This window comes from Streptomyces pseudovenezuelae, assembly GCF_029892565.1.
In the GTDB taxonomy this organism is placed as follows: domain Bacteria; phylum Actinomycetota; class Actinomycetes; order Streptomycetales; family Streptomycetaceae; genus Streptomyces; species Streptomyces pseudovenezuelae_A.
Genome location: NZ_JARXVH010000011.1, coordinates 55,789 through 111,103, shown reverse-complemented (window position 1 = coordinate 111,103; position 55,315 = coordinate 55,789). Strand labels below are relative to the sequence as shown.

The 55,315-nt window shown below is 71.5% G+C and carries 55 protein-coding genes and 1 pseudogene (1 of these 56 cut by a window edge); 28 read left to right on the top strand and 28 right to left on the bottom strand.

Going from position 1 to position 55,315, the window contains the following annotated elements; genetic code table 11:
- Together M2283_RS31555 and M2283_RS31550 are read left to right on the top strand one after the other, a co-directional pair.
- A protein-coding gene (locus M2283_RS31555) for a peptidase E (protein ID WP_280879854.1) crosses the window boundary here: on the top strand, window positions 1-401 show its 3' portion. Its footprint begins 331 nt before the window's first position; the window shows 401 of its 732 coding nt (coding positions 332-732); the start codon falls outside the window, past its left edge; it ends in the stop codon at window positions 399-401.
- Window positions 402-493: 92 nt separating this feature from the next.
- Window positions 494-895 carry an SseB family protein gene (locus M2283_RS31550; protein WP_280879853.1) on the top strand — a complete coding sequence of 134 codons (402 nt, stop codon included), beginning with the start codon at window positions 494-496 and terminating at the stop codon, window positions 893-895.
- 262 nt (window positions 896-1,157) lie between these two features.
- Here M2283_RS31550 and M2283_RS31545 read toward each other — a convergent pair whose 3' ends face one another.
- The 10 genes from M2283_RS31545 to M2283_RS31500 form a co-directional block, all read right to left on the bottom strand.
- Window positions 1,158-2,141: an AraC family transcriptional regulator gene (locus tag M2283_RS31545; RefSeq protein WP_280879852.1), complete on the bottom strand. Its 984-nt coding sequence runs from the start codon at window positions 2,139-2,141 to the stop codon at window positions 1,158-1,160.
- A gap of 69 nt (window positions 2,142-2,210) precedes the next feature.
- On the bottom strand, window positions 2,211-3,587 hold the full coding sequence (locus tag M2283_RS31540) for an FAD-binding oxidoreductase (protein ID WP_280879851.1): 1,377 nt from the start codon (window positions 3,585-3,587) through the stop codon (window positions 2,211-2,213).
- On the bottom strand, window positions 3,584-4,705 hold the full coding sequence (locus M2283_RS31535) for an acyl-CoA dehydrogenase family protein (RefSeq protein WP_280879850.1): 1,122 nt from the start codon (window positions 4,703-4,705) through the stop codon (window positions 3,584-3,586). The genes M2283_RS31540 and M2283_RS31535 overlap by 4 nt, the downstream gene beginning before the upstream one ends.
- Entirely contained in the window at window positions 4,702-5,709 is a 1,008-nt protein-coding gene (locus M2283_RS31530; RefSeq protein ID WP_280879849.1) for an ABC transporter substrate-binding protein, read from the bottom strand. The genes M2283_RS31535 and M2283_RS31530 overlap by 4 nt, the downstream gene beginning before the upstream one ends.
- Window positions 5,710-5,755: 46 nt before the next feature.
- Complete coding sequence (locus tag M2283_RS31525; protein ID WP_280879848.1) at window positions 5,756-6,856, bottom strand: LLM class flavin-dependent oxidoreductase; 1,101 nt, start codon at window positions 6,854-6,856, stop codon at window positions 5,756-5,758.
- A gap of 42 nt (window positions 6,857-6,898) precedes the next feature.
- Window positions 6,899-7,864, bottom strand: a complete 966-nt coding sequence (locus M2283_RS31520) for an ABC transporter substrate-binding protein (RefSeq protein WP_280879847.1) — start codon at window positions 7,862-7,864, stop codon at window positions 6,899-6,901.
- A complete protein-coding gene (locus M2283_RS31515) occupies window positions 7,861-8,577 on the bottom strand; it encodes an ABC transporter ATP-binding protein (protein ID WP_280879846.1) in 717 nt (238 codons plus the stop codon). The genes M2283_RS31520 and M2283_RS31515 overlap by 4 nt, the downstream gene beginning before the upstream one ends.
- A gap of 2 nt (window positions 8,578-8,579) precedes the next feature.
- Window positions 8,580-9,458, bottom strand: coding sequence for an ABC transporter permease (locus M2283_RS31510; protein ID WP_280879845.1), 879 nt, complete (start codon window positions 9,456-9,458; stop codon window positions 8,580-8,582).
- Between the two features lie 14 nt (window positions 9,459-9,472).
- Window positions 9,473-10,315 carry a sulfurtransferase gene (locus M2283_RS31505; RefSeq protein ID WP_280879844.1) on the bottom strand — a complete coding sequence of 281 codons (843 nt, stop codon included), beginning with the start codon at window positions 10,313-10,315 and terminating at the stop codon, window positions 9,473-9,475.
- Window positions 10,312-11,016, bottom strand: coding sequence for an alpha/beta hydrolase (locus M2283_RS31500; RefSeq protein WP_280879843.1), 705 nt, complete (start codon window positions 11,014-11,016; stop codon window positions 10,312-10,314). Before M2283_RS31500 ends, M2283_RS31505 begins: the two co-directional genes overlap by 4 nt.
- Before the next feature lie 358 nt (window positions 11,017-11,374).
- Between M2283_RS31500 and M2283_RS31495 the strand changes: the two genes are divergently transcribed.
- Together M2283_RS31495 and M2283_RS31490 are read left to right on the top strand one after the other, a co-directional pair.
- Window positions 11,375-12,229 carry a LysR family transcriptional regulator gene (locus tag M2283_RS31495; RefSeq protein WP_280879842.1) on the top strand — a complete coding sequence of 285 codons (855 nt, stop codon included), beginning with the start codon at window positions 11,375-11,377 and terminating at the stop codon, window positions 12,227-12,229.
- Window positions 12,230-12,317: 88 nt separating this feature from the next.
- The gene (locus M2283_RS31490; protein ID WP_280879841.1) at window positions 12,318-12,731 is read left to right on the top strand and encodes a nitroreductase family deazaflavin-dependent oxidoreductase; all 414 of its coding nucleotides are present in this window, start codon (window positions 12,318-12,320) and stop codon (window positions 12,729-12,731) included.
- A gap of 19 nt (window positions 12,732-12,750) precedes the next feature.
- On the opposite strand, the gene M2283_RS31485 is transcribed toward M2283_RS31490, so the two are convergent.
- A complete protein-coding gene (locus M2283_RS31485; RefSeq protein WP_280879840.1) occupies window positions 12,751-13,668 on the bottom strand; it encodes an oxidoreductase in 918 nt (305 codons plus the stop codon).
- Window positions 13,669-13,786: 118 nt separating this feature from the next.
- On the opposite strand from M2283_RS31485, the gene M2283_RS31480 reads away from it, so the two are divergent.
- Window positions 13,787-14,395 carry a TetR/AcrR family transcriptional regulator gene (locus tag M2283_RS31480; RefSeq protein WP_280879839.1) on the top strand — a complete coding sequence of 203 codons (609 nt, stop codon included), beginning with the start codon at window positions 13,787-13,789 and terminating at the stop codon, window positions 14,393-14,395.
- 40 nt (window positions 14,396-14,435) lie between these two features.
- On the opposite strand, the gene M2283_RS31475 is transcribed toward M2283_RS31480, so the two are convergent.
- The 3 genes from M2283_RS31475 to M2283_RS31465 all read right to left on the bottom strand — a co-directional run bounded on the left by M2283_RS31475 (window position 14,436) and on the right by M2283_RS31465 (window position 16,452).
- Window positions 14,436-14,843 carry a MarR family winged helix-turn-helix transcriptional regulator gene (locus tag M2283_RS31475; protein WP_280879838.1) on the bottom strand — a complete coding sequence of 136 codons (408 nt, stop codon included), beginning with the start codon at window positions 14,841-14,843 and terminating at the stop codon, window positions 14,436-14,438.
- An 82-nt stretch (window positions 14,844-14,925) separates the two neighbouring features.
- Window positions 14,926-15,276 (bottom strand): VOC family protein, encoded by a 351-nt coding sequence (locus M2283_RS31470; RefSeq protein WP_280879837.1) that lies wholly within the window; start codon window positions 15,274-15,276, stop codon window positions 14,926-14,928.
- A 144-nt stretch (window positions 15,277-15,420) separates the two neighbouring features.
- The gene (locus M2283_RS31465) at window positions 15,421-16,452 is read right to left on the bottom strand and encodes a LacI family DNA-binding transcriptional regulator (protein ID WP_280879836.1); all 1,032 of its coding nucleotides are present in this window, start codon (window positions 16,450-16,452) and stop codon (window positions 15,421-15,423) included.
- A gap of 199 nt (window positions 16,453-16,651) precedes the next feature.
- Here M2283_RS31465 and M2283_RS31460 point away from each other — a divergent pair, with 199 nt between their 5' ends.
- The 12 genes from M2283_RS31460 to M2283_RS31405 all read left to right on the top strand — a co-directional run bounded on the left by M2283_RS31460 (window position 16,652) and on the right by M2283_RS31405 (window position 29,705).
- Entirely contained in the window at window positions 16,652-18,673 is a 2,022-nt protein-coding gene (locus M2283_RS31460; protein WP_280879835.1) for a beta-galactosidase, read from the top strand.
- A gap of 131 nt (window positions 18,674-18,804) precedes the next feature.
- The gene (locus M2283_RS31455; RefSeq protein ID WP_280879834.1) at window positions 18,805-20,364 is read left to right on the top strand and encodes a glycosyl hydrolase 53 family protein; all 1,560 of its coding nucleotides are present in this window, start codon (window positions 18,805-18,807) and stop codon (window positions 20,362-20,364) included.
- Between the two features lie 197 nt (window positions 20,365-20,561).
- Complete coding sequence (locus tag M2283_RS31450) at window positions 20,562-20,849, top strand: helix-turn-helix domain-containing protein (protein WP_280879833.1); 288 nt, start codon at window positions 20,562-20,564, stop codon at window positions 20,847-20,849.
- Window positions 20,850-20,910: 61 nt separating this feature from the next.
- A complete protein-coding gene (locus tag M2283_RS31445; protein ID WP_280879832.1) occupies window positions 20,911-21,873 on the top strand; it encodes an SMP-30/gluconolactonase/LRE family protein in 963 nt (320 codons plus the stop codon).
- 169 nt (window positions 21,874-22,042) lie between these two features.
- A complete protein-coding gene (gene crcB, locus M2283_RS31440; RefSeq protein ID WP_280879831.1) occupies window positions 22,043-22,540 on the top strand; it encodes a fluoride efflux transporter CrcB in 498 nt (165 codons plus the stop codon).
- Window positions 22,537-22,911 carry a fluoride efflux transporter CrcB gene (gene crcB, locus M2283_RS31435; protein ID WP_280879830.1) on the top strand — a complete coding sequence of 125 codons (375 nt, stop codon included), beginning with the start codon at window positions 22,537-22,539 and terminating at the stop codon, window positions 22,909-22,911. The genes crcB (M2283_RS31440) and crcB (M2283_RS31435) overlap by 4 nt, the downstream gene beginning before the upstream one ends.
- A gap of 73 nt (window positions 22,912-22,984) precedes the next feature.
- Window positions 22,985-23,821, top strand: a complete 837-nt coding sequence (locus M2283_RS31430; RefSeq protein ID WP_280879829.1) for an undecaprenyl-diphosphate phosphatase — start codon at window positions 22,985-22,987, stop codon at window positions 23,819-23,821.
- Window positions 23,822-24,041: 220 nt separating this feature from the next.
- Window positions 24,042-24,719: a FadR/GntR family transcriptional regulator gene (locus M2283_RS31425; protein WP_280880055.1), complete on the top strand. Its 678-nt coding sequence runs from the start codon at window positions 24,042-24,044 to the stop codon at window positions 24,717-24,719.
- Entirely contained in the window at window positions 24,716-26,158 is a 1,443-nt protein-coding gene (locus M2283_RS31420) for an amino acid permease (RefSeq protein ID WP_280879828.1), read from the top strand. Before M2283_RS31425 ends, M2283_RS31420 begins: the two co-directional genes overlap by 4 nt.
- Window positions 26,159-26,190: 32 nt before the next feature.
- Window positions 26,191-27,210, top strand: a complete 1,020-nt coding sequence (locus tag M2283_RS31415) for an asparaginase (RefSeq protein WP_280879827.1) — start codon at window positions 26,191-26,193, stop codon at window positions 27,208-27,210.
- A 116-nt stretch (window positions 27,211-27,326) separates the two neighbouring features.
- Complete coding sequence (aspA, locus tag M2283_RS31410) at window positions 27,327-28,736, top strand: aspartate ammonia-lyase (RefSeq protein ID WP_280879826.1); 1,410 nt, start codon at window positions 27,327-27,329, stop codon at window positions 28,734-28,736.
- A gap of 36 nt (window positions 28,737-28,772) precedes the next feature.
- Window positions 28,773-29,705, top strand: a complete 933-nt coding sequence (locus M2283_RS31405; RefSeq protein WP_280880054.1) for a glutaminase — start codon at window positions 28,773-28,775, stop codon at window positions 29,703-29,705.
- Window positions 29,706-29,739: 34 nt separating this feature from the next.
- Here the strand turns inward: M2283_RS31405 and M2283_RS31400 are convergent, their stop codons facing one another.
- Window positions 29,740-30,516 carry an alpha/beta fold hydrolase gene (locus M2283_RS31400; protein ID WP_280879825.1) on the bottom strand — a complete coding sequence of 259 codons (777 nt, stop codon included), beginning with the start codon at window positions 30,514-30,516 and terminating at the stop codon, window positions 29,740-29,742.
- 170 nt (window positions 30,517-30,686) lie between these two features.
- Between M2283_RS31400 and mptB the strand changes: the two genes are divergently transcribed.
- Window positions 30,687-32,081: a polyprenol phosphomannose-dependent alpha 1,6 mannosyltransferase MptB gene (gene mptB / locus M2283_RS31395; RefSeq protein WP_280879824.1), complete on the top strand. Its 1,395-nt coding sequence runs from the start codon at window positions 30,687-30,689 to the stop codon at window positions 32,079-32,081.
- Window positions 32,078-33,460, top strand: a complete 1,383-nt coding sequence (locus M2283_RS31390; RefSeq protein ID WP_280879823.1) for a glycosyltransferase 87 family protein — start codon at window positions 32,078-32,080, stop codon at window positions 33,458-33,460. Before mptB ends, M2283_RS31390 begins: the two co-directional genes overlap by 4 nt.
- Before the next feature lie 83 nt (window positions 33,461-33,543).
- Here the strand turns inward: M2283_RS31390 and M2283_RS31385 are convergent.
- The 5 genes and pseudogenes from M2283_RS31385 to M2283_RS31365 all read right to left on the bottom strand — a co-directional run.
- Window positions 33,544-34,374 (bottom strand): annotated as a pseudogene (locus tag M2283_RS31385) (D-alanyl-D-alanine carboxypeptidase family protein); the annotation flags it as partial.
- Window positions 34,375-34,507: 133 nt separating this feature from the next.
- Window positions 34,508-35,650 carry a transcription termination factor Rho gene (gene rho / locus M2283_RS31380; protein WP_280879822.1) on the bottom strand — a complete coding sequence of 381 codons (1,143 nt, stop codon included), beginning with the start codon at window positions 35,648-35,650 and terminating at the stop codon, window positions 34,508-34,510.
- Between the two features lie 272 nt (window positions 35,651-35,922).
- Window positions 35,923-36,750 carry a class I SAM-dependent methyltransferase gene (locus tag M2283_RS31375; protein ID WP_280879821.1) on the bottom strand — a complete coding sequence of 276 codons (828 nt, stop codon included), beginning with the start codon at window positions 36,748-36,750 and terminating at the stop codon, window positions 35,923-35,925.
- Between the two features lie 108 nt (window positions 36,751-36,858).
- Window positions 36,859-37,626 carry an NPP1 family protein gene (locus tag M2283_RS31370; protein ID WP_280879820.1) on the bottom strand — a complete coding sequence of 256 codons (768 nt, stop codon included), beginning with the start codon at window positions 37,624-37,626 and terminating at the stop codon, window positions 36,859-36,861.
- 26 nt (window positions 37,627-37,652) lie between these two features.
- A complete protein-coding gene (locus M2283_RS31365) occupies window positions 37,653-38,810 on the bottom strand; it encodes a glycoside hydrolase family 19 protein (protein WP_280880053.1) in 1,158 nt (385 codons plus the stop codon).
- A 191-nt stretch (window positions 38,811-39,001) separates the two neighbouring features.
- Here M2283_RS31365 and M2283_RS31360 point away from each other — a divergent pair, with 191 nt between their 5' ends.
- The 5 genes from M2283_RS31360 to M2283_RS31340 all read left to right on the top strand — a co-directional run bounded on the left by M2283_RS31360 (window position 39,002) and on the right by M2283_RS31340 (window position 43,007).
- The gene (locus M2283_RS31360; RefSeq protein ID WP_280879819.1) at window positions 39,002-39,511 is read left to right on the top strand and encodes an SRPBCC family protein; all 510 of its coding nucleotides are present in this window, start codon (window positions 39,002-39,004) and stop codon (window positions 39,509-39,511) included.
- Entirely contained in the window at window positions 39,511-40,569 is a 1,059-nt protein-coding gene (locus M2283_RS31355) for an LLM class flavin-dependent oxidoreductase (protein WP_280879818.1), read from the top strand. The genes M2283_RS31360 and M2283_RS31355 overlap by 1 nt, the downstream gene beginning before the upstream one ends.
- A 108-nt stretch (window positions 40,570-40,677) precedes the next feature.
- Window positions 40,678-41,406, top strand: coding sequence for an SgcJ/EcaC family oxidoreductase (locus tag M2283_RS31350; RefSeq protein WP_280879817.1), 729 nt, complete (start codon window positions 40,678-40,680; stop codon window positions 41,404-41,406).
- Window positions 41,403-41,681: a YciI family protein gene (locus M2283_RS31345; protein WP_280879816.1), complete on the top strand. Its 279-nt coding sequence runs from the start codon at window positions 41,403-41,405 to the stop codon at window positions 41,679-41,681. The genes M2283_RS31350 and M2283_RS31345 overlap by 4 nt, the downstream gene beginning before the upstream one ends.
- A gap of 60 nt (window positions 41,682-41,741) precedes the next feature.
- A complete protein-coding gene (locus tag M2283_RS31340; protein ID WP_280880052.1) occupies window positions 41,742-43,007 on the top strand; it encodes an RNA polymerase sigma factor in 1,266 nt (421 codons plus the stop codon).
- A gap of 41 nt (window positions 43,008-43,048) precedes the next feature.
- Here the strand turns inward: M2283_RS31340 and M2283_RS31335 are convergent, their stop codons facing one another.
- Window positions 43,049-43,447 carry a nuclear transport factor 2 family protein gene (locus M2283_RS31335; RefSeq protein WP_280879815.1) on the bottom strand — a complete coding sequence of 133 codons (399 nt, stop codon included), beginning with the start codon at window positions 43,445-43,447 and terminating at the stop codon, window positions 43,049-43,051.
- 101 nt (window positions 43,448-43,548) lie between these two features.
- On the opposite strand from M2283_RS31335, the gene M2283_RS31330 reads away from it, so the two are divergent.
- Window positions 43,549-44,280, top strand: coding sequence for a class I SAM-dependent methyltransferase (locus M2283_RS31330; RefSeq protein WP_280879814.1), 732 nt, complete (start codon window positions 43,549-43,551; stop codon window positions 44,278-44,280).
- Window positions 44,281-44,329: 49 nt separating this feature from the next.
- On the opposite strand, the gene M2283_RS31325 is transcribed toward M2283_RS31330, so the two are convergent.
- A complete protein-coding gene (locus M2283_RS31325) occupies window positions 44,330-46,405 on the bottom strand; it encodes an ATP-binding protein (protein ID WP_280879813.1) in 2,076 nt (691 codons plus the stop codon).
- 102 nt (window positions 46,406-46,507) lie between these two features.
- On the opposite strand from M2283_RS31325, the gene M2283_RS31320 reads away from it, so the two are divergent.
- Window positions 46,508-47,401 (top strand): MEDS domain-containing protein, encoded by an 894-nt coding sequence (locus M2283_RS31320; RefSeq protein WP_280879812.1) that lies wholly within the window; start codon window positions 46,508-46,510, stop codon window positions 47,399-47,401.
- Window positions 47,398-48,354: a sensor histidine kinase gene (locus M2283_RS31315; protein WP_280879811.1), complete on the top strand. Its 957-nt coding sequence runs from the start codon at window positions 47,398-47,400 to the stop codon at window positions 48,352-48,354. The genes M2283_RS31320 and M2283_RS31315 overlap by 4 nt, the downstream gene beginning before the upstream one ends.
- Here the strand turns inward: M2283_RS31315 and M2283_RS31310 are convergent.
- From M2283_RS31310 to M2283_RS31300, 3 genes are all read right to left on the bottom strand, one after another.
- A complete protein-coding gene (locus M2283_RS31310; protein WP_280879810.1) occupies window positions 48,332-49,057 on the bottom strand; it encodes a GntR family transcriptional regulator in 726 nt (241 codons plus the stop codon). The two genes, M2283_RS31315 and M2283_RS31310, sit on opposite strands and share 23 nt — an antisense overlap.
- Before the next feature lie 130 nt (window positions 49,058-49,187).
- The gene (locus M2283_RS31305) at window positions 49,188-50,354 is read right to left on the bottom strand and encodes a serine hydrolase domain-containing protein (RefSeq protein ID WP_280879809.1); all 1,167 of its coding nucleotides are present in this window, start codon (window positions 50,352-50,354) and stop codon (window positions 49,188-49,190) included.
- Window positions 50,355-50,484: 130 nt separating this feature from the next.
- Window positions 50,485-51,453 carry an acetylxylan esterase gene (locus M2283_RS31300; RefSeq protein ID WP_280879808.1) on the bottom strand — a complete coding sequence of 323 codons (969 nt, stop codon included), beginning with the start codon at window positions 51,451-51,453 and terminating at the stop codon, window positions 50,485-50,487.
- Window positions 51,454-51,556: 103 nt separating this feature from the next.
- Here M2283_RS31300 and M2283_RS31295 point away from each other — a divergent pair, with 103 nt between their 5' ends.
- Window positions 51,557-52,915 carry an 8-oxoguanine deaminase gene (locus M2283_RS31295; protein ID WP_280879807.1) on the top strand — a complete coding sequence of 453 codons (1,359 nt, stop codon included), beginning with the start codon at window positions 51,557-51,559 and terminating at the stop codon, window positions 52,913-52,915.
- A gap of 72 nt (window positions 52,916-52,987) precedes the next feature.
- On the opposite strand, the gene M2283_RS31290 is transcribed toward M2283_RS31295, so the two are convergent.
- The 3 genes from M2283_RS31290 to M2283_RS31280 all read right to left on the bottom strand — a co-directional run bounded on the left by M2283_RS31290 (window position 52,988) and on the right by M2283_RS31280 (window position 55,130).
- A complete protein-coding gene (locus M2283_RS31290) occupies window positions 52,988-53,572 on the bottom strand; it encodes an Rv1733c family protein (protein WP_280879806.1) in 585 nt (194 codons plus the stop codon).
- Window positions 53,573-53,761: 189 nt separating this feature from the next.
- Complete coding sequence (locus M2283_RS31285; RefSeq protein ID WP_280879805.1) at window positions 53,762-54,532, bottom strand: ferredoxin reductase; 771 nt, start codon at window positions 54,530-54,532, stop codon at window positions 53,762-53,764.
- Window positions 54,525-55,130, bottom strand: coding sequence for a sulfite oxidase-like oxidoreductase (locus M2283_RS31280; protein WP_280879804.1), 606 nt, complete (start codon window positions 55,128-55,130; stop codon window positions 54,525-54,527). Before M2283_RS31280 ends, M2283_RS31285 begins: the two co-directional genes overlap by 8 nt.
- Window positions 55,131-55,315: the final 185 nt, after the last annotated feature.

Here is a 55,315-nt window from a genome sequence, read left to right as displayed (position 1 = left end):
GCGTGGACCGGATCCTGCGCGAGGCCTACGACCGCGGCACCCTGCTGTGCGGCATCAGCGCCGGCGCCAACTGCTGGGCCGAGGCCTCCCACACCGACTCCTTCGGCCCCCTCGCCGCCCTGACGGACGGCCTCGGGCTGCTCCAGGGCTCGGTCTGCCCCCACTACGACAGCGAACCGGGCCGTCGTCCCTCGTACCGGGCCGCCGTCGCCGATCGGGCGCTGCCCGCCGGCTGGGCCCTCGACGACGGGACGGGAGCCCTGTTCACGGACGGTGGTCCCACGGAGACGGTGACCCGGGTGGAGCGTGCGCGCGTGTATCGGGTGGAGCCGGACGGGCGGGGAGGCGTACGGGAGCGAGCGCTGGCGTGTCGGCTGGTCGGTGGGACGGCGGGGGATTGAGCCGGTTCCGGTCGGGTACGCGTCCAGGACCGCGCCCCGGGCGATCTTGTCCCGGGCAGGCCGTTCGACCGCCCGCTATCAGGGGATCTGCCATGGAGACACCCGCCCACGACCACGCCGAGACACCCGCCCGCAGGGCGCTGGACGCATTGTCCGTCAACACCGAGGACACGGCGGCGCTGGCCGCGCTCGCGAGCAGTGAGGTGCTCGTGCCGGTGCCCGACGACGCGAATCAGGAGGCGACCGCGGATCCGACGACCGTGGCGCTGCCCGTGCTGGAGCAGCCCGACGGGGACCCGGTGGTGCCCGTGTTCACCTCGGAGGGGGAGCTGGCCGAGCTGCTGCCGTACGTCTCGCGCTACCGCCTGGTACCGCTGGCCGCGCTCGCCTCGCAGTGGCCCGCCGAAGACCTCTCGCTCAGCATCGACGCCGGCTCCACGCACCCGTTGACCCTCACGTCCGAGGGCGTACGGACGCTGCTGGCGCGGCACTAGGCATCAGGGCCCACCGCCGTTCGGGCCCGGCCACCGATTCGGAGGGGGAGCGGCCGGGCCCCTGGGACGGGCGCGGGCTGTCTCCCGCCCCCACGCCCCGGCTCACGCGCACAGCGGGGATGAACCGCGCCGACACCGTTCATCCCGTCGCCGTCACGGTCGCTGTACGGACGATAGGCGGCCGGTGCGGCGAGGTCGCTCCGGAAAACGCGGGGCCTGTCCGTCTTGCGCGGGTTGCGTGTCCTCCCGCGCGAGGCGGCCCTCACATGTTCCGAAGTGTCTGTGAGGGCGGTTCCCCGAAACGGCGCCGGTAACGCTGGGCGAAGCGGCCCAGGTGGGTGAACCCCCACCGATAGGCCACCTCCGCGACGGTGGTCGTGCCCGGCGCGGAGGCCCGTAACTGATCGTGCACGCGCTGCAGGCGCACCTCGGTGACGTACGCCATGGGGGACATGCCCACGTGCTTGCGGAAGGCGTCCTGGAGGGTGCGCAGGCCGACCTGGGCGATCGCCGCGAGCCCGGCCGCGTCGTAGGGCTCGGCGGGCTGTTCCCGCACGATGTCCATCACCCGTCTGACCGACGCGGGCCGCATCGGCGGCGGGTACGCGAGACGGTCGCGGTAGTCGTGGTCCGCGGCCAGCAACAGCCCTTCCAGCAGCGTCTGTTCGAGGCGGTCGCGGATCAGCGGGCTGCTCAGCAGGCCCTGGGAGACGTCCGCTTCGAGCAGGCTCCACCGGGCCAGCGAGGCCCAGCTGCGGCCGGGCCCCCGTGAGACGTCGAGGGTGGGTGCGAACCTCGGCGGGCGCCGCAGCGAGATGCCGAGCAGGGTCTCAAGCCGCCGGTGCAGGGCCAGTTTGTCGATCTTCACGGTGAGCGCGTCGCAGTCGCTCGACCAGGTGTCCATCCGTATGTGGTACTCCGGGTCGAAGAAGAGGGCACGCCGAGGCGTGGCGAACTCGGTGGCCCCGCCGCCCTGTCGCACGCTGAAGACGCCTTCCAGCGGAACGGCCACGTGATAGCAGCCCGGTTCGCCGAAGCCGAACCGCATCTCCGTGTTGAAGGAGATCCGGCCCACGGTGAGCGCTCCGAGGTCGGCCACGTCCAAGTGGTTGGAGAAGTCGGCGATCTCGCCCATGACCACGAGCCGCAGGTCGTAGTAGTGGGCCGCGATCGAGTCGTGGCTCTCGTCCACCGAGTGCGTCGCGTAACTGCTGAACTCCGCCGCCCGGTGCGCTGTTTCGGTCAACGTGGACTCTCCCCGGTGCCCTCTGACACGTCTCAGATGAGCATGGCACCACGGGCGGCCGGATATGCCTCACAGGCTCTTGCCGGGGTTGAGGATCCCGCGGGGATCGAACACCTCCTTCAGTCGCCGCTGCAACGCGTGGGCAGCCGGTCCGAGTTCGTCGGCGACCCACTGCCGCTTCAGCACCCCCACCCCGTGCTCGCCGGTGAGTGTGCCGCCGAGGCGCAGGGCCAGCGCGAAGATCTCGCCCGCCGCCTCCCAGGCCGCCTCGGGCAGCCGGTCGAGCGACGGATCGACGACGATGATCGGGTGGAGGTTGCCGTCCGCGGCATGCGCGATGGTGAAGACGGGCACGCCGTGCCGGGCGGAGATGTCCCGGATCTCCCGGGCGGCCTCGGCGAGCCGGGATCGCGGCACGGCGATGTCCTCGATCAGCGGCCGGCCCAGCCGCTCCAGCGCGGGCAGCGCGAGCCGCCGTGCGGCCAGCAGGGTCTCGGCCTCGACCGGGTCCTCCGTGGCCTCGACCGCCGAGGCCAGCGGTGCCAGTACGCGCGCGACGACAGCCGCCTCGATGGCCGCTCCGGCGCCGTCGCACTGCACCAGCAGCAGCGCCGCGCCCCGCGCCCGCAGCGCCGGGTCGATCGCCTCAAGCACCGGCCCGTCGACCAGTTCGGCCAACGCGGGCACCACCCCGGCCCGGGCGATGGCGTACGAGGCCTCGGCCGCCGCCTCGAAGGAGTCGAACCACGCCGCGAGCGTCGCCGTCGCCACCGGCAGCGGGCGCAGCCGCAGGGTCGCCGAGGTGATCACGGCGAGGGTGCCCTCGGAACCGGTGAGCAGTGCGGTGAGGTCGTAGCCGGTGACGCCCTTGACCGTACGGCGGCCGGTGCCGATCACCGTGCCGTCGGCGAGGACGGCCTCCAGACCGAGCACGCTGTCCCGGGTCACCCCGTACTTCGCGCACCGCAGCCCGCCCGCGTTGGTCGCGATGTTCCCGCCGATCGTGGAGATCGCCGCGCTAGCCGGGTCCGGCGCGTACCGCAGGCCGTGCGCGCCGGCCGCCCGGTCCAACTCGGCGGTGACGACGCCCGGTTCGACCACGGCGAGCTGGTCGTCGGCCGACAGCTCTCGGATCCGGTTCATCCGGGACAGGTCCAGGACGAGAGCGCCCTCGCCGGCCGTCGCCCCGCCCGACAGACCGGTGCCCGCACCGCGCGGCACCACCGGCACGCCCAGCGCGTGCGCGTGCCGCAGGGTGACGGTGACATCCTCGGTCCGCTCCGCGTGCACGACGGCGAGGGGCTCGCCCTGCGGCCGGGTGCCGGAGCGGTCGGTCGCGTGCGCGGCGAGCACGACCGGGTCGGTGGTCAGCCGGTCGGGCGGCAGATCACGGGCCAGCAGGCCCAGGAACTGCGCGGACACGGTCGTTTCCGGTGCTGCTGTCACGGGTTCAGTGCCTTCGTTCCGATCGCGAGCAGGGAGATGTCCTCCTGGGGCGCGTGCACGGGCGCGCACTGGATGTCGCGGAAGTGCCGCTCCAGGGGGTTGCCGCGGGCAAGGCCGGGATTGCCGAGCAGCCGCACGGCCAGTTCCACGGCCCGCACACCGTGCCGGTCGGCCAGCACGCGCGCGCCGAGGGCCTGTTCGGGCGTGTACGAGGTGTCGTCGGCGTCGAGCCTGGCGGCCCCGCCGAACACCAGCTGCTCGGCGCCGGCGAGCAGCACCTCGATCTCACCGGCGGTGCGCCGGAAGCGTTCCGTACGGGCCACCGGATGACCGAGGTTGGCGGGCACGCGCGCGTGGGCGAAGGTGTGGAAGAACGCCTGCGCGGCCCGGGCGACGCCCAGGTAGAGGGCCGCAAGGGGGAGATGGAGGGCCGCGCCCGCCCGGTTGTCCTGCTCGGCGGTCTGTCCGTGCGGGCCGATCCCGATGACGTGCTCGTAAGGGACCTCCACCTCCGTGAACGTCACGTCGTGACTGCCACTGGCGCGCAGGCCCAACTGGTCCCAGCGACCGCTGACTTGGATGCCGGGCGAGCCGCCGGGCACCAGGAACGTGCCCACGCGCGGCTCCGGTTCGTCGGTGGTCGCCCACACCAGGAACCAGTCGAGCCCGTCGGCGCCGGTCACGAACCGCTTGGTGCCGCTGACCGCCCAGCCGTCGGCCGTGCGCCGGGCACGCGTGGCGGGCAGCCCGCCCCGGGCCGGCGAGCCCAGATCCGGCTCCACGCGTGCGTGGTTGACGAGAACGGGGCGCTCCTGCGACTCCTTGACCACGCGCGCGTACAGCTCCTCGGGCCAGTGCGGTCGTGCGGCCTGCCGGGCGTGCGTGGCCAGGGTCATCGCCGCGATCAGGGCGACCGAGGGATCGCCCTGCCCGAGCGCGTGCAGGATGCGGGCGCTCTGCTCGACGCCGGCGCCCGAACCGCCGTACCGCTGCCCGATCGTGGCGGTGAGCAGTCCGGCCTCGTGGGCGATGCGGAGGGACTCGGCGGGGAAGGTGGCCGAGCCGTCGTGGTCGGGGGCCAGTTCGGCGATGCGGTCGAGCACGGTCCGGTCGGTCACAGGGCCTTCCTCAGGTCGGCGTTGAGGTCCGTGGTCCAGAACGACTTCACGTCCAAGTGGTCCTTGAGTGCGCCGAGTTCGGTGAAGACGTCGGCGACCTTCTGCTGGGAGGCGACGGCGTCGTCCCCCACCGTGCGGGCCACGGTGGGCCGTTGCTTCTGCTGGGCCACCAGGTCCTTCCGCGCCTGGGCGAGCGGCTGGTGCGTGTTCTCCGCGATGACCTTCGCGAACTCGGCCTCGTGGCCGTCACGGACGTACGCGTACGCCTTGGTGATCCGGGCGACCAGATCGGCGACGGCCGACTTCTGCGCCGGGCTCTTCAGCACGCTGTCGCGGGCCGACCAGAGGAAGTTGCCCGAGAGGATGTCCGCGCCCGAACCGACCGTGCGGGCGCCCTGCTGGTGGGCGGTGATGATCGAGGTGCCGTAGGAGGCGAAGGCGTCGATGCTGCCGCCGTTCAGCGCGGCGAGCCCGTCGTTGGGCAGGAGCGGTTTGGCGTCCACGTCCGACCACTTCAGCCCGGCCTGCTTGAGCAGCTCGTACAGGAAGTAGTGCGCGGTGGTGTTCTGGACGTAGCCGATCTTCTTGCCCTTGAGGCCGGCGATGTCGGTCACGGCGGACCCCTTGGGCACGACGACCTCCTGGTTGAGCGTCGAGCCGCGCTGGACGGCGACGACCTTGAAGTTCGGCCTGCCGTCGGCCGCCGCGAAGATCGGCGGGATCTCGCTGGAGGAGGCGACGTCCAGGGCCCCGGCGCGGACGGCCTGGAGCTGCTGGTCACCGCCCTGGAACACGCTCCACTTGACCTTGTACGGGGTGTCGTCGAGGCGGGCGAACTTCAGCACCGCCTCCTCGACCTTCCAGCCGGTGGCGCCGGCCCGCAGGGTCACGGAGGAGACGTCGGACGAGGACTCGGCCTCGGCGTCGCCCCCGCAGGCGGCCGCGAAGGGCAGCAGCAGGGCGAGCACGGCGGCGGACGTGCGCAGGGAACGGCGGAACAACACGGAGTCTCCATAGGGGTGTCCTGGAACGGGAGTTGGGGTGGGCGGTTCAGGCGGCTTGGGCCGTGGCCGCGCGGTGGGCGAGTTCCTGTCGGACCAGCGGCAGGATGTGCCGGCCGTAGTCGATCGCGTCGTTGAGCGGGTCGTAGCCGCGGATCGAGAGCAGGTCGCAGCCGATGTCGACGTAGTCGAGCAGCGCCTGGGCGACCGTCTCGGGGGTGCCGACCAGCGCGGTCGAGGCGCCGGCGGCATTGGTGGCGACCGCCGGGGCGGTCCACAGGCAGCGGTCCTGGACCTCGCCGCGCTCGGCGATGTCGAGCAGCCGCTGAGAACCGACGTTGGCCGGGCGGCCTGTTGTGCGGTAGTGGCGCAGCAACTCGGTGTTCTTCGCCTGGTCCTTGAGCACACCGAGGGTGCGGTGCGCCTTCTCCCAGGCCAGTTCCTCGGTGGGCGCGATGATCGGACGGAACGACACCCAGATACGGGGGTTCGGGCGCCCGGCGGCCTCCGCGACCGCGTTGACGGCGGCGATCTGCTCCGCCGTCTCCTTGAGCGGCTCGCCCCACAGCCCGAAGATGTCGCCCTGCTGACCGCCCACCCGGTACGCGTCCTGGGAGGAGCCGCCGACCGAGATCGGGACCAGCCCGTTCACCGGCTTCACATCCGAGTAGTAGCCCTCGAACTTGAAGTACTTGCCCTCGTGCGAGACGGGTCCCTCGGCCTGCCACACCTTCCGCAGGATCTGGATGTACTCGTCCGAACGCTCGTACCGCTCCGTCTTGTTGAGGTAGTCGCCCTCCCGGTGCTGCTCCTCGTCGCTGCCGCCGGAGATGATGTGCAGCGTCAGCCGCCCGTCGCTGATCTGGTCGAGCGTGGCCAGCGCGCGGGCCGCGTGGGTGGGGAAGACGACGCCGGGCCGGTGGGCGAGGATCGGGCCGATGCGCTCGGTGTGGGTGGCGACGAACTGGGCGACCTGGAGGGCGTCCGGCGAGGCCGAGTGGTAGGCGACCAGGGTGTGGTCGAAGCCGCCGTCGTCCAGGGCCCGGGCGTACTTGCGCAGGTGGTCGCGGTCGAAGCCGGTCCGGCTGGAGGCCGCCGGGCCCGAGGCTCCGGAGTCGGTGTGGACGGCGCTGATGAACTCGACAGGCATGAATGTCTCCGGTCGCTGCTTGAGGGGCGCTGCCCCGGGTCGCTACTTGAGAAGGGAGGTGTCGGCCGACTTCGCCACGTCGACGTTCGGGACCAGGACGCCGATGCCGTTCATGAGGTCGGCCACGCCCTGCACGGTCGTGTCGATGTCCGAGGTGATCGGCAGAACCTGGTTGTACGCGGCCGAGGCGAGCGTCTTCGCTACGGAGGCGTCGGCGCCGTTGCGCTCCTCGATGGCCTTGGCGTAGGCGTCCTGGTGGGTACTGGTCCACTTCAGGGCCGTGCCGAGGCGCTTGAGGAAGTCGCTGAGCGCGGCCTTCTTCGCCGAGTCGCCGAGGGCCTTGTCGGAGGCGTTGATGAAGCCGATGCCGCTGACCCGGCCATCCGCGCCGTCGACGAGGAGCTTGCCGCCCTGCTCCAGGCCGACGGCCTGGTAGACACCGAAGGTCGCCCAGATCTTGACCTTCCCGGAGGCGAACGCGGCCTGCGCGTCGGTCGGCAGCAGGTACTGCACCTTGACGTCCTTGTAGCTCAGGCCGTTCTGCTTGAGCACGTTGGCCAGCAGATACTCGGAGATGCTGCCCTTGGCCGAGGACACCACGACCTTCTGGCCCTTGAGGTCCCTGACGCTGTCGATGCCGGAGTCCTTGCGGACGACGATGCCGACATGCGTGCCGTCGTTCTTGAGGGCGGCGACGTTCTTGACCTTCACCCCGCCGCTCAGTGCCTGCAACGCCGGCAGGTCCGCGGAGTACCCGGTGTCGGCGGCGCCCGCCTGCACGGCCTGGTAGAGCGGGGCCGCGCCCTCGAACTCGGCCCACTTCACCTTGTATCCGGCGCCCTTGAGCGCGTCCGAGGCCGCGACGATCGTCTGCAGCGTCTTGGCCTGGTCGCCGATGGTCAGGGTGACCTGCTTCGAGGAGGCGTCCGCCGAGGAGTCCGCACCGCAGGCGGTCAGCGCCAGCAGGGCGGTGAAGCTCATCGCGGCGATGGCGAGTCTGCGTGTCACGAGGGGGTTCCTTCCAGGGTGTGGGTCACGCCGAGCCAGTTCAGGAGGCGGGCGCGCAGGGTCACGAACTCGGGGGCGGTCAGATCGCGCGGGCGGGGCAGTTCGACGGTCACCTCGTGGGCGATGCGGCCCTCGTCCATCACCAGCACGCGGTCGGCGAGCAGCAGCGCCTCCTCCACGTCATGGGTGACCAGGAGGATCGCGCAGCCGTGCAACCGCCACAGCTCGGCGACCAGTTGCTGCACCTTGCCGCGGGTCAGGGCGTCCAGGGCGCCGAACGGCTCGTCCAGGAGCAGCAGTTCGGGCTCGCGCACCAGGGCCCGGGCGAGCGAGACGCGCTGCGCCTGACCGCCGGAGAGGGTCTTGGGCCAGACGGTGGCGCGCTCCGCGATGCCGACCTCGTCGAGGGCCTTGAGCGCGAGGTCCCGGTCGGGCCGTCCGGGCAGACCGAGGACGACGTTGCGCCACACCTTCAGCCAGGGCAGCAGCCGCGGCGACTGGAAGGCCGCGCTGCGGCGGGCCGGCACGGTCACCTCGCCGCCGATCTCGTCGTCGAGTCCGGCGAGGATCCGCAGCAGCGTCGACTTGCCGCAGCCGCTGTGCCCGAGAAGGGCCACGAACTCGCCCTCGCGGATGTCGAGATCGAGGTCGTGCAGGACGGTGTTGCCGTCGAAGGCTCGCGAAAGCCCCCGTATCTCAACGGAGTTGGCCATGTCTACGCCTCACCCTCGAAGTTGGCCCGCCAGGTCAGCAGCCGTCGCGACAGGATCCGTACGGCGAAGTCGCAGGCGAGGCCGAGCAGCGCGTACACGACCAGGCACAGCACGATGACGTCCGTGCGGAAGTACTGCTGGGCGTTGCTCATCAGATAGCCGAGCCCCGCGTCCGCGTTGATCTGCTCGGCGAAGACCAGTGCGAGCCAGGCGGTGGACAGGGCGTACCGGAGTCCCACGAGGGCACCGGGCAGCGCGCTCGGCAGGATGACGTACTTGATCAGACCGAGCCGGCCGAGCCCCATCATCCGTGCGGCTTCGACGAGTTGGGAGTCGGTGGAGCGGATGCCGCCGTAGATGTTGAAGTAGAGCGGGTACGTCACACCGAGGGCGACCAGCGCGATCTTCGGCGTCTCCTCGATGCCGAACCAGACGATGAACAGCGGGATCAGACCCACCCAGGGGATCGCCCGGAACATGCCCATCGAGGAGTCGATGACGTCCTCGCCGAGCCGGAACAGGCCTGCCAGCAGGGACAGGCCGAGCGCGACGGTCGCGCCGATCAGGAAGCCGATGGCGGCCCGGCGGCCCGACGCGGCGATGGCGCTGGGCAGTTCGCCGTTCTTCGTCAGCTCGACGGCCTGCTGGATGACGTCGACGGGTGAGGCCAGGACGGACTCGGGGAGCACACCGGTGGCCGAGGTCAGGAACCAAAGGAGGATCAGACCCACGGGTCCCGCCGCTCGGCGCACCGAGCGGGGAACGGTGAATCGGCGGCTGGTCTTCGTGGTGCCGCGGATGGTGACGCGGGTGGTGGGCGGGGGGTCCTCGGGGCGGTCCTGGTCGGGCAGGACCCCCACGTCCAGCGGTTTCGTCGTCATGGCGGGGTTTCTCCTCAGTCCGGCAGCGGGCCGGTGGCGGCCGGGCGGGCGGGATCGGTGGACCAGGCGGACCAGGAGCCGGGGAAGAGGACCGCCTCGAAGCCGGCGATCTCCAGTGCGGCGATCTGATGGGCGGCGGTCACGCCCGAGCCGCAGTAGACGCCGATCCGGGCGGCCGCCCCGGCACCCCGCTTCTCGAACCGCTCGCGCAGCGCGTCGGCCGGCAGGAAGGTCCCGTCGGCCGCCAGGTTCTCGCCCGTGGGAGCGGAGACGGCGCCCGGGATGTGCCCCGCGCGCGGATCCACCGGCTCCACCTCGCCGCGGTAGCGCTCGGCGGCCCGCGCGTCCAACAGCAGCCCGGTGGCGCCGAGTTCGGCGGCCCCGTCGGCATCGGTGGTCGCCAGACCGCCCGCCCGCAGGACGACGTCCCCGGGCGCGGGGTCGGCCGGGATCCCCGACTCCAGCGGCAGTCCGGCCGACCGCCAGGCGCCCAACGCCCCGTCGAGCAACGTCACTTGCTCGACGCCCGCGTACCGCAGCAGCCACCAGGCGCGCGCCGCGGCCGTGTTGCCGAGATCGTCGTGGACCACGACGGGCCGTCCCTGACGCAGGCCCCACCGTCGCGCCGCCGCCTGCAGCTCCGCGAGGTCGGGCAGCGGATGCCGCCCGCCTTCCGGGGTGGCGGGCGCGGCCAGTTCGCGGCCGAGGTCGACGTAGACCGCGCCCGGGATGTGTCCGTCGGTGTAGTGGTCGCGGCCGTGCGGATCGCCCAGCGCCCAGCGGACGTCGAGCACGACCGGCGGGGTGTCGGAGGCCAGCAGGTCGCTCAGTTCGGCGACGGTGGTAGTGACGCTCATGCCTGGTCCTCCGCGATCGCGGGCAGTTCGGGGGAGAGCCGCAGCCGCTCCAGGAAGAGCACGACCGTGGCGGCGGAGGTGCGGTGCAGGGCGTCGTTGAGGACGTCGTGCCGACCGTTGTAGAAGGTCACCGTGTGGACGCCGGGGTGGTCCGCGTACGCGCTCAGCGCCTCCTCGACGGGGCTCACCTCGTCGTCCTTGCCGTGCAGGGCGAGGACCGGGACCTGGACGAGGTCCAGCCGGAGGTCGGGCAGCTCCGCGGTCACGGCCAAGGCTCCGCGACGGAAGTCCGGGTCCTGGGTGAGCCGGCCCTGATGGGTGGGACAGGCGGTCCGGGCCGCCGCCTCCTCCTCCCAACTCCCCGTAGTCCAGGGTGTGGTGGGCAGACCGGCCAGGATCAGCGCGTCCAGGCCCGGGACGCGCTCGGCGGCCAGGTGGGCGGCGTGACGGGCGCCGGTGTCCGAGCCGACCAGCACCTTCGGGCCCGGCAGCGACTCGTCGGCCAGCAGCTTCGCGGCCTCGTCGAGCACGGACGGATCGTCGGTCGGGTCGCCGAGGGCGCGCACCCGGTAGGCGTCGAAGGCGAGCCGACGACCGAACCGCTCGTACACACCGCCGTGTTCACCCCGTCCCGCGAGCACGATCAACGTGCCGCGCGCGGCGAGGCCTTCGGGTTCGTCCCAGGAGAAGGATGCGGACATGAGGGGGCAACTCCCGTTGCAGACAGGGGACAGGGTGGGCATGGGCAGCGAGTGGGCTGACAGGAGGGAAAAGGGCACGCGGAAGCGGCTGTCACGTGTCAGCGAAGGCCTGTGCCTGTGAACGCGGAAGTGATCAGCTCGGACGGTGGCGGGCCACCGAAAGGGAGGTCAGCGACAGAGCGCGCTGCACGCCACGCCGAAGTCAATGACTCGGCGCTGCGTCAGAAGGGCAGCAGAAGCGGTCGCGGGCAACATGTGCTCATCATGACCGGACATGACCGATCGCGTCCAACGATGATTCCGCATCGAAACCGATCAGGGATCGCGATCGAACGCCGACAGCGGTTACTGTCGCCGCATGTCCCCACCTGTCCTCGACATCGTGGCCCTGCGCAGCCTGACCGCGATCGCCGACTGCGGCGGCTTCCACCGGGCCGCCCGGACGCTCGCCCTCAGCCAGTCCGCGGTCAGTCAGCATGTGCGCAGACTGGAGAAGGCGCTGGGCGGCCCGGTCGTCGAGCGTGAGGGCCGCGGCACGCGGTTCACCCCCGAGGGGCGACGGCTGCTGGAACAGGCCCGGCGGATCCTCGCCGTGCACGACGAAGCCGTACGCACTCTGCTCGGTTCGGAGGGGGACACGGTCACCGTCGGCACCACGGAGCATGCCGCCGACCAGTTCCTGCCCCGGCTGACCGCCGCGGTGCAGGAGGTGCGGCCCGGCTGCCGGGTGCGCTTTCGTATCGACCGGTCCGCTCGGCTGGTGGAGGCCGTGGAGCGGGGGAGCGTGGATGTCGCGGTGTACGTCACCGAGGCCGCCGCGACCGAGGGCACCCGGGTCGGCGGCCTGCCGCTCGGCTGGCACGCCGTCCCCGGCTGGGAACCGCCGGCGACGCCCGCGCCCGTGCCGCTGGTCGCCATCGAGGACCCGTGCGCGATCCGCCGCCGGGCCATCGCCACCCTCGCCGCGCACGGCGTGCCCGCCACGGTCGTCGGCGACGCGGGATATCTGGCGGGCGTCCTGGACATCGCCCGCACCGGGGAGGGCGTCGCCCTGCTGGCCGCGGTCGGTCCCGCCCCCGACGGGCTCACCCTGTACGAGGGCCTTCCGGCGGTCACGCCCATCCCGATGAGCGCGCTGGCCCGCCCCGGCGCGGACCCGGCGACGACGGAGGCCGCCTTCGCGGCCGTACGGGATCTGCTGCGTCCGGAGTGACGTCGGCGGCCTCCAGGACCTGCCGAACCGCTCGTTCCCAGGGGAGGATCGTCCTCGGGACCCTGCACTTCATGCGAAGGGGAGAGCGATGACGGACCGGACGTATCTCAAGCCGCCCTGGATGCAGCGGCACGTGGGCAACCGGCTGGCGCCGCTGTTCGGGCGCTCGATGGTGTCGCGGCTGTCGGTGCGCGGGCGCAGGAGCGGGCGCTGGCTGACGGTGCCGGTCGCCGTGCTGGAGCACGAGGGGGAGCGCTACCTCGTGTCGTACCGGGGCCTCAGCGACTGGGCGCTGAACCTGCGGGCCGCGCCCGAGTGCCGGGTGACCTCGCGCGGCCGGACCGAGGAACTCGTCGCCGAGGAGGTGCCCGAGGCGGAGCGGCCGCCGCTGATGGTGGCCTACCGGGAGAAGTACGGCAGCATGCCGACGGTCTCCCAGGTGCTCACGGCGCTGCCCGACCCGGCGGACCATCCGGTGTTCCGCCTGCGGGCCCGCGCCTGACCGACGGGGCGGGGTGCCGTCACGCCGTGGCGATCGCGGCCGGCTGCGGGAAGGCGACGCCGGTCAGTTCCTCGGAGGCCGTCCACAGGCGCCGGGCCGTCGCCGGGTCGCTGGCCGCCGGGGAGCGTCCGACCAGGGTCGGGGCGCCGCGCATCTCGCCGAGGCCGTCCGGGCCGACATAGCTCGCGCCGGGCAGGTCCTGCGTGGCGGCGTACAGGGTCGGCAGCGCGCCGGCCTTGTTGTCCTGGGCCACGAAGCGGTTGCCGAGCTGCATGAGGAAGCCGCGCAGCGCGCTGCCGTCATGGCTCTGCAGGTTGGTGGCGGCCCAGCCGGGGTGCGCGGCCAGGGCGCGCACGGACGAGCCCGACTCGGCGAGGCGGCGCTGGAGTTCCAGGATGAACAGCAGGTTGGCCAGCTTGGACTGGCTGTAGGCCTTCATCGGGGCGTACTCGCCGGTGAGGTCGAGGTTGTCGAAATTGATGTACGGGCTGCCCGGCATCTTGTGCGCGCCGGACGCCACCGTCACCACACGGTCGGTGACGTGCGGCAGCAGCAGGTTGGTCAGGGCGAAGTGGCCCAGGTGATTGGTGCCGAACTGCGTCTCGAAGCCGTCCTTGGTGCGCGACTCCGGGATGTTCATGACGCCGGCGTTGTTGACGAGCAGATCCAGATCGCCCTGCCAGTCGGCGGCGAACTCACGCACGGAGGCGAGGTCGGCCAGGTCGAGCCGCCGCACCTCCACACTGCCGCGCACGCCCGCGGCGGCTGCCTCGCCGCGCTTCGGGTCCCGTACCGCGAGCACCACGTGGGCGCCGGCGGCGGCCAGTGCCGTGACGGTGGCGATGCCGAGACCGCTGTTGGCGCCGGTGACGACGGCCGTGCGGCCGGTCTGGTCGGGGATGTCGGTGACGTTCCACTTGCTGGGTGCAGTAGTCATGCCAGCCAATGTAGGCGCCGCCAACAATGCTGTCAACGACAACAATAGTGACGTCGCCAACAATGATGGCGCTGTCAACAATGTAGGCAGCGTGCACACGATCGATACACTGGCGCTCATGCAGACCAGCCCTCGCCGCTACCACCACGGAGACCTGCGTGCCGCCTTGCTGGCCCGCGCCGAAGAGACCCTCCGGGAGAAGGGGACCGCCGCGCTGTCGCTGCGCGAGCTGGCCCGCGACCTCGGTGTCAGTCACGCCGCGCCGAGCCGTCACTTCAAGGACAAGCAGGCGCTCCTGGACGCACTCGCGCTGGTCGGCTACGAGCGGTTGACCCGGGTCATGGCGGAGTCGCAGGCCGACGCGGGGGAGGCGTTCCGAAAGCGGCTGGAGGCGATGGTCCACGCGTACGTGGGCTTCTGCCTGGACAACGCCGTGCTGCTCGACCTGATGTACTCGATCAAGCACGACCCGGAGGCGTCCGAGGCCCTCCAGGAGGCCACCCGGCAGTGGTCCGAACTCATCGAGGTGCTGGTCAGCGACGGGCAGCGCAGCGGGGAGGTGCGGGAGGGGTCCATCGAGCGCGTCGGCGTACCGGTCTTCGCGACGCTGCACGGCTACGCCGACCTGGCGGCGACCGGCATGCTCCCCCCGGAGATCGCGGAGCACGGGCTGGACGAGGTGATCGCGTTCATGCTGCGGGGGTGCGCGCCGGACGGGCGGGCTTGAGCGGACGCCGCCCGGGGAACGCGGGTCGGTCCGCCCGGATTCAGTCCAGCGCCGCGGACCCGTCGTCCAACATGCGGGCCAGCGCGTCCCGTTGGATCGGCAGCACCTGTGCGTGCAGGTCGCGCCCCTTGCCGGTCAGGGTGACGAACACCCCGCGCCGGTCCTCGACGCAGACGGAACGCTCCACCAGGCCGTCCTTCTCCAGCCGGCCGATGAGTCGGGACAGCGCGCTCTGGCTGAGATGGACCCGGCCGACGAGGTTCTGCACCCGGCACTGGTCGCCCTCGCGGGGGGCCTCGGACGCGAGGATGTCGAGCACTTCGAAGTCGCTCGCGCCCAAGCCGTGCGGGTGCAGGACCCGGTCGATCTCGCACATCGTGCGGGCGTGCACGGACAGGATGTCCCGCCATCTCTCTTCGAGCCGGGCGTCGACGGTGTTCGCTGCCATACCCGCACGGTAACACCGAATCGGCCATTCGTTGAGTGTGCAACTAGTGCGGGTGCATGCAGCGTCGGCCCTTTTTCGAACCTCAGGCGGCCGGGTCCTGGAGCAGTCCGACAAGGTTGCCGTCCGCGTCCTTCACGAAGGCGATCAGCCGGCCGTTGCCCACGTCCTGGGCGTCCTGCAGCACCTCGGCGCCCGTCTCCACGAGCGCCGCGAGCCGCCCCCGGATGTCGGAGACGTGCCAGTACGGCACCGGCCCGGTCATGCCCTTCGCGTGACCGCTGGGGTCGAGCCCGATGTCCTGCCCGGCGGCCTTGAAGCCGACGTAGTACGGCTCGTCGGCGTACGGCTCCACTTCGAGCAGGGCGCTGAACAGGGCCTTCGCCCGGGCGATGTCCTTGACGGGGTAGATGATCGTCTGCACACCGGCAGTCATGGCGTTCTCCTCCGCGTGGATGGTCCGACGGTTTTCGTCGGTGGTTTCACGTTAGGGCGGGGGAGGGGTCGCTGGCTTCTCGGAAACTGACCGGTTGCCGCGGGGCGCCGGCGCGCTGCTCCCCGTACGGCCGCGGTACGTCCGTCAGGTCGACTCGCGCCGCACCAGCTCCGTCGGGAGGATCACCGCCGCGGGGTCCTCGCCGCCGATCTGGGCCAGCAGCACCCGGACCATCTCGGCGCTGATGCGGTCCCAGGGCTGGCGGATGGTGGTGAGTTCGGGGCGGGCGGCCACCGCGGCGGGGGAGTCGTCGAAGCCGCCGACCGCGACGTCCTGCGGGACGCGCCGGCCCGCGTGCTCCAGTGCCGTGAGGACGCCCTGGGCCATCAGGTCGGACGCGACGAAGACGGCGTCCAGGTCCGGGGCCTGCGCGAGCAGCCGCTCGGCGCCCGCCTCGCCGCTGGCCCGGCTGTAGTCCCCGGACACGACGAGCTGTTCGTCGATCTCGATGCCCGCCTCGGCGAGCACCTCCTTGTAGCCGGCGAGGCGCTCCACACCGCCGGGGGTGTCGAGCGGCCCGGTGACCACGCCCACCCGGCGCCGGCCCAGGGACAGCAGGTGCCGCACCATGTCCCGCGCGCCGTCCCGGTCGTCGGCGGCCACGTAACTCACCTTCGAGCCGAGCCCGATCGGCTTCCCGCAGGCGACCAACGGGACGCCCGCCTCGCGCAGTTCCTCGGCGACCGGGTCCCCGAAGTGGCTGGAGACCAGCAGCACCCCGTCGACATGGCCCGCCGTGATGTACCGCGTGATGCGCCGCCGCTCGTCCTCGGTGCCCGCCAGCATCAGCAGCAGCGGGATGTCGTGCGCGGCCAGTGCCTGGGTGCAGCCGCGCAGCAGGACGTTGAAGTTCGGGTCCTCGAAGAACCGCTCCTGAGGCTCCGTCAGCAGAAAGCCCACCGAGTCCGAACGCCCGGTGATCAGCGACCGCGCGTGCCGGTTCACGACGTACCCGGTCCTGCGGATCGCGGCGTTGACCGCCTCCTGGGCGGCCGGGCTGACGTAGTGCCCGCCGTTGAGCACCCGTGACACGGTCCCGCGCGAGACCCCCGCCTCGCGGGCCACGTCATGGATCGTCGGCGGTCTGCGTCGGCCCCCCGTGTTGCTCATGGTCATGACTTTACGGCCCCGCAGCGCGGATCGAGATGCCGGAACCGTTGGATCGGCCGAGGGGGCGCCCAGTCTCTGGGAGCGTTCACAGAATCAAACCGTCACTGACCCTTGCCAGTGGTCGATGTGGTGCGGTTATTGTGTGCTCGCACTGGTGCCGCTCTGTGTGCACGTTCCCAAATCTTTGACCTATCGGGAGAGACCCATGCCGGAGACCACCCCCAAGGGCCTCACCAGGCTCGCCTTCGGCGGGGACTACAACCCCGAGCAGTGGCCGGAGCAGCTCTGGGCGGAGGACGTCCGGCTGATGCGGCAGGCCGGTGTCACGATGGTGAGCGTCGGGATCTTCTCCTGGGCGCTGCTGGAACCCGCGCCGGGGGAGTACGACTTCGGCTGGCTGGACCGCCTGCTCGGCCTGCTGCACGACAACGGCATACGCGTCGACCTCGGCAGCCCCACCGTCGCCCCGCCCGCCTGGTTCCACCGCGCCCACCCCGAGGCGCTGCCGGTCACCCCCGAGGGCGTGCGCCTCGAGTTCGGCTCGCGCGGCGCCATCTGCCACAGCAACGCCGACTACCGCGCCGCCGCCGCAACCATCACCACCCGGCTCGCCGAGCGCTACGCCGCCCACCCGGCCCTCGCGATGTGGCACGTGCACAACGAGTACGGCGTCCCCGTCTCGGCCTGCTACTGCGACTCCTGCGCCGCCCACTTCCGCCGCTGGCTGGCGACGACGTACGGGACGGTCGAGGCCCTCAACGAGGCCTGGGGCACCGCCTTCTGGGGCCAGCGCTACGCCGGCTTCGACCAGATCAACCCGCCGCGCGCCACTCCCACCGTCGGCAACCCCGGTCAGGCCCTGGACTACAAGCGCTTCGCCGACGCCACCATGCGCGAGAACTTCGTCATGGAGCGGGACATCCTGCACCGCCTCTCCCCGGACATCCCGGTGACGACCAACTTCATGGCCGCCCTCAGCCAGTGCGATTCCGTCGACTACTGGGCCTGGGGCCGCGAGGTCGACATCGTCACCAACGACCACTACCTGATCACCGACGGCCGCCGCACCCACGTCAACCTCGCGATGGCCGCCGACCTCACCCGCTCGGTCGCCGGCGGCGCCCCCTGGCTCCTGCTGGAACACTCCACCTCGGGCGTCAACTGGCAGCCGCGCAACCCCGCCAAGGCCCCCGGCCAGATGGCCCGCAACTCCCTCGCCCACGTGGCCCGCGGCTCCGACGGCGCCATGTTCTTCCAGTGGCGCCAGTCCCGGCGAGGCGCCGAGAAGTTCCACTCGGCGATGCTGCCGCACGGCGGCACCGAGACCCGCGTCTGGCGCGAGGTCGTCGAACTCGGCGCCGCCGTCGACGCGTTGACCCCGGTCCGCGGCACCCGCACCGAGGCCGACGTGGCCGTCCTGTGGGACTGGCACTCCTGGTGGGCGCAGAAGCTCCAGTGGCGGCCCAGCGAGGACCACGACGCACGCGAGCGTGCCGACGCCTTCTACGCGGCGCTGTACGACCGGCACCTCACCGTCGACTTCGCCCACCCGGAAGCCGACTTGTCGAGGTATCCCCTTGTCGTCGTGCCCGCGCTGTACCTGATGACGGAGGCGGCCGGGAACAACCTCAAGGAGTACGTCGAGAACGGCGGCACCCTCGTCGTCTCGTACTTCTCCGGCATCGTCGACGAGCACGACGCCGTCCACGAGGGCCCCCTCCCGGGCGCGCTCAGGGACGTACTCGGCCTCACGGTCGAGGAGTTCGCACCGCTGCTGCAGGGCGAGTCGACGCGGATCACCGGCCCGGACGGCTCCGAACTCAGCGGCGACGTGTGGACCGAGTTCGTTGTTCCGCGCGGCGCCGAGACCGTGTGGACCTACGCCGACGGGCCGGCCGCGGACCACCCGGCAGTCACCCGCAACCGGCTCGGCGAGGGCACCGCCTGGTACGTCTCCACCCGCCTCGGCGCCGAGGGCCTGGACGCGCTGCTCGGCTGGGCGACGGAGGACGCACGCCTTGCCCCGCGCCCCGACCTGCTCCCGGACGTGGAAGTGGTGCGCCGCACGGGCGAGTCGGGCCGCTTCCTCTTCGCCATCAACCACACCGCGTCGGACGCCAAGGTGCCACTGGACGCGTCCGGCACCGAGCTGCTGACCGGTGAACGCGCCGCGGGCCCCCTCGCGGTCCCCGCGGGAGCCGTCCGGGTCGTACGACTCGACGGCTGAGCCGACTCCCTCCGCCCGCGCGAGCTGCGAGCCGCGGGCGGAGGGGCTTCCGCGCACCGGCTCCTCCCCTCACCGGGCTCGGTGCGCGGGCACCCCCATCCCCATGCACGTCGAAGGGACGACGGACGACGATGTTCCATCCCAGACGCACCCTCAGGGCCCTGCTGCTGCCGCTCGTGGCCGGGCTCGCCCTCACCGCCCTGCCCGCCCAGACCGCACAGGCGGCGAGCACGCTGACCAACGGCGGGTTCGAGTCCGACGGGGCGGCCGCGGCCGCCCCGACCGGCTGGTCCGAGTACGGCGACACCGGCGCCTCCTACACCGAGTCCGGCGGCCACGGCGGGAGTTACCGCCTGTCCCAGTACTCGTCGGCCGCCTACAAGGTGGAGACGTACCAGTACCTGTCGGGCCTGACCAACGGCAGCTACACGCTCACTGCCTGGGTCCGCTCCGGCGGCGGGCAGAACTCCGCCTACCTGGCCCTGAAGAACTGCGGCAGTTCGGACCAGCGCACCGATCTGCCGGTCTCCACCAGCAGTTGGGTCCGGATCGTCACGTCGATCAATGTGACGAACAACCAGTGCACCATCAGCATCAACAGCGACGCGAACGCGGGCAACTGGATCAACGTTGACGACCTGACCTTCGCGTCCGGCTCGACCGGACTGTCGATCAAGGGTTCCGACATCTCCTCCCTCGCCAAGAGCGAGGCCAAGGGCGGCGTCTACAGGACCAGCTCCGGGACCACCGGCGACGCGGTCACCATCCTCAGGAGCGCCGGCATGAACTACGCGCGCCTCAAGGTGTGGGTCAACCCGGCCGACGGCTACAACGACAAGGCGCACGTGCTCGCCGTCGCCAAGCGCGTCAAGGCGGCCGGCATGAAGCTGCTGGTCGACTTCCACTACTCGGACACCTGGGCCGACCCCGGCAAGCAGACCAAGCCGGCCGCCTGGGCCTCGCACTCGTACAGCCAGTTGAAGACCGACGTCTACAACCACACCTACGACGTGCTCAACGCCCTCAAGACGCGGGGCACCACGGCCGACATGGTCCAGGTCGGCAACGAGATCAACGGCGGCATGCTGTGGTCCGACGGCTCCACCGCCAACTGGTCGCAGCTCGCCGGGTTGATCAACTCCGGCTACAGCGCGGCGAAGGCGGTCTCGTCGGGCACACAGGTCGCGCTGCACCTCGCCAACGCCGGTGACGACGCCACCGTGCGCTGGTGGTTCGACAACGCCAGGACGTACGGCATCACCTACGACGTGATCGGCCTGTCCTACTACGGCTACTGGCACGGCTCGCTCGCCGCCGCGCAGACCACCCTCGACGACGTGGCCGCCCGCTACGCCAAGCCCGTGTTCATCGCCGAGACGGCCTACCCCTTCCGGCTCGACAACGAGGACTCCCTCGCCAACCAGATCGACACCACCGGCGAACTGGTCACGGGCTACCCGGCCACCACGGCGGGCCAGTTGGCATGGATGAACGCGGTGGCCAACATCGTGGAGGCGGTCCCGAACGGCCGCGGCCTCGGCGTCTTCTACTGGGAGGCGACCTGGACCGCGGTCACCGGCAACGGCTGGGACCCGACCGACTCCACCTCAGGCAACGGCTGGGAGAACCAGGCCCTGTTCGGTTACGACGACAAGGCGCTCCCGGCGATGGCGTGGTTCAGCCACCGCTGAACCACGAGGCGGGGGCCCGGTCGCAGGGGAGCGGCCGGGCCCCCGCCCGCTTTTCCAGTGCCCGTCGAGGGCGGCTCAGGGCAGTTCGGGCCGTACGGTCCCGGACAAGGGTCGCCGAGTCCCGGACACGGCGGCCCGGTCTGCGGGAGAGTGGGAAGACGCGCGATATGCGGCGGTCCGTCCGGGAGGAGGACGAGATGTTGAGGACTCCGGTCAACGAGCAGCGTCTGGGCATCCTGGAGTGGCTGAAGGACCCGGTGGCGCACTTCCCACCACAGCCGCACGGCGACCGAGCCGAGGACGGCGTCACCGCGGACGCGGTCGCCGCGAAGCTCGGCGTGCCCCGCGCGGTCGCCGACACCCACCTCGGCCTCCTCGCGGCCCTCGGCCTGGTGCGCACCCGCAGGATCCGCCGGCGCACCTACTACCGGCGCGACGAGATGCGCATCGCCGAGGTCGCGCGCATGTTTGAGAAGGGCTGGTAGCGGCGCGTTGACGGAGTCCGTACGCGCGCCGGCCGGCGAACTCCCCGAAGGGCAGGCGCACATGGACCGACCCACGCCACTCGTCCCGCTCCGCTACGTAGACATCGGCGGCCGGGGCCCCGAGGACGTGGTCGCCGACTCCCGCGGCCGTGTCATCACGGGCGTCGAGGACGGCCGCATCCTGCGCATCGACGGCCTGGCGGACTCCGCGAAGGCCCGCGTCGAGGTCCTCGCCGAGACCGGCGGCAGGCCGCTGGGCCTCGAACTCCTGCCGGACGGCGCACTGTTGGTGTGCGACGCCGAACTGGGCCTGCTGCGCGTCGACCTCTCCGACGGTGTCGTGCGCATCCTCGCCGACTCGGTGCTGGGGGAGCCGCTGCGGTTCTGCAGCAACGTCGTCGCGCTGTCCGACGGGAGCGTCTGCTTCACCGTCTCCAGCCGGCGCTACGCCCTCGACCAGTGGATCGGCGACCTCGTCGAACACACCGGAACCGGCCGCCTGTTGCGCCTCGCGCCGGGCAGCGAGACCCCCGAGGTGCTGCTGGAGGGGCTGCAGTTCGCCAACGGCCTCGCGTTGAGCGCCGACGAGTCCTTCCTGGTCGTCGCCGAGACCGGCGCCTGCCGCCTGACCCGCTACCGGCTCACCGGCGCGAAGGCCGGACGCGCCGAACCGTTCGTCGAGAACCTCCCGGGCATGCCCGACAACCTCTGGCGCGGCGGCCCGGACGGCCCGATCTGGGTATCGCTGGCGGGCCCGCGCATCCCGCCTCTCGCCCTCCTGCACCGCGCCAACCCCGCCGTCCGTTCCACCGCCGCGCGCATCGCGGTCCGCGCCCCCTTCCGCCCCACCGGCACCATCGGTGCCCTCGCGGTCGACGACACCGGCGCCACCGTCCACCACCTGGCCCGCCGCCGCTCCGGCTTCCGCATGGTCACCAGCGTCTGCCAGGCTGCCGGACAGCTGGTGCTGGGCAGCCTGTGGGAGCGCGGCATCGCGGTGTGCGAGCCGCCGGTCCCGAAGTGACCCCGGTCCCGCCCGGGCGTTAACCTGATGCCCGGTCGCGGGCATGTCCCGCGGCGCGGCGGTGGGGCCCGCCGTACCCGAACCGCGGCAGCGTTGCCGCCAACGGTCCCTACTTGCGAACGAGCGGTGCCCGCGTGCCCGGGCCCCGGCGAGTAGGAGACGTACGACCATGACAGCCCCGGAAGCCGAGAGCCTCCGCACCCGCCCCGCCACCGCGCGCCGACCCGACTGGCGGGGCCAGACTCCGATCGTCGCGGTGGTCGCCCTCGGCGGCGCCATCGGCGCCGTCGCCCGTTACGGGCTCGCCCTGGGGGTGCCCGCCGGATCCGGCGGATTCCCGTGGGCGACCTTCTGGACGAACGTCATCGGCTGCGCCGTGATGGGCGCGTTCATGGTGCTCGTCACCGAGATCCGGTCCGCCCACCGATTCGTCCGCCCGTTCTTCGGGACCGGCGTGCTCGGCGGCTTCACCACTTTCTCGACGTACGCCATCGACATCCAGAAGCTCGTCGACGCCGGTCACCCGCGCACGGGGCTGGCCTACCTCGCCGCGACCCTGCTCGCGGCGCTCACGGCGGTGTGGCTCGCCGCGACGGTGACCCGCCGCGTCCTCAAGTGGCGCCGCAAGCCGTCCACATCGGACACGAAGGGTAAGAAGTCGTTGTGAACTGGCTGCTGGTCGTCGCGGGCGCCGTGGTCGGCGCGCCGCTGCGCTATCTCACCGACCGTGCGGTGCGGTCCCGGCACGACTCGGTCTTCCCCTGGGGCACCTTCGCGGTGAACGTCTGCGGCTGCCTGATCCTCGGCACACTCACCGGCGCGGTCACCGCGGGGGCCGCGAGCGCCCACCTGCAACTGCTCCTCGGCACCGGGCTGTGCGGGGCCCTGACGACGTACTCGACCTTCTCGTACGAGACCCTGAGGCTCACGGAGACCGGTGCGGGGCTCTACGCTGCCGCCAACGTCGTAGGCAGTGTGATGGCGGGCCTCGGTGCGGCATTTGTCGGGGTTTCGGTCGCCCAGGCCCTCTGGGGCTAGGCCACCGGACCCCACCCGCGCGTAGTAAGACTGTCTACAGCACTGTCGACCAACTTCCTCAGAACTGGATTCCATGAGCGTCATCAACGTCGGTCAGGCCGCCGTCCTCGGAGTGGTCGAGGGGGTGACCGAGTTCCTGCCCGTCTCCTCCACCGGCCATCTGAAGATCGTCGAGGGACTGATGAACATCCCCGTCGACGACGACGCCGTCGTCGGGTTCTCGGCCGTCATCCAGGTCGGCGCCATCGCCGCCGTGCTCGTGTACTTCTTCAAGGACATCGTGCGGATCGTGTCCGCGTGGGGCCGTGGGCTGGTCAACAAGGAGGAGCGGTACCACCACGACTACAAGTTCGCGTGGTGGGTGATCGCCGCCACGATCCCGATCGTGATCGTGGGTCTCGCCGCCAAGCCGCTGATCGAGGGGCCGCTCGCCTCCCTGTGGGTGGTCGCGGGCTCGCTGATCGTCGGCAGCGGCGTGATGTGGGCGGCGGACCAGATGGGCCGGCACAAGCGCGGTGAGGACGACACCACGTTCAAGGACGCGATGCTGGTGGGCGGTTCGCAGATCCTCGCCCTGCTCTTCCCCGGCTTCTCCCGCTCCGGCGCCACCATGTCCACGGCCCTGATCCTCGACCTGGACCGCGTCGCCGCCACCCGGCTCTCCTTCTTCCTCGGCATCCCCGCCCTGACCGGCGCCGGCATCTACGAGCTCAAGGACGCCCTCGGCGCGGGAGTGGGCGCAGCGCCGCTGGCCGTTGGCACGATCGTCTCCTTCGTCGTCGCCTACGGCTCCATCGCCTGGCTGCTGAAGTTCGTCGCCAAGCACTCCTTCAACGCCTTCGTGATCTACCGGATCATCGTCGGCGCCCTGCTGCTGGGGCTGTTGAGCGCGGGCGCGATCAACAGTTGACCAGCAACAGTTGACCGGCCCGTTGACCGACTGGTTGACCGCAGCAGTTGATCTGTGGCTCGGCCGTCACGGGGCGTGACGCCGCTTTCAGGTGTCACGCCCCGTGCATTTCACCGCTCACTTCCCTTGACAGCGCCCACCCGCCACCCGGAGGATCGCACCCGTGAACCTGTCAGACAGCCAGACAGCCAGTCAGGGCGGCCCCCGGCGCATCAGCGCCATGGAGGCGGTGCTCGGACACCTGCGTGCCGCTATCGAGAACGGCGATTACGAAGTGGGGGACAAGCTGCCCTCCGAGGCGGAGCTGTGCCGCACCCTGGAGGTCAGCCGGCCCGTGCTGCGTGAGGCCCTGCGGGCCCTGCAGACCATGGGTCTGACGGTCTCCAAGACGGGCAAGGGCACCTTCGTCGTCGCCAACACGGTCGAGGACCCCACCTTCGGCGACTACGCGGCCAGCGACCTGCTGGAGGTGCGCCGGCACGTCGAGATCCCGGTCGCCGGCTACGCGGCCGTGCGCCGCACGCACGAGGACCTCGACCACCTCACGCACCTGCTGGACCGGATGGAGCGGGAGACCGACACCACCTCGTGGGTCGCCCTCGACACGCTCTTCCACCTCGCCGTCGCCCAGGCCGCCCAGAACCCGGTCTTCCGCCGGGTGATCGAGGAGATCCGGGACGCGTTGGCCCGCCAGTCGGCCTTCCTGAACGAGCTGGGCGGCCGGCGCGAGCAGTCCAACCGCGAGCACCGGGCCATCGTCGAGGCGCTGGTCGACGGTTCCGAACTCGACGCCGTGGAGGCCATGGCCCACCACCTCGACCGCGTCGAGACGACCCTCACCGACATCGTGCGCCCCGCGCGCGCGGACACCCCCACGGAAGGCGGACCCGAGGCGTGAGCGAGCAGTCCCTGCACGACGGCGTGCAGAAACGTTCCGGCCATGTCGACGCCGGAGACGAGGGCTACAGCAAGACCCTCAAGTCCCGGCACATCAACATGATCGCCATCGGCGGCGCGATCGGCACCGGCCTCTTCCTCGGCGCCGGCGGCCGCCTCGCCGACGCCGGCCCCTCACTCTTCGTCGCCTACGCGGTCTGCGGCCTCGTCGCCTTCCTGGTCGTGCGCGCGCTGGGCGAACTCGTCCTGTACCGCCCCTCGTCCGGCGCCTTCGTGTCGTACGCCCGCGAGTTCCTCGGCGAGAAGGGCGCCTACGTCGCCGGCTGGATGTACTTCCTGAACTGGGCCACCACCGGCATCGCCGACATCACCGCGGTGGCCGTCTACACGCACTACTGGGGCATGTTCTCCGACATACCGCAGTGGGTGATCGCACTCATCGCGCTCGCCGTCGTCCTCACGGTGAACCTCGTCTCGGTGCGGATGTTCGGCGAGATGGAGTTCTGGTTCGCCATCGTCAAGGTGGGCGCGCTCGTGGCGTTCATGTTGATCGGCATCTTCCTGCTGGTCACCCAGCACCAGGTCGACGGCCACACCCCGGGCCCGTCGCTGATCGCCGACAACGGCGGCATCTTCCCGAGCGGTGTCCTGCCGATGCTGCTCGTCATCCAGGGCGTCGTCTTCGCCTACGCCTCCGTGGAGTTGGTGGGCGTCGCCGCGGGCGAGACCGAGAACCCCGAGAAGATCATGCCGAAGGCGATCAACTCGATCATGTGGCGCGTCGGCCTCTTCTACGTCGGCTCGGTCGTCCTGCTCGCGATGCTGCTGCCCTGGAACAGGTACAGCGCCGGCCAGAGCCCCTTCGTGACCGTGCTGTCCAACATCGGCGTCCCGGCGGCCGGCGGCGTGATGAACCTCGTCGTCCTCACCGCGGCCATGTCCTCGCTCAACTCCGGCCTGTACTCGACCGGCCGGATCCTGCGTTCCATGGCGGTCCACGGCTCCGCGCCGAAGTTCACCGCCCGGATGAGCCGAACTCAGGTCCCGTACGGCGGAATCCTGCTGACCAGCGGAATGTGTGTCCTCGGCGTGGCCCTCAACTTCGTGGTCCCCGCCGACGCGTTCGAGATCGTGCTCAACTTCGCCGCGATCGGCATCCTCTCCACCTGGGGCATGATCATGCTCTGTCACCTGCTCTTCTGGCAGAAGACCCAGAAGGGCGAACTGACCCGCCCCGGCTACCGGTTGCCGGGCTCCCCCTGGACCGAACTCGTGACGCTGGCCTTCCTCGCCGCCGTCCTGGTCCTCATGTACGCCGACGGAGGCGTGGGCCGCACCACCGTGCTGTGCCTGCCGCTGATCGCTGCCGCGCTGGTCGCCGGATGGTTCGCCGTCCGCCGCCGATTGGCGCGCATGTCCACCACCGAACCCGACGCGTGAGACCCACGCCGTCCGAACCCCGACAGGCAGTCATGTACAGCAGTTCCCTCGCGGACCCACCCCTTGTCCGTGAACCCCTCCACGCACCCGTCGCCCACCTCATACGCGACGGAATGATCGAGGGCATCCACTACGGCTCCGTCGTCGTCCTCGACGCCGACGGCCAGGTCCAGCTCCAGATCGGCGACATCGAGGCCGCGTTCTACCCACGCTCGGCGCTCAAGCCCGTGCAGGCCGTGGCCATGCTGCGCGCCGGGCTCCCGCTCGACGGCGAGCTGCTCTCGCTCGCGGCCGCCAGCCACTCCGGCGAGGAACGTCACCTCGCCGGGACCCGGCGCATCCTCGAACTCGCCGGGCTCACCGAGGGCGACCTGCGCAACGTCCCCGATCTGCCCTTCGACCCGGTCGTCCGGGACACCTGGGTGTGCGAGGGACGGCCGCCCTCCCGGCTTGCCCAGAACTGCTCCGGCAAGCACGCGGCCATGCTCTACGCCTGCCGGCTCAACGGCTGGTCTCTGGACGACTATCTCGATCCCGGGCATCCGTTGCAGCAGGCGATCGCCGAGATCGTCGAGGATCTCACCGGGCAGCGGATCGCTCGGGTGACCGTCGACGGGTGCGGGGCTCCTTTGTTCTCCGTCTCTCTCCACGGGCTCGCCCGGGCCGTGTCGCGGATCGTCACTGCGGCGCCCGGTACTCCCGAAGCGCGAGTCGCGGACGCGATGCGTGAGCACGCGGAGATGGCGTCCGGGGCCGGGCGGGACGTGGCCGCGTTGATGCGGGCCGTTCCCGGGCTGCTTGCCAAGGACGGCTTTGAGGGCGTTCAGGTCGCCGCGCTGCCGGACGGGCGGGCCGTTGCCGTGAAGATCGCCGACGGGGCCAGTCGGGCGCGGGTGCCTGTGGCGGCAGCTGCGCTTGCTCGGGCCGGAGTTGATCCGGGGCTGCTCACCGAGTTCGCGGGGGAGCCGTTGCTGGGTGGCGGGGAGCCGGTGGGTTGTGTGCGGCCAGTGCGTGCGTTGGACCCCGTGTTGCCCTTGCCCGCCTGTGCGTAGGGCCTCGCTGGACAGGCCGTTGTGCATCCGCGGACCCGTTGTGGCTGGTCGCGCAGTTCCCCGCGCCCCTGACGGGGCGCTGTACTCGCCCCCTTTGAAAGAGGACCCGTAGCCCCATGAACGTCGTCACCCGCCGCGAACACGATCTGCTTGGAGACCGGGACGTTCCCGTCGATGCGTACTGGGGTGTCCATACCCTGCGTGCCACGGAGAACTTTCCCATCACGGGCACCGCGATCTCCGCGTACCCGCACTTGATCGACGCCCTCGCCGCCGTCAAGGAAGCTGCCGCTCTCGCCAATGAGGAACTCGGGCTGCTGGCGCCCGAGAAGGCCGCCGCGATCGTCGCCGCCTGTCGTGAGATCCGTGACGGCAAGTTGCACGAGCAGTTCGTCGTGGATGTCGTTCAGGGCGGGGCCGGGACCTCGACCAACATGAACGCCAACGAGGTCGTCGCCAACCGGGCGTTGGAACTGTTGGGGCATGCGAAGGGGGAGTACCGGTATCTGCACCCCAACGAGGACGTCAACCTTGGTCAGTCAACCAATGACGTGTATCCGACCGCGGTCAAGACAGCGACGGTCTTCGCCGTGCATGGACTGCTGGAGTCAATGTCCGTACTGCAGGACGCGTTCGCCCGTAAGGCCGTCGAGTTCCGTGATGTGCTCAAGATGGGCCGTACACAGTTGCAGGACGCGGTGCCCATGACGCTGGGTCAAGAGTTCTCGGCGTATGCCGTCATGATTGACGAGGATCGTCATCGTCTTGACGAGGCCGTCCAGTTGATCCATGAGATCAACCTGGGCGCCACGGCCATCGGCACCGGCCTCAACGCTCCCGCCGGATACGCCGAGTCCGCCCGGCGCCACCTCGCCGAGATCACCGGGCTCCCGCTGGTCACCGCGGCCAACCTGGTCGAAGCCACGCAGGACTGCGGTGCGTTCGTGCAGATGTCGGGTGTGTTGAAGCGGGTCGCCGTCAAGCTGTCCAAGAGCTGCAACGACCTGCGGCTGCTGTCATCAGGGCCGCGCGCCGGGCTCGGGGAGATCAACCTGCCGCCGGTGCAGGCCGGTTCGAGCATCATGCCCGGCAAGGTGAATCCGGTGATCCCCGAGGTCGTCAACCAGGTCGCCTTCGAGGTGATCGGGAACGACGTCACCATCACCATGGCCGCCGAGGCCGGACAGCTCCAGCTCAACGCCTTCGAGCCGATCATCCTGCACTCGCTGTCGGAGAGCATCACGCATCTGCGGGCGGCCTGTCTGACGCTGGCCGAGCGGTGCGTGGACGGGATCACGGCCAACACCGAGGCGCTGCGCGCGAGCGTGGAGAACTCCATCGGTCTGGTGACCGCCCTCAACCCGTACATCGGGTACACGGCAGCCACCGACATCGCCAAGGAGGCCCTGGTCACCGGCCGGGGAGTCGCCGAACTGGTCCTGGAGAAAGGGCTGTTGCCCGCCGAGACCCTCGCCGACCTGCTGCGGCCCGAGGTCGTCGCGGGCAACGGTTCATCTCTGGGCTGACCTGCGGACGCGCACCCCGACCGGCACGGAGGCACAATAGTGATCATGACGTCGCCGCTGACCTTCGAGCCGGTCCTGGAGCGCATCGCCGAGGAGATGGAGCGGACCCCCGGCCGCGGCCGGCCCGCCGACTACATCCCGGCGCTGGCGGCCTGCGACCCGCGCCGCTTCGGCATGGCGGTCGCGGAGCTGGACGGCACGGTGTACGGCGTGGGGGACTGGCGCGAGCCGTTCTCCACGCAGTCCATCACCAAGGTCTTCACCCTCGCCCTCGACCTGGCGCGTGAGGGCGACGAACTCTGGGAGCACGTGGGCCGCGAACCCTCCGGCAACCCCTTCAACTCCCTGGTCCAGCTGGAGTACGAGAGCGGCATCCCGCGCAACCCGTTCATCAACGCGGGCGCCCTCGTCGTCACCGACCGCCTCCAGACCCGTACCGGCGACGCGTCGGGCGAACTGCTGACCTTCCTGCGCACCGAGAGCGGCAACCCGGATCTCGACTTCGACCTGGAGGTCGCCGCCTCCGAGTTCGCGCACGGCGACCGCAACGCCGCCCTCGCCCACTTCATGGCGTCGTACGGCAACATCGACAACCCCGTGCCGGTCCTGCTGGACCAGTACTTCCGGCAGTGCTCGGTGCGGGCCTCCTGCGCCGACCTCGCCCTCGCCGCCGGCTTCCTGGCCCGGCACGGCAGCCGCGCCGACGGCGCCCGGCTGCTCACCCTCACCCAGGCCAAGCAGGTCAACGCGGTGATGCTGACCTGCGGGACCTACGACGCGGCGGGCGAGTTCGCCTACCGCGTCGGACTGCCCGGCAAGAGCGGCGTCGGCGGCGGCATCATCGCCGTCGTGCCCGGCCGGTGCACGCTGTGCGTGTGGAGCCCGGGCCTCGACGAACGCGGCAACTCGGTGGCGGGCGTGGCGGCCCTGGACCGCTTCACGACGTTGACCGGGGTTTCGGTGTTCTGACCCGTTCGGCGCTCCGACGAGGGCCGCCTTCGTGCTACTTGGCGTCTCCGTCGAGGAACGCGTCCAACATCGGCAGCAGCAGGGGCGCTTGGCGCATCAGGGCCATGTGTGTGGTGGACGGGAGGACGGCCAGGTCCGCCCGGGGGATCAGCCGTTGCATCTCCGCCGCGTGCTCGACGCGTACGAAATCGGTGTCCCCGATGACGAGCAGCGTCGGCGCGGCCACCGTGCGCAGATCGTCGGCGGTCCAGGGCAGCGGGGCGTGCGCCGCGGTCGAGGTCTTGGCCAGGAAGTCCTGGAAGTGCTCGGGGTGCGGTGCGACGGCCGCGTACGCGTCGGCCATCTCCTGGAAGTCCGCCTCGCTGGGCAGCCGCGGCGAGCTGTAGTCGGGGGTACGGACGTCCTCGTAGTAGCCGTCCTGGGCGTAGTGGGTGGCGGCCAGGACGAGTCGGCCGACGCGCTCGGGGTGGTCGATCGCGAGTTGCAGCGCGGTCAGGCCACCCAGGCTGAAGCCCACGAAGTCGGCCTGCTCGATGCCCAGTTCGTCGAGGAGGGCCACGACGTCGGAGGCCAGGTTCGGCAGCGTGATCGGCCGGTCGGTGTCTGCCGTGTGACCGTGTCCCTGAAGTTCCGGAGCCACGATCCGGCGCCCCTGGGCAAGCGTGGGCAGCAGGGCGCCGAAGGACAGGTCGACGGTGAGGACGCCACCGTGCAGCAGTACCAGCGGGCGGCGCGTGCCGTCGTCGTCGCCGTGGGTCTCGTAGTACATCTCCAGGCCGTTGACCTTGGCGTAGGCGGAGCTGCTGGGCATCGTCGTCACGTCCGTTCTGCGAGTGTCGGGTACAAGGGAGACCGGTCAAGTCCAGGGAATTCATCGGTCCGAAGGCGGGATCACAAGCCGGTCACGCGCAGGTCCCCGCCAGGAGAGCGGCGTGTCGCTTTCCGGCCATCCGGCGTTGACACGCTTTCCGAGTGTTGGCCATGGCTTTCCCCGTCGATCTCCGCCGCTGTCAGGTCCTCGGCCTGGCCGGGACCGCCTTCCTCGCGTTGGGGGGCGAGACGGCCGGTGCCCTGCCGGTCCAGGATCTGCTGACCCCCGCCAACGTCCGTGTCGCCGTGGGCCTGGTCGGCGTCTACTTCGGCGTCGTCCTGCTGATAGCCGCCTGGCTGCTGCTCGGTCGGCTGGTCCGCAGCGCCGAACCGCCCACCCCTCGCGCCCTGTTGCTCGTCCTCGCGGTCTGGGCGGCCCCGCTGCTGCTCGCGCCGCCCCTCTTCAGCCGGGACGTCTACAGCTACCTCGCCCAAGGCGCCATGGTCGACGCCCACATGGACGTGTACGCGCACGGACCCGCCCAGCTCGGCGGCCCGCTCGCCGACGAGGTCGCCCCGCTCTGGCAGCAGACCGGCGCCCCCTACGGCCCGGTCTTCCTCGGCCTCGCCTCCGTGCTGTCCGGACTGACCCGCGGCGAGATCCCCGCCGGACTCTTCGGGATGCGGCTCGTGGCCCTGCTCGGCGTGGCACTGATGGCCGCCGCGCTGCCCCGCCTGGCCCGGCACAGCGGCGCCGACCCGTCCGCCGCCCTCTGGCTCGGCTGCCTCAACCCGCTCGTGCTGCTGCACCTGATCGCCGGCGCCCACAACGACGCCATCATGCTCGGCCTCCTCGGCATCGGCCTGGTCGCCGCCCTCGGCCGCTGGCCGGTACTGGGCGCCGTGTTCGTCACGCTCGCCGCGCTGGTGAAGGCCCCTGCGGCGCTCGGTCTCGCCGCGGTCGTCCTGCTCCAGATGCGGGCCGGACACAGCCCGGCGAAGGCCACCCTGACGACGGTCCTGGCCGCCGGGGCCACCACGGTCGCCATGACGGCCGCGGCCGGCACCGGATACGGCTGGATAGGCGCCCTCGACACACCGGTCTCCTCGCACAACTGGGCCCTCACCAGCCTCCTGGGCCGCGCCACGGGCGCCCTGTTGGAACACGTCGGCAGCGACCTGGCGCCGCTCGCCGTCCCCGCCTGGCACATGCTCGGACTCGCGATCACCGGAATCCTGATCGCGGCCATATGGTGGCGGCTGCGCCCGCGCCCGGTGTACGCGCTCGGCCTCAGCCTCGCCACGGTCGCGGCCTTCGGCCCCGCGATCCGTCCCTGGTACGCGCTGTGGGGACTGTTCCTGATAGCCGCCGCCGCGCCCACCACCTCCGTACGGCACCGGGTGGCCGCCGTCACCGGCGTGCTCGCGCTCGCCACCCTGCCGAGCGGCAGCGCCGCGGACACCGGACAGCTGGTCCTCGCCGTCTCCGGCGGGGTGCTGGCGGTCGTCGTGCTGTGGCAGGCCCACCAGGCGGCACAGGCCCCGACCCTGGGGCGTACGGCATGAGGCGGCCCAGCACCGACCGCGGCAGACTGCTGCTGGTCCTCGCCCTCGCCGCCGCCGTCGCGGCCTTCACCGCGACCGTCCCACTGCTGCGCGACTGGTTCGACCTGCGCGTCTACTACGGCGCCGTCAACGGCTGGGTCCACCACGGCGGACGCATCTACGACTACCGGGTGCCCGGCACGGACTACGGCTTCACCTATCCGCCGTTCGCCGCCGTCGGCATGCTGCCCATGGCGCTCGTAGGCCTGCGTACCGCGATCGCGCTCTCGCTGCTGCTGAACTTGGCCGCCCTGGCGCTGGTCGTGCACATCGTGACCGAGGGAGCCTGGCGGCGCTACGGCTGGTACGGCTGTGCCCTGGGCGCCTGTCTGCTGGCGCTGTTCGAGCCGATCCGGGACACCTTCAGCTTCGGCCAGGTCAACCTGCTGCTGCTGGGGCTCGTGCTCGGGGACGCGTGGCTGCTGCGCACCGGGCGGGGCAACCGGGCCGGTGTCGGCATCGGCCTGGCCGCCGCGATCAAGCTGACGCCCGCGCTCTTCATCGGACTGCTCCTGCTCGCCCGCCGCCCGCGCGCCGCCGCCGTCGCCACGGCCGTCGCGGGGGCGGCCACCGCGCTGGCCGCCTGGGCGGACCCGGGCGCGTCACGGTTCTACTGGACAGTGGCGCTGTGGGACACCAGCCGGGTGGGCCGACTCGACTACGTCTCCAACCAGTCGCTGCAGGGCATCCTCGCCCGCCTCGGCATCGAGGGCCGCCCGGTCTGGGCGCTGGCGGTCCTGCTGGTCCTCGGCGTCTGGGCGGTGCGCACCCGGCGGGCGGTCGCGGCCGGCGACTGGACGGCCGCGTTCGCCCTCACCGGCCTTGCCGCGTGCCTGGTCAGCCCGATCACCTGGGTGCACCACCTGGTGTGGCTGCTGCCGTCCTTCGCCGTACTCGTCCGTACAGGGCACCCGCGGATCGCGGGCGCCCTGTACGCGGTGCTGTGCACCAGTGTGGTGTGGCTGTGGTTCCACGACGCGTCCGGCGTCGACGGATTCCTCGGCAGCAACATCTACACCTGGATCACCCTCGGCCTGCTCCTGTGGCTGCCGGCCGGTCAGCTCCGACCCGACCGGGCGCCCTTGACGCGACCGCCCCTGAACTGGCCGCCCCTTGCGCGCAGTACCAGCGCCACCGCGCCCGCGCCGAGCGCGGCGGCCCCGGAGACGGCCCAGGTCTCGGCCCAGCCGGGCCCGTCCTCCGGCGCGACCGCGGCCGCCACCGGCTGGACCTCGGGTCCCGGCCTCGGCCTGACGCGCAGCGCGTCCAGCGAGCCCACCGGATCGACCCGCCCGGCCGCGGAGAACCCCCAGTCGAGCAGCTCGCGGGCCTCTTCGTAGACCGCGAAACCACCACCCGCCTGGGGGTTCATCACCGTGGCGACCAGCGTGCGCCCACCGTGCCGGGCCGCCGCGACAAGCGTGTTCCCCGCGTTGCTGGTGTAGCCGTTCTTGACACCGATCAGCCCCGGATACGCTTCCACGCCGTCCGCGCCGGTCAGCAGCCGATTGGTGTTCTGGATCCCGTACGACCATCCGCCCCCGCCCGGGAATCGCGCCTCGGCCGTGCCGCAGTATCGCGCGAAGTCCGCGTTGCGCAGCCCCGCCCGCCCGAAGACGGCCAGGTCGTACGCCGATGACACCTGGCCCGGGGTGTCGTAGCCGTCGGGCGAACGGACGTGGGTGTCGCGGGCGCCGAGCGCGCGGGCCTTGGCCTGCATCCGCGCGGCCGTCGTACGCCAGCCGCCGTTGAGCGAGGCGAGGACGTGCACGGCGTCGTTGCCGGAATTGAGGAAGACCCCCCGCCACAGGTCGGCGATCCGGTACGTGCGGCCCTCGGCGACGCCGACCAGGCTGCTGCCCGCGCCGATGCCCGCCAGCTCCTTCTCCTTGACCTTGTGCCGGATGCCGCCGGGCAGGGCAGGCAGCACGGTGAGGGCGAAGAGGGTCTTGAGGGTGCTGGCGGGCGGCAGCCGGCGATGCGCGTCGTGCGCGGCGAGCACCTCGCCGGTGCGGGCGTCGGCGACGAGCCAGGAGAGCGCGGAGAGGTCCGGGACGCCGGGGGCTCCGCGATGGGGCCTGGCCTGGGTGCCGGATCGGTAGAGCAGGGAGGGCTGTACGGCCGCCGCCCCGGGGGCGCCGGGTGGCGTGGGTTCCGTGCCGACGGCTGACGCGAGGGGCGCGAACGCCAGGACGCCCGCCACACAGAACGCGCAGGTCGTGACCCCGGCCCGGGAAGAGAATCCGATAGTCATACCGGCCACCGTAGGAACGGACCCTCCGCCGACCGTGCTGCCCGGGCCGATCGGCACCCGCGTGCAACCCGGATGCCGCACAGGGGCTGTCGTGCGGGTCGGGTCGGCCGTGAGGTGCGCTGCTTCCCCCGGGTCAGCCGGCGGGCAGTGTCGGCTGGATGCGGCGCAGGAAGGTCGCGTTGTCCGGGGTGTCCCGCATCCGCTCCAGCAGGGTTTCCATGCTGCCCTGGCCGTCGCGGGTCTGCAGCGCGCGCCGCAGTCCGTGCACGGTGGTCAACTCGGCCGGGGTCAGGAGGAGTTCCTCGCGGCGGGTGCCGGACGGGTTGATGTCGACGGCCGGGAAGACGCGCCGGGAGGCGAGGTCGCGGCTCAGTCGGAGCTCCATGTTGCCGGTGCTCTTGAGCTCCTCGAAGAAGTAGTCGTCGGCGCGGGAGCCGGTCTCCACCAGCGCTGTGGCGAGGATCGTGAGCGAACCGCCTTCCTCGGCCAGTCGGGCGGCACCGAAGAACCGCTTGGGGCCGAGCAGCGCGGTCGCGTCGACACCGCCGCTGAGGGTACGGCCACCGGAGGCGGCCGCGTTGTTGTGCGCCCGGCACAGCCGGGTCAGGGAGTCGAGCAGGATGACGACGTCCTCACCGGCCTCGACCAGGCGCTTCGCCCGCTCGATCACCAGCTCGGCGAGCGCGATGTGCTGCTTGGCGGGCCGGTCGAAGGTCGAGGCGTACACCTCGCCGCGCACGGAGCGCCGCATGTCGGTGACCTCCTCGGGGCGCTCGTCGAGCAGCACCACCATCAGCCGGGCCTCGGGGTGGTTGCCGGCGACGGCGGCCGCGATCTGCTGGAGCAGCACGGTCTTGCCGGTCTTCGGCGGGGCCACGATCAGCCCGCGCTGGCCCTTGCCGACGGGTGCGATCAGGTCGGCGACCCGTCCGGTCAGACCGGCCGCCGGGTGTTCGAGACGGAGCCGCTCCTGCGGGTGCAGCGGGGTGAGGTCACGGAAGCTGCGGCGACCGCGCAGTTCGGCGGGTGTGCGTCCGTCGATCCGCACGACCTCGGTCAGGGCGCGTCGGTTGTCGCGTACGCCTTCGACGAGGTCGCCCTTGCGCAGGCCGTGACGGCGGATCAGGGCGGGGGAGACCGTGGGGTCGGACGGGGAGGGCTGCAGGCTCTCGGCGCGCAGATGCCCCTTCCCGTTCGTGTCGATGTCGAGGACACCGACGGCGACCTGGGTCGTGGGTTCTTGCTTGACTGAGGGGTGTTCGAGTGTGGTGGTCATGATGGTGTGTCCTTTCGAGGACGGTCGGCATGTGGCATGCGAAGGAAGGGGATGCCGCGAGAGGGAAGGCGGACGTGCGCCTTCGGCGGCGAGAGAAACAGCACCTCGGGTACGGCACAGCGGTGCCGGTCACGAAGTGGTGCTGGAGAGCCGGTGCGCCGGCCTGGAAACGGCGGGCGATGCGGCGAACTGAACTGGCACCGGCGCCCAGAAGGGGGCGTACACAAGTGCTGCGAGGACCGTACCACAGGGTTCTCGGGGGGTGTGAGCCTTCAGTGGGTGGCGAGGAGGCCGTACAGGAGAGGAATCCTGGGCTCCGGCAAGCGCCACCAGCCGGAAGCGGTGCGGACCATCTGTGGCCAGCGCGGCCACGGCAGCTCGTCGCTCTCCGTCAGGCGCTGGATTTTCAGTCCTGCTCCGATCAACGTGTTGATGACCTCGCTTATTCCGTGCATCCACTCGTAACTGTCGGTGGCGCCCTCGACGGCCGGGCCGTCGGTGTACGTGTGCGTGCCGTCGCAGTGCACGGCGCCGGCGCCGGCGAGGTAGTCGTGGCGCAGCAGCAGCTCTGGGCCCTCGTCCGGACCCGGCTTCGGACCCAGCGAGTTGAGCAGCGGGTGGAACTCGCAGATGTACAACTTCCCACCGGGGCGCAGGAGTTGGGTCATCACACCCGCCCAGCGCGCGAGGTCCGGCAGATAGCACAGCGCTCCCTTGCCGGTGTACACGACGTCGAACTGCCGCCCGCCCAGGGCCTCCACGGCGTCGTACACGTTCGACCGGACGTATTCGACGTCCAGTCCGGCCTTCGCCGCGATGTCACGGGCTGCCGCCACCGACGCGGCCGAGAAGTCGAGCCCGGTCGCCCGTGCGCCGCGCTGGGCGAAGGCGATCGTCTCCGTGCCGAGGTGGCACTGGAGATGGAGCACGTCCTGTCCGGCCAGCTCGCCGAGGTCCGCCCACTCGAAGTCGCCGAACCAGCGCGCCAGATCGAGGTCCTGGTCGAGGCCGTAGAAGTGGCTGGCGAGATGGACGGGGGTGCGGGCGTCCCAGTTCGCCTGATTGGCCAGCATGAGCCGGGCGTGCTCGTCGGTGGTCATGATGACCATCAAACCGTGCGGGGCCGCCGAACGGCGGCAGGAACACCGGATCGGCCGGATCACGAAGGGGCCGGGGTCTGGGACCCCGGCCCCTTCGTCACATCCGGCTCACGCGTACGGGTCGAAGGGGATCCCGGACGGCTTCGCGTAGTTGAGGTTGTACTGGAAGTCGCCGTCGTCGATCTTGAGGGTGGCCGAACCGAAGTCGGCGCTCATGAGCTTGTCGCGGAAACCGGCCGGGTAACCGTTCCAGCCGACCAGGCGCGGGTAGAACCAGTTGCCCGTGGCGTTCTCCGCCGGCTCGTCGTTGCTGTTGGCGAAGCGGAAGCAGTGCGTCGAGACACCGTCCTTGTGATACACGATCTTGGGGTGCGTGCCGTCGAACCGGATCGACGAGGCGGCGGCCGTCGCGTAGCTGCTGTGCTGCGACGCCGACACGTACTGGACCTGGTTGTTGTTGATCCACACGATGACGTGTTCCCAGTCGTGCGTGTGCCCTATCGCGGCCGGACCGAGGGTGGCCTGGTCCTTCTCGAAGTAACTGGCGTACATGACCGCGCACCAGTCGTTGTTGCACTTCTCGCGCGAGTAGGTGTTTGCGCTGGCGAGTTGGGCGTAGTCGTGGCAGTGCCCGTTGACGTCCCCGCCGAGCTTAAGGCCGGGGTTGAGGGTGCCGTCGGCGCCTATGGCGGCGGTGGCGTAGCAGCCGTCACCGTCGTAGTCGTAGGCCGGGGAGTAGGTCTGCTCCAGGCCGTCGGCGTTCTGGGGCAGCTGGGTCAGGACACTGGCGTGGGCACTCGCCGGGACCGCCACGACGAGCGTCATCGCTCCGAGGGTGCCGAGAAGAACCTGGGTGAGGGATCTCAACTTGTTCATCGGGCTTCCTTGTCGCGCGTGGAACGTCAGCAGTAGAGGTTGGCGCCGGGGGTGACGCCGAGGATGGACGTGATGCGGTTGTAGGCGTCGACGCGGCTTTGGACCTGGGCGGGGTTGCGGCCGTCGCATTCGAGGGAGCCGTTGATGGAGCGGATGGTCTGGCCGAAGCCGGCGCCGTTGACCATGGCGTTGTGGGGGGTCATCGAGCCGGGTCCGGACTGCGTGTTCCAGTACCACAGACCGGTCTTCCAGGCCACGGCCGAGTCGTTCTGCACCAGCCAGGGGTTGTTCAGCAGGTCGATGCCGAGAGCGTCGCCGGCGGCCTTGTAGTTGAAGTTCCAGGAGAGCTGGATGGGGCCGCGCCCGTAGTAGGCGGCCTGTCCGGCGGGGCAGCCATACGACTGGCTCCAGTCGCAGTACGTGGGGTAGTTGGCGGTGTTCTGCTCGACCACGTACACCAACCCGCCGGTCTCGTGGCTGACGTTGGCCAGGAAGGCTGCGGCTTCCTGCTTCTTGACGGTGTCGGAGCCGGTGTTCGCGAAGCCCGGGTAGGCGGAGAGCGCGGCGGTCAGGCCGCTGTAGCTGTAGAACGAATTCCGGCCCGGGAAGATCTGGTTGAACTGTGCCTCACTCACCACGAAGCCCGAGGGGTTGCCGCCGCCACCGCCGCTCGCGGGGGCACTCCACTTCTGGTTCGCGGCGCCCGAGCAGGTCCAGATCTGCAGCCGGGTGCCGTTGGCGGAGTTGTTGCCGGTCACGTCCAGGCACTTGTTGGCCTGCGGATTGACGATGTCGTTGGCCGAACTGACGGCCCACTTCTGAGCGGCGGAGCCGTTGCAGTCGTAGAGCTGGACCGTGGTGCCGTCCGCGGTGGCGGCGCCGGTCACGTCCAGACACTTGCCGAGCGCACGCAGGGTGCCGTCGCCGGAGTTGGACCAGGTCTGGGCGGCGGTGCCGTTGCAGTCGTAGAGCTGTACGGCGGTCCCGTTGGCGCTGCTCGCGCCCGCGACGTCGACGCACTTGCCGGCCAGGCCGGTGATCCGTCCGTCCGCCGCATGGGCCGGTACGACGGTGAACAACGTTGTCATCGCGGCAGTCAGCAGGGCGACGAGAGCGGCGACGACGGTGAGACGGTTTAGTACGACACGTCTGGGGCGGAGCAGCCCAAAGGCAGGGGAGAGCATCACGGATGTCGCTCCTTGGTGGTGAGTGGGGGGTTGGGGGTAAGTCCAGGGGGCACCACTGATGCGAACTGGTCCAGACCTTGGCAGGTCCGATGGGGTGCGTCAACACTTAAGGAAAGAAGTGAAGTTGACGACTGGCTATCGTGACGACATGCGGTAAACATCCCTCGACGACGAGGAGGCCGACCGGCGTGAAGTGGACAGGTGTGCGCTACACCGACAGGCCCACCGTCGAGGTGCGGACGTGGATCGACGCCCCGCCCGACCGGGTGTGGGCACTGGTGTCGGACGTCGGACTGATGCCGGGCATGAGCGACGAACTCCAGTCGGTGGAATGGCTCGACGGCGCCACCGGTCCAGCGCTCGGCGCCCGGTTCGTCGGCCGCAACAGGCATGAGGCGTTGGGGAATTGGTCCACCATCTCGTACGTCGTCGAGTACGAAGCGGGTCACGTCTTCGGCTGGGCGGTGGAGGACCCCGCGGACCCGTCCGCCGTCTGGCGCTTCCGCCTCCACGCGGGCGACGGCGGCACCGAGTTGTCGGAGTGGATGCAGTTGGGCCCCGGTCGCTCCGGGCTGTCCGAGGCCATCGACCGGATGCCGGAGAAGGAGGAGAAGATCGTGTTCGTGCGGCTGCGGGAGTTCGAGCGGAACATGACGGTCACCCTGGAGCGGATCAAGCAGCTGGCGGAGACCGGCTGATGCGTACGGCGACCACCGTCGAGGCCTCCGGCGGCCAACTCTGGTCGGAACAGACCGACTTCGTCGTGGAGGCCGAGAAACTCGGACTCGACGTCTGCTGGGTGGCCGAGGCCTGGGGTTCCGACGCGCCCTCAGCCCTCGGCTACTACGCCGCCCGCACCGACCGGATGCTGCTGGGCTCCGGCGTCATCCAGATCGGCACCCGCACCCCGGTGGCCGTCGCGCAGACCGCGATCACGCTCTCCAACCTCTCCGGCGGACGCTTCCTGCTGGGCCTCGGGGCATCCGGCCCCCAGGTGATGGAGGGCCTGCACGGCGTTCCGTTCGCCCGGCCGCTGGCCCGGATGCGAGAGACCGTGGAGATCGTGCGCCGCGTCCTCGACGGCGGCAAACTCTCCTACGTCGGCACGGAGTTCCGTATCCCGTTGCCCGACGGCGACGCCGTCCCGATGCGTCTGTCGACGCGGGCCGAGCACACCGTCCCCGTCTACCTCGCCGCCCTGTCACCGGCCATGCTGCGGCTGACCGGCGAGGTCGCCGACGGCTGGCTCGGCACCAGCTTCGTGCCCGAGGGCGCCGCCGAGGCCTACTTCGCCCCGCTCGACGAGGGGCTCGCCCGGAGCGGGCGCGGGCGGGCCGACCTCGACGTCTGCCAGGGTGCCGAGGTCGCCTTCGCCGCCGACGAGGACGCCCTCGGCGCGATGGTCGCCGGCCGCAAGAAGGAACTCGCGTTCAGCCTGGGCGGTATGGGCTCGGCGTCCACCAACTTCTACAACCGCGCCTACAGCCGCCAGGGTTGGGCCGAGGTGGCCGCCGAGGTGCGCGAGCGCTGGCAGGCCGGCGACCGGGACGGCGCGGCGGCCCTCGTCACCGACGACATGGTCCTGGGCACCACCCTGATCGGCACCGAGGCGATGGTGCGACGCCGGCTGCGGGTGTGGCGGGACGCGGGGGTCGACACCGTACGGCTGTATCCGGCGGGGGAGAGCCTGGACGCCCGGCTTGGCACGCTGGGGCGGGCGATCGAGCTGGTGCGGGAGGTCGGGGCCGGGACGTGAGCACCGCGTAGGTGGTCCCGCGAATTTTTCTTCCGGAGCGGTGTCGATTCGTGCCGCTCCCGTTCGTCGGCGGGGTGTAGGAAGCACAGGACGACCGGGAGGAACCCCATGAAGTACATGCTGCTCGTCTGCGGAGACGACACCGCCGACGCCTCGGGCATGGCACCCGTCGAACCCTGGGTGGAGGAGCTCGGCGACAGCCGCGTACGACTGCACGGCCACCGCCTCGCGCAGCCCTCCGAAGCCGTCACCGTACGTGTCCGAGGTGGCGAAGTGCTGCGCACCGACGGGCCGTTCGCGGAGACGAAGGAGTACGTCGCCGGATTCGACGTGCTGGAGTGCGACAGCCTGGAGGAGGCGGTCCGGGCCGCCGCCCGGCATCCCGTGGCGACGATCGGGGCCATGGAGGTACGTCCGTTCTGGCCGATGGAGGGCGAGGAGGACGCCGAGACGCTGATCCGCCGCCTCGACGCCGAGCTGACCGACGCGGCCGGCGAGCGTGACATCGAGCGGATGCTGGCCTGCTACGCACCGGACGCCACGGTCTTCCACCTCGTCGACGGCCGTGAACAGCATGGCCTCGACGCCTTCCGCAAGGCCGTGGAGGACGTCTTCGCGAGCGTCACCGGCCCGGTGACCCGCGAGGTGCTGGACCTGCGCGTGCACGTGGACGAGAGCATCGCCTTCGCGCACGCTCTCGTGCGGATCCGGGCCACCCGCACGGACGGCGAGCCCCTGGACGACGTCCTCCGCGTCACCACCGGGTACCGCGACGCCGGCCTGCGCTGGCTGATCACCCACGAGCACGTGTCGCTCCAGGCCGGGACGCGACCGTGAAGTACGTGCTGTTCGTGTGCGCACCGGCGGACGACGAGGAGCCCGTCCGCACGGCGGTCACCGCCCTCCTGCACCCGCCCTCGGACGCCACCACCGTGCGCGTCCGGGGTGACGAAGTCCTCCTGGACGACGGACCGTTCGCCCGCACCGAGGAGTACGTCGCGGGCGTCGACCTGGTCGAGGCGGCCGACCTCGACGAGGCCATCGCGCTCGCCGCGAAGCACTCCGCCGCCGGCGGGGGCGGGCCGGTCGAGGTGCGGCCGGTGCGGGGGTGACCGACGGTGCCTGACGAGGAGGTGCCCGAGGTGGAGGTGCCCGACGTGGGGGAGCCTGACGTGAAGGCGTCCGGCATCGAGGAAGCCGTCGCCGTCGCCTTCCGTGCCGAGTGGGGCCAGGTCGTCGCCACCCTGATCCGGGTGACCGGCGACTGGGACCTCGCCGAGGAGTGCGCGCAGGACGCCTTCGCCCAGGCCCTCGACCGGTGGCGGCGCGACGGTGTGCCGCGCCGCCCCGGCGCCTGGCTGACCACGACCGCCCGCAACCGCGCTCTCGACGTACTGCGCCGGGAGGCGGTCGGGGTGGCCAAACTGCGGGAGGTGGCCGTGCTGGCCGGCGACGAACCGTACGACGACAGGGGCGGATCGGCGTACGACGACGAGGACGCGAGCGGCGTCCGGGACGACCGGCTGCGGCTGATCTTCACCTGCTGCCACCCCGCCCTGCCCATCGAGGCGCGGGTCGCCCTGACCCTGCGCACACTCGCCGGCTTGACCACCCCCGAGATCGCCCGCGCCTTTCTCGTGCCGGAGGCGACCATGGCGCAGCGCCTGGTGCGGGCCAAACGGAAGATCCGCAACGCCGGCATCCCCTACCGCGTACCGCCCGCGCACCTGCTGCCCGAGCGCACGGCGGGCGTTCTGGGTGTGCTCTACCTGCTCTTCAACGAGGGTTACGCGGCCACGTCCGGCGCGGACCTGGTCCGGCGGAGCCTGTGCGCCGAGGCCATCCGGCTCGCCCGGGTCCTGGCCCGGCTCATGCCGGACGAGCCCGAGGTGCTCGGACTGCTCGCACTCCTGTTGCTGCACGATGCCCGGCGGCACGCGCGCGTGGACGACGCGGGCGAGCTGGTGACCCTGGAGGACCAGGACCGCGGTGCCTGGGACCGCGCCGAGATCGACGAGGGCGCCGCCCTGGTGGAGTCGGCACTGCGGCGGGGCAGCCCGGGGCCGTACCAGATCCAGGCCGCCATCGCAGCGTGCCACACCACTGCCGGTACGGCCGAGGAGACGGACTGGGCCGATATCGCCGCGCTCTACGGCGAGTTGGCCCGTCTCGTGCCCTCCGCCGTGGTCCGCCTCAACCGCGCGGTGGCCGTCGGAACGGCCGAGGGCCCGGAGGCGGGCCTCGCCCTGGTCGCGGAGCTGGAACGGGAAGGTGAACTGACCGACTACCACCTGCTGCCGGCCACGCGTGCCGATCTGTTGCGCCGTGGTGGGCGCCCGGCGGAGGCGGCCGAGGCGTACCGGCAGGCGCTGGAGCTGGTGGAGAACGAGGCCGAGCGGAGGTTTCTGGAGAAGCGGCTCGCGGAGTGCGGGGCGTAGGAGCGTTTCGCGGGGTGCGGGGCGGGCGCAGGCGTGGCCGTTCAGACGGACCGTGCCTCCGCCTCCTTGGCGATCTGCTCGAACTGCGCGCCCATGGCCGCGGCGAGGGCCTGCGCGCCGGACAACGGCCGCACCATGACGGTGAGTTCGTCGATCAGTCCGTCCTCGTCGACGTGGATGAAGTCGCAGCCGCTCAGCTCCCGGTCACCGACCCGGGCCGCGAAAACCAAAGCGTGGTCGCGGCCGTCGGCCCCGGCCAGCTCACTCTCGTAGCGGAAGTCCTCGAAGACCCGGCTGACCGCGCGCAGGATCGCGGTGGTGATGGCCTTGCCCGGGTACGGCTTGAAGACCACCGGGCTGGTGAAGACCACGTCCTCGGCCAGCAGCGCCTCGACGGCGTCCAGGTCGCCCGCCTCGACCGCCTCGCGGAACGCGCGCATCGGATCACCTCATAGTCAATTTGTTGAGTAAGTATGGATGAGAGTAGTGAGCCGTCGTCGCGGTGTCCACCGGTGCGGCCCGTTCACCTAGGCTGATCCGCATGTTCAGCCCCGAGGGACCCAGCCTCCGTGAGCTCGCCGTCCAGGCGCTGTCCTCTGTCGAAAGCGGGTACGACCTGCTCGCCCCGAAGTTCGACCACACGCCGTTCCGGACACCGGACTCCGTGCTGGACGCGGTGGCGGCGGCACTGAAGCGGACGGGCCCCTACGACACCGGACTCGACCTGTGCTGCGGCACGGGAGCGGGGATGGAGGTGCTGGCGTCGGTGTGCCGGCAGGGCATCACCGGGGTCGACTTCAGTGGCGGGATGCTGGATGTGGCGCGGCGGGATCTGCGCGGTATCGGGGCCCCGGAGGTGAACTGGGTGCGCGCGGATGCCCGTGCGCTGCCCTTCCGTCCCGGCTCCTTCGGTGTGGTGGTGAGCTTCGGGGCGTTCGGGCACTTCCTGCCGGCCGAGTTGCCGGGCCTGTTCGCGCAGGTCCACTCCGTGCTGCGGCCGGGTGGTACCTTCGCGTTCCCCGTGCTGGCCCCGCCCCGGCCGACGTCCCCGGTGTTCTGGATGCTGCTCGGGTTCGACGGGGTGATGCGGGTGCGCAACGCCGTCTGGCGCCCGCCGTTCGTCATGTACTACCGGGCCTTCCGGCTGGGCGAGGTGCGGCGGGAGTTGGAGCGCGCCGGATTCGCCGTGGAGCTGCACGCCCTCCCGGAGTTCGGCGAGCGAAGCGACGGCAGCCCCCGGGTGCGGATGGTCGCGGCGCGGAAGCTGTCGTAGGGCGGTCCGCTCGCCGGAGATCCAGGCAGAAAGCCACGCACGGCTCCGGTCAGAGGTCCAGGTCGGTCGGCACCCCGCCCAGCGCCAGCGCGATCGCCGCCTCCGGGTCCAACTCCCCTCCCTCGCGCACCGCTTCACCGAAGCGGGCGTTGCCGAGCGCGGCGCGCAGTCGGCGCTCGTACTCGCGGTGGAAGACCGTTTGGTCGGGTCGGCCGAGCTGGGGCAGACCCGCCGTGAGCCACAGGCGGCGGCTGACGCCGAGCAGGCGTGCCGCCAACTCCTCCTCACCCCGCGTGGCCTGCGCGGCGACCAGCAGGTCGGCGACCGCGGCGGCGCCGATCCGGTCGTGGACGCGCCACTTGGCGATCAGGGCCGCGCGCGCCGACAGCAGCGCCTCGTCCGCGTGGCCGAGGCCGATCCCGGCCAGCGCGACGAAGAAGTCGCCCCACGCCCGCATCCACAGCTCGCCGCGCTTGGCGCAGTCGGCGCGCAGCCGTTCGGCGACCGTCGCGCACCGCTCGAACGCGGCCTGGCCGGCCAGCAGATACGCCTGCAGGGCGAGCGTCAGCAGCTGGAAGAACTCGGCGCCGCCGTCCCCCGCGGGCGCCTGGCCGACCGTTCCGTACAGCACCGCCGACCGCGCCGACTCGCCCCGCACGGCCAGACTCGCCCCCGTCAACGGCAGGGCGGGCACCAGCAGTTGACGCTCTTCGGCGAGCCATACATAGGCGGCGCTGACCGACTCGGCGGCCTCCAGGTCGTCCGGTACGACGGTGACCAGCCGGTGCGCCCAGACCGCGAGGGTGTGGTCGGGCCCGCCGGCCTCGGGGGCGCGGTCCAGTGCCCGTTCCAAGTAGCCGCGGCCCTCCTCGGTGAAACCGCAGGCGAACCAGAAGTACCAGAGGGAACCGGCGAGTTCGAGCGCCGCCTCGGGATCCGGCGAGGTCAGGCACTCCTCCACCGCGAGCCGCAGGTTGGCGTGCTCCGAGGTCAGCCGCTCGGCCCACATGCGCTGTCCGGGCCCGAGCCACTCCGCCTCGCCCTGCCGGGCGATCCACCGGAAATAGTCCCGGTGCCGGCGCCTGACCGGCCCCTCTTCGCCAAGGCCGGCCAGCCACTCGGCGCCGAACGAGCGGACCGTGTCCAGCATCCGGTAGCGCGTGCCCACCGCCTCGCCGTCCCGCGTGACGATGGACTTCTCGGTGAGCGAGGCGAGCAGGGCGAGGATCTCCTCGGCGTCCAACGGGCCGCCGTGGCACACGAATTCGGCCGCCTCGACGTCCCAGCCGCCCGCGAACACCGACAGCCGCGCCCACAGCAGCCGCTCCAACGGCGTGCACAGCTCATGGCTCCAGCCGATCGCGGTGCGCAGCGTCTGGTGCCGGGCCAGTCGTGGTCGGGCGGGGGAGACGAGCAGGTCGAAGCGGGAGTCGAGGCCCTCCAGCAGACGGTCGAGCGGAAAGCCGCGCAGCCGTACCGCGGCCAGCTCCAGGGCCAGCGGTATCCCGTCCAGACGGGCACAGACCGCGGCCACACCGGCCCGGTTGGCCTCGGTGAGCGCGAACGACGGCACGGCGGCCGCCGCCCGTGCCGCGAACAGCGCCACCGCGTCGTCCCGCTCACCGAGCGGCAGCGGCGCCACCGTCAGCAACTGTTCGCCGGGCAGGCCCAGCGGCTGCCGACTGGTGGCCAGCACCCGCAACTCCGGGACGCCCGCGAGGAGTTCGTGCACGACCCGCGCGCACTCGTCCAGCACGTGCTCGCAGGTGTCGAGGACGAGCAGCAGCGGCGCGCCCGTGAGATGCTCGCCGACCGCTTCGAGGAGCGGGCGCAGCGTCTGTTCGGTCAGTCGGGTGGCCTGGGCCACGGCGTTGGTCAGCAGGTCCGGGTCCCGCAGCTCGGACAGCTCCACCAGCCACACCCCGCCCGGGAACCCCGCCCGCGCCGCATGGGCGGCCCGCAGCGCCAGCCGGGACTTGCCCACCCCACCGGGTCCCGTCAGTGTCACCAGTCGCGTGATGCCCAACAGCCCCGAGATCTCGGCGAGTTCACCCCGACGGCCGATGAAGGTGTTCGCCTCGGCGGGAAGGTTGCCGGTCCTGCCGCCCTGCACCGAGGCCGCCATGGTCCCCCCTCACCCAGCCGAACGCCGACACCCTAACCCCTCACGGAAGGCCTGATCCCGGCGTAGCGTGGAAGCGGTCCGCCCACCGAGGGAGGTGTGGGGATGACCGTCGTACCGGCCCTGAGAACCGTGGGGCAGATGCGCCAGGGAGACCATCTGCTCCTGGGCTACGACACGGACGAGGAGCGCGACACCGTACTCGCCGCCTTCCTCCTCGACGGCCTGGCCAGCGGCCAGCGAGGGCTCGTCCTGCCACCCGCCGACATCCCCGCGGGCGTCGCCCTGTCCTTCCTGGAGGCGCACGGCTGCCGGGTGGACGAGGAGATCGCCACCGGCCGGCTGTGCGTCGACCCGCAACTGGCCGTCCCCGAAGGGCTGTGGGACCTGGACGAGGCGATCCGCCGCGAGGCGCGCCGCGCGGTCGGCGACGGCTTCCTGGGCCTGCGCGTGTGCACCGAGGTGCTGCGCGCCCAGGCCGGGAAGGGCCTGAAGACCCTGCACGACAGCGAGTTGCTGCTCGACCCCGTGTTCGCCTCACTGCCGGTGCTCGGCATCTGCCAGTACGACCGCCGGGTCTTCGACGAGGCCGAGCTGGTGCCGATCGCCGGACTGCACCACGGCCGGGTCGGCGCCGACGCCGTGTGGCGCGACGAACTCCTCGCCATCACCCGCACCTTCGCACCCCCGGGTCTCGCCCTCGCCGGAGAGGTCGACGAGAGCAACGTGACCGCCGTCGCCCGCGCCCTGCACACCGAGACGGCCCGCGCCCGAGCCCGCACGGCGGGCGGCGCCCACATCCGCCTCGACCTGCGCGAACTGCACTTCATCGACGTGGGCGCCCTGCGCCTGCTGGTCTTCACGGCGCTGGGCCTGTACGCGTCCGGCGGCACCCTCGTGCTGACCGGCGTCGCCGCGCACGTGCAGCGGGTGATGCGGGTGGCCGGCTGGGACCGGGTGCCCGGTCTGCGCTTCGAGCCATCAGGAGAGCCGCCATGACCCGCACCGGCCTCGTCCACCAGGCCCTGCGCTATGGCTCGGACGACGAGTTCCTCGCCGGCACCGCAGAGCACGCCCGCGCCGGACTCGACGACGGCGACACCGTCCTCGCGGTGGTGAGCGCCCACAACATCTCCCTGCTGGCCGGAGCCCTCGGCGACCGGTCCGGGGAGGTCGAGTTCGTCGACGTACGCGACTGGTACGACTACCCCTCGCGCACCCTCGGCCGCTACCACGCCTACTGCGACCGGCTCGGCCCCGACCGGCACGCCCGCGTGATCGGCGAGCCCGTCTGGACCGGCCGCAGCGACTTCGAGACCCATGAGTGGCTGCGCTACGAGTCCCTCCTCAACGTCGTCTTCGCCGGCACCGGCCACCGGATCCTGTGCCCGTACGACACCCGGACCCTCCCGGACGCCGTGGTGCGCGGCGCGGCCCGCACCCACCCCGAACTCGCCGGCGAGAGCGGCACCTTGTACGCGGACCCGGCGGACTTCTGCGCGGAGTGCGACGAGCACCGCCCGGCCGCGCTGTCCGCCGGACCGCAGGACATCCGCTTCGCCCGGGGCCGCTCGGCCGCGGTCCGCCGCGCCCTCACCGCGTACGCCCGCGGCCTCGGCCTGCCCGAGCAGCGGACGCACGACTTGGTGGCCGCGGTGCACGAGACGGTCGTCAACTCCGTTCGGCACGGTGGCGGACAGGGCGTCGTGCGGCTGCACAGCGACCCCGACTACGTGATCTGCGAGATCCGCGACGACGGTTCGCACGCCTCCGCACCCCGCCCCCGTCTCCCCGGTCATCTGCCGCCGCGTCCGCATGCCGCGAGCGGCCACGGGATGTGGCTGGTACGGCAGTTGAGCGACCTGGTCGCCGACGACCTCGACCCCGCGGGCTCCGTCGTACGGCTGTACTTCCGCCACCGGCACCCGGTCAGCCCGCTGCGGGAAGGGTGAACTCGTAGACCAGGGCGTCCTGTTGAGCGTCCACCAGCAGATCGGTGATCTCCAGTGGCCGGGCGTACTGGTCGTGCACGCGCCGGGTCACCCGCACCGAGGGCGTGTCCGCGAGCCGGGTGATGGAGTCCCGGTGATGCAGGGTCAGGCCCGCCTTGCGCATCCAGTCGTAGGTACGCCGGAGTTGGGCCGACGCGGCACCGTCGGCGCGGTCGCGGTAGCGGCCCAGCTCCTCGACCTCGGACAGCGCGACGGCGGAGAACGACGTCACCGCCGTACGCCGGCCGCGACCGTCCGCGTCCGCGGACTCGTAACGGTGGACCAGGGTCGGCCGGTGCGGGGCGAGCCCCAACGCCTCGGCGTGTGCGGGCGGGGGAGTCTCCCAGGTGACCGTGGTCCGGTCGGCGCCAGGCTCCGCGGCCCGGGCGCCGACCGGGAAGGTCAGTGCGGCCGGCGTCTCGACCGGCAGCCCCGGCAGCGTGGTGTGGCTGCCGCGCCGGTCGGTGGCGACCAGTCCGTCCCGGCGCAGCACCTCAAGGGCCTGCCGCACGGTCTCTCTGCTGACGCCGAAGCGCCCGGCCAACCGCCGTTCGCTGGGCAGCCGCCCGCCGGGTGGACCGTTGCGCAGCTCGCAGAGCAGCTCCGTCGCGACGCGCCAGTACAGCGGCTGTGTCTCGGAGACCGGGTGATCGGTGCGGGCCATGCCGCGCCTCCTGTTGGTGACGTTCCGTAGCCGTGCGGGCTCATTGCGCCACAAGGTCTAGCATTGGTCTAAACCAGCAGGGAAGGGTGGTCGGCCGGTTCGGCCGAAACAAGCCCGCGCGGATCACCGTTCAGAGGGTGCTGTACAGGGCGTCCACCAGTGCCATCTTCCGTGGGTCGTCCGCGATATGAGGCCCCATGCGGTTCATCACGTAGCCCAGGGACACCCCCGCGTCCGGGTCGGCGAGGCCGCAAGAACCGCCGAAGCCGTCGTGTCCGAAAGCGCGCGGGTTGGGCCCGTAGGAGCCGTTCGGCCCGCTCAGCCACAGCCCGAGCGCGACCTCCGTCTCATGCTCGAACCCGGCGCCGAGTACCAGATCGCGGCAACTGCCCTGCCCCTCCCGGGCCTTCTCGGCCGCTTCGGCGGACAGCACCCGGTGGCCGCCGTAGGAGCCGCGGCCCGCGAAGACGCCGTAGAGCGCGGCGACGGCCCGCGCCGTACCGTGTCCGTTGGCGGCCGGGATCTCGGCGGCCCGCCACTCGGCCGTGTTGGCCTCGGTCGCGCCCGCCACGGGGTTGGTCAGCGCCGCGATCGCCACGGGTGTCAACTGGCTGAAGATCGCGGCCTGTTCGCTGCTCGACGCGGCCGGCGGATGCATCAGCTCGGCGGCCCGCCCGGCCTCCTTCTCGGGCAGTCCGATCGTGAAGTCGACGCCGAGCGGACCGGCCACCTCCCGCTCCAGGAACGCCCCCGGCAGCAGCCCCGAGACCCGGCGCACCACCTCACCGACCAGGAAGCCGTACGTCAGCGCGTGGTACCCGGACCGCGTGCCCGGCTCCCACCAGGGCTCCGTCGCCGCGAGTCGCCGGGTGGTCAACTCCCAGTCGTAGAGCTGTTCCAGGGAGTGCGGCTCGCGCAGTCCGGCCAGCCCCGCCCGGTGGGACAGTAGATGCCGCACGAGCACCTTCTCCTTGCCCGCCGCGGCGAACTCGGGCCAGTACGCGGCCACCGGCGCGTCGAAGTCGAGCAGCCCCCGGTCGGCGAGGATGTGCGCGCACAGCGCGACCGGCCCCTTCGACGTCGACCACACGTTGACCAGGGTGTCCCGCTCCCAGGGCCGCGTGCGCGCCCCGTCGGCCCACCCGCCCCACAGGTCCACCACGACCTCGCCGTCGACGGTGACCGTGACGGCGGCACCGAGTTCGTCCCGGTCGCGGAAGTTCTCCTCGAAGGCCGTCCGCACCGCCGCGAACCGCTCGTCGCAGTCGCCGTGCACCGTGGGTTCGCGCTCCGCCATGGGGACCTCCGTCGTCCGCGGAAGCCCGGGCCGCGACGCTGCGACCCGGGCGAAACCGAACGTACCGACTGGTCGGACTGGACGGAAGAGCGGCGCGAGACCGACCTCTCGGCGCGGAGAGAATCGCCGCTCAGGCGAACGACCGCAACCAGCGCAGCTTCGTCGCCTCCTGGTAGGGCCCGCCGCCCTCGTGGTCGTTGAAGTCGTACACCTCGATCGCCTTGTCCTCGTGCGCCCAGGCGTTGAAGACCGCGAACACGGTGGAGGGCGGGCAGGTCTGGTCCTCCAGGGCCGCCGAGAACAGGGCCGGGGCGCTGCCGCGGGCGGCGAAGTGGACGCCGTCGAAGTAGGAGAGGGTGCGCAGGGCGTCCTCGGTGCGGCCTCGGTGGGTCTTGAGGAACAGGCCGATCTCACGGTAGGGGTGACGGTCCGTCAGCGTCGCCGCGCGCGGGTAGTCGCACAGGAAGGGCACGTCCGGCGCGATCGCGACCAGGTCCGGGACCAGCCCGCCGACGGCGATCGTGATCCCGCCGCCCTGGCTCGCGCCGACGGCCGTCGTGCGGGTGGCGTCGGTCAGCGGGTGCGAGCGGGCGGCCTCCACGGCACGGACGGCGTCGGTGAACACCCGGCGGTAGTAGTAGTTCTCGGGTGCGTCGATGCCGCGGGTCATGAAGCCGGGGTACGCGGGCGCGCCGCCCACCGGGTCCGGGGTGCCACCGCCGCCGCCCCAGGCGCTGCCCTGACCGCGGGTGTCCATCACGAAGTGCGCCCGGCCCGTCGACGCCCACAGCAGGTTCTCGTGCGGCAGCCCGCGCCCGCCGCCGTACCCGATGAACTCCACGACCAGCGGCAGCGGCTCCGTCGCCCCGGCGGGCAGCCTCAGCCAGCCCTTCACCGGGTGCCCGCCGAAGCCCGCGAACGTCACGTCGTACACCTGGACCGTGGACAGTCCCGTGTCGACCGGCTCGAACCGGGCGTCCAGGTCGTGCTCGCGCGCCTCCTGCAAGGTCTTGGACCAGAACGCGTCGAAGTCGTCGGGCTCGGCGGACGCGCTGCGGTACTCGTGGAGCTCGTCGAGGGGGAGGTCGAACAGGGCCATATAGGACCGCCTTTGTGAAGGGGCAGCGTGGATGATCACACCGTACGTGTGACGTCGGACGACTCGCCAGGCCTCTGCCGCCCCTCCTGTCTACGATGGCGCAATGACGTCAGCCGTGGATCTGCTGGTCAAGGACGCCGGACTGCTGGTCGTGGACGGGGAGCGGGAGATCCCCGGCGGCTGGGTGGCCGTCACGAGTGGTCGGGTCACCGCGGTGGGCTCCGCGGGCACCGAACCCGAGGCGCGTACGACCGTCTCCGCCGCCGGCCGCCTGGTCACTCCGGGGCTGGTCAACACGCATCACCACATCTACCAGAACCTCACCCGCTCCTACGCCCCCGCCGTGAACGGCACTCTCTTCGACTGGCTGACCACCCTCTACCCCCTGTGGGCCGCCCTCGACGAGGAGGCCGCCTACGTGTCCGCGTACGTCGGCATGGCCGAGCTGCTGATGGGCGGCTGCACCACGTCCTCCGACCACCTGTACGTGCACCCCCGACCGAACCTCGTAGACGCCGAGATCCGCGCCGCCCGCGACATCGGCTTCCGCTTCCACGCCACCCGCGGCTCGATGACCCGCTCCGTCGAGGACGGGGGACTGCCGCCGAGGAGCGTCACCCAGACCACCGACGAGGTGCTCGCCGACAGCGAGCGGCTGATTCGAGCCCACCACGACCCGGAACCCGGCGCGCTGATCCGGGTCGCCCTCGCGCCCTGCTCGCCGTTCTCGGTGACCAAGGAGGTGATGACGGCGACCGCCGAACTCGCCGAGCGGTACGACGTACGCCTGCACACGCACCTCGCCGAGGACCGCGACGAGGACACGTACTGCCTGGAGACCTACGGCTGCCGCCCCGTCGAGTACTTCGAGGACACCGGCTGGATGAGCGACCGCACCTGGGTGGCGCACTGCATCTACCCGAACGACGACGAACTGCGCCGTCTCGGGGCCGCGGGCGTCGGTGTGGCGCACTGCCCGAGCTCCAACATGCTGATCGGCGGCGGCACCGCGCGCGTGAAGGAGATGCGGGAACTCGGGCTGCCGGTCGGCATCGGCTGCGACGGCTCCGCCTCCACCGACCACGCCTCGCTGTGGATGGAGACCCGCAACGCCCTGCTCCTGGGCCGCTATCGGGGCGGTCCCGGCGCCATGACCGCGCGCGACGCCCTGGACATCGCGACCCGCGGTTCGGCCCGCTGCCTGGGCCGCGCCGACGAGTTGGGGCATCTGCGGCCGGGCGCCTGCGCCGACCTGGTCGTCTGGGATCTCCACGCGGTCGCCCTGGCCGGTGCGTTGAGCGATCCCGTCGAGGCCTGGCTGCGCTGCGGACCCGCACGTGCGTGGACGACGCTGGTCGGCGGCCGGGTCCTCGTCGACCGGGGCGAACCGGTGCTGCCGGGGCTGGCGGACGCGCTGCGGGACCATGGGCGGATCGCGCGGCGGATGCAGGGTGTCGGCTAGGGCGCCGGCTGAGGACACGTCTCTCACCTGCGCGTCATTCGCGCCCTGCGTCTGCCCGACCCGCAGTGCTCCTCACACCCCGCGCCGCGTCCACTCCGGCTCGGTGCGTGCCCACGCCCGTTCCCACTCCGACAGGCGGTTGCGATTGGCCGTATGGCGTACAAGGGTGCCGCCGAGCAGGGCCAGGGCCAGGGTGCCGCCCGCCGCGCAGATGCCGAGGCTCACGGTGTGCTGCCAGATCTCGCTCACGCCCGGTGGTGGGGCGACGGGCCGGCCCTCGGAGTCGAACCAGACCTCGACCGTGTCCCCGTGCCGGGTCCCCGACGGCACCCGGGCCGTGGTCGTGTGCGTACCGGTGACGGGATCGGTCCAGCGCACGTCCACGCGGTACGGGTGCTCCCGCCCGCTCTGTGTCGTGGGCAGTGTGGCGGGTGTCTTCCCCACCACCTCGGCCCGTACCTGCCGGCGCTCGGCGCGCTGGGCCGCCGCGACCGACCGCGCCTCGTCGTGGGCCCACCAGCCCACGAGGGCTCCGGCGAGCGGGGCGCCCACGAACAAGAGGACCGCGACCGCCAGTGCCGTCCACGCCTCCACGACGTCGGACCGACGACGCAGCGAATTGCGTCGCCACCGCCAGCCGCGCACCCGGGTTCGCATGCCGACCTCCTCGACGTGACCTGAGCCGGAGGAGCCGTACCGTGTCCGGTCCGCATTGTCCCTCGGCAGCGCTTATGCGTACGAGTGCGTACACGCATGCTGGTACCCCGAAGTCCGCCCAACGTTCAGTGCCGGACCGGCCGGAAACCGCCAAGTCGGCGTCGGCCGAAGAGAATCGGCCGAGAGTGGTCAGCCGAAGCGCTCGATCCGGATCCGGTCCACCGGCTGGCCGGCCTCGACCAGCAGGCGCGAGGCATGCTCGGCGAACGCGTTCGAGCCGCACACGTAGGCCTCCCAGCCACCGGGCGGCAACTCGGCCAACAGTGGCGCCACATGAGCGGCGGCCAGACGCCCCACCGGCACTCCGCGCGGCGCGCTCCGCGTGAACACGAGCGTCGTCTCGGCGCCGAACTCCCGTGCGTAGATGAGCTGTTCAGGATCGCGCGCCGACACCAGCAGCCGCAGCGGCACCGGCAGGCTCCGCTCGCGGTGGTGCCGGACCATCGACATCAGCGGTACGACCCCGGAGCCGGCGCCGATCAGCAGCGCGGGCCGGTCGCCCGGCCAGGCGAAGAAGCCGCTGACCGGACCGCGCACCTCGACCCGGTCGCCGGGCCGGGCCTCGGTGTGGAACCAGCCCGACACCTCGCCGCCCTCGACGTGGTCCAGGGTCAGCTCGATGTGCCCGGAGTCGTCGGGCGCGGACGCGATCGAGTAGTGACGCCGGGCCGTGTAACCGTCCTCGGCCGTCAGCCGCAGCATCAGGTGCTGGCCGGGCAGATGCCCCGCCCAGGCGGGCACCGCGAACCGGAAGGTGGCGGCCTGCGGAGTCTCCCGGCGGATCTCGGTCAGCGTGGCGGTCCGCCAGTCGGCGTCGGCCTGCTCGCTGACGGCGATCCGGCCGGGCACGGCGAACCGGGTCGCGGGCGTGAAAGTCGAGGGCGTGAAGGTCTCAGTCACCGGAGTACCGCTGCTCCGCCCAGGGATTGCCACGCGCGTGGTAGCCGTTCTGCTCCCAGAAGCCGGGCTCGTCGTGGTCGAGGAGCCGGATGCCGGCGATCCACTTGGCGCTCTTCCAGAAGTACAGGTGCGGCACCAACAGCCGCGCCGGGCCGCCGTGTTCGGGGGCGAGCGGCTCACCGTCGTACTCGAAGGCGATCCAGGCACGTCCCCCGGTGAGGTCCGCGAGCGGGAGGTTGGCCGTGTACCCGGTGTGCGAGTAGGCGACGGCATGGGTGGCCGACGCGTGCGGGCGCACCATGTCGAGGAAGGCGTCCAGGGAGACACCCCCGAAGCGCACCCCGAACTTCGACCAGCTCGTCACACAGTGGATGTCACCCGCGTACGCCGAGGCGGGCAGCGCGTGTGCCTGCGCCCAGTCCCAGGTGTGCGGCCGCTCGACCAGGCCGTCGATCCGGAAGGTCCAGTCGGCGGGCGCCAGCTCGGGCGTGACCTCGGCGGACAGGACGGGCCAGTCGTCGCCCGCGTCGTACTGGCCCGGGGGCAGGCCGGGATTGTGGACGCGGGGGCGTCCGGTGAAGCCTCGGGTGACGTTCATGCGGATCCAGCGGGACGGGTGCGGAGTGTTTGCGCGTTCAACCGTACGTCCACGGCAGGTATGCCCCTGACCCGGCCGGGCCCGCGATCATTAAGGCTGTATGAAGTGTCCCGGCCGCCGGGAATAGCCGTCCGGCGATCTTCCTTGCACGAGTCGAGCCGGTTCCGGTGGCCCGGACGACCGCG

Bases quoted from the DNA above. Each gene is read 5' to 3' on its own strand.
- M2283_RS31550 (WP_280879853.1), top strand. From the start codon at position 494: ATGGAGACACCCGCCCACGACCACGCCGAGACACCCGCCCGCAGGGCG.
- M2283_RS31525 (WP_280879848.1), bottom strand. From the start codon at position 6,856: ATGCCTGTCGAGTTCATCAGCGCCGTCCACACCGACTCCGGAGCCTCG.
- M2283_RS31515 (WP_280879846.1), bottom strand. From the start codon at position 8,577: ATGGCCAACTCCGTTGAGATACGGGGGCTTTCGCGAGCCTTCGACGGC.
- M2283_RS31510 (WP_280879845.1), bottom strand. From the start codon at position 9,458: ATGACGACGAAACCGCTGGACGTGGGGGTCCTGCCCGACCAGGACCGC.
- M2283_RS31505 (WP_280879844.1), bottom strand. From the start codon at position 10,315: ATGAGCGTCACTACCACCGTCGCCGAACTGAGCGACCTGCTGGCCTCC.
- M2283_RS31500 (WP_280879843.1), bottom strand. From the start codon at position 11,016: ATGTCCGCATCCTTCTCCTGGGACGAACCCGAAGGCCTCGCCGCGCGC.
- M2283_RS31495 (WP_280879842.1), top strand. From the start codon at position 11,375: ATGTCCCCACCTGTCCTCGACATCGTGGCCCTGCGCAGCCTGACCGCG.
- M2283_RS31490 (WP_280879841.1), top strand. From the start codon at position 12,318: ATGACGGACCGGACGTATCTCAAGCCGCCCTGGATGCAGCGGCACGTG.
- M2283_RS31485 (WP_280879840.1), bottom strand. From the start codon at position 13,668: ATGACTACTGCACCCAGCAAGTGGAACGTCACCGACATCCCCGACCAG.
- M2283_RS31480 (WP_280879839.1), top strand. From the start codon at position 13,787: ATGCAGACCAGCCCTCGCCGCTACCACCACGGAGACCTGCGTGCCGCC.
- M2283_RS31475 (WP_280879838.1), bottom strand. From the start codon at position 14,843: ATGGCAGCGAACACCGTCGACGCCCGGCTCGAAGAGAGATGGCGGGAC.
- M2283_RS31470 (WP_280879837.1), bottom strand. From the start codon at position 15,276: ATGACTGCCGGTGTGCAGACGATCATCTACCCCGTCAAGGACATCGCC.
- M2283_RS31465 (WP_280879836.1), bottom strand. From the start codon at position 16,452: ATGACCATGAGCAACACGGGGGGCCGACGCAGACCGCCGACGATCCAT.
- M2283_RS31460 (WP_280879835.1), top strand. From the start codon at position 16,652: ATGCCGGAGACCACCCCCAAGGGCCTCACCAGGCTCGCCTTCGGCGGG.
- M2283_RS31455 (WP_280879834.1), top strand. From the start codon at position 18,805: ATGTTCCATCCCAGACGCACCCTCAGGGCCCTGCTGCTGCCGCTCGTG.
- M2283_RS31450 (WP_280879833.1), top strand. From the start codon at position 20,562: ATGTTGAGGACTCCGGTCAACGAGCAGCGTCTGGGCATCCTGGAGTGG.
- M2283_RS31445 (WP_280879832.1), top strand. From the start codon at position 20,911: ATGGACCGACCCACGCCACTCGTCCCGCTCCGCTACGTAGACATCGGC.
- crcB (WP_280879831.1), top strand. From the start codon at position 22,043: ATGACAGCCCCGGAAGCCGAGAGCCTCCGCACCCGCCCCGCCACCGCG.
- M2283_RS31430 (WP_280879829.1), top strand. From the start codon at position 22,985: ATGAGCGTCATCAACGTCGGTCAGGCCGCCGTCCTCGGAGTGGTCGAG.
- M2283_RS31425 (WP_280880055.1), top strand. From the start codon at position 24,042: ATGGAGGCGGTGCTCGGACACCTGCGTGCCGCTATCGAGAACGGCGAT.
- M2283_RS31415 (WP_280879827.1), top strand. From the start codon at position 26,191: ATGTACAGCAGTTCCCTCGCGGACCCACCCCTTGTCCGTGAACCCCTC.
- aspA (WP_280879826.1), top strand. From the start codon at position 27,327: ATGAACGTCGTCACCCGCCGCGAACACGATCTGCTTGGAGACCGGGAC.
- M2283_RS31400 (WP_280879825.1), bottom strand. From the start codon at position 30,516: ATGCCCAGCAGCTCCGCCTACGCCAAGGTCAACGGCCTGGAGATGTAC.
- mptB (WP_280879824.1), top strand. From the start codon at position 30,687: ATGGCTTTCCCCGTCGATCTCCGCCGCTGTCAGGTCCTCGGCCTGGCC.
- M2283_RS31390 (WP_280879823.1), top strand. From the start codon at position 32,078: ATGAGGCGGCCCAGCACCGACCGCGGCAGACTGCTGCTGGTCCTCGCC.
- rho (WP_280879822.1), bottom strand. From the start codon at position 35,650: ATGACCACCACACTCGAACACCCCTCAGTCAAGCAAGAACCCACGACC.
- M2283_RS31375 (WP_280879821.1), bottom strand. From the start codon at position 36,750: ATGACCACCGACGAGCACGCCCGGCTCATGCTGGCCAATCAGGCGAAC.
- M2283_RS31370 (WP_280879820.1), bottom strand. From the start codon at position 37,626: ATGAACAAGTTGAGATCCCTCACCCAGGTTCTTCTCGGCACCCTCGGA.
- M2283_RS31365 (WP_280880053.1), bottom strand. From the start codon at position 38,810: ATGCTCTCCCCTGCCTTTGGGCTGCTCCGCCCCAGACGTGTCGTACTA.
- M2283_RS31355 (WP_280879818.1), top strand. From the start codon at position 39,511: ATGCGTACGGCGACCACCGTCGAGGCCTCCGGCGGCCAACTCTGGTCG.
- M2283_RS31350 (WP_280879817.1), top strand. From the start codon at position 40,678: ATGAAGTACATGCTGCTCGTCTGCGGAGACGACACCGCCGACGCCTCG.
- M2283_RS31335 (WP_280879815.1), bottom strand. From the start codon at position 43,447: ATGCGCGCGTTCCGCGAGGCGGTCGAGGCGGGCGACCTGGACGCCGTC.
- M2283_RS31330 (WP_280879814.1), top strand. From the start codon at position 43,549: ATGTTCAGCCCCGAGGGACCCAGCCTCCGTGAGCTCGCCGTCCAGGCG.
- M2283_RS31325 (WP_280879813.1), bottom strand. From the start codon at position 46,405: ATGGCGGCCTCGGTGCAGGGCGGCAGGACCGGCAACCTTCCCGCCGAG.
- M2283_RS31320 (WP_280879812.1), top strand. From the start codon at position 46,508: ATGACCGTCGTACCGGCCCTGAGAACCGTGGGGCAGATGCGCCAGGGA.
- M2283_RS31315 (WP_280879811.1), top strand. From the start codon at position 47,398: ATGACCCGCACCGGCCTCGTCCACCAGGCCCTGCGCTATGGCTCGGAC.
- M2283_RS31310 (WP_280879810.1), bottom strand. From the start codon at position 49,057: ATGGCCCGCACCGATCACCCGGTCTCCGAGACACAGCCGCTGTACTGG.
- M2283_RS31305 (WP_280879809.1), bottom strand. From the start codon at position 50,354: ATGGCGGAGCGCGAACCCACGGTGCACGGCGACTGCGACGAGCGGTTC.
- M2283_RS31300 (WP_280879808.1), bottom strand. From the start codon at position 51,453: ATGGCCCTGTTCGACCTCCCCCTCGACGAGCTCCACGAGTACCGCAGC.
- M2283_RS31295 (WP_280879807.1), top strand. From the start codon at position 51,557: ATGACGTCAGCCGTGGATCTGCTGGTCAAGGACGCCGGACTGCTGGTC.
- M2283_RS31290 (WP_280879806.1), bottom strand. From the start codon at position 53,572: ATGCGAACCCGGGTGCGCGGCTGGCGGTGGCGACGCAATTCGCTGCGT.
- M2283_RS31280 (WP_280879804.1), bottom strand. From the start codon at position 55,130: ATGAACGTCACCCGAGGCTTCACCGGACGCCCCCGCGTCCACAATCCC.